This is a genomic window from Prevotella sp. C0209C1, from assembly GCF_056583855.1.
The window spans coordinates 1-57,671 of the sequence record NZ_JBWPJP010000007.1 but is presented as its reverse complement, the minus strand read 5'-3'; the positions used below and the strand labels follow the sequence as shown (position 1 = coordinate 57,671).

The following is a 57,671-nucleotide window of genomic DNA, read 5'->3' as shown; positions in this document are numbered from 1 at the left end:
TACATGGAAAGCTATTCAGTACGATTATAGTATAGATCAGTATGCCGATGAGCTGGAAAAGATAGCCCATGGCAGGCATTATTATTCCGAATGGGTGATAGCTATCTGTGCAGGTTTTGCCTGTGGTGGCTTTAGCATTCAGTTTGGTGCCGACTGGACGGGCTTCTTTTATGCTTCTATAGCTGCTATTTTAGGTAATCGTTTTCGTATGTATCTTAATAGTATAGGGTCTAATGTGTATGCTAACTTTGCTGTAGGAGCTTTTGTCTCAACCATTGTTGCATGGTTGTCGTCTTACCTCTCTATGCCTATAGTGCAAGATGCTTTACCCTCTGGTGTGGCACATATACTGTTATCTTCAACGCCTTTTAGGCCGCTCTTAGCTTGTAGCTTATGGATAGTGCCGGGTGTGCCACTTATTAATGCTGTTAATGATATGCTCGACAACTATTTAGAAAACGGCTTGATACGTGCTGCAAACACTGCGCTTATGATAACAGCTTTAGCCTTTGGTATTGTGCTTGCTATTAAGTGTGGTAGTATAGACAATTTTGTAAAAGATCTCTCTTTAGTGCCTCATCATAACTTTTACGAATATGCTGCTGCTGCTGCTATCTCAGCAATGGGGTTTGCTACTATATATAATATTCCTTATCGCTTAATGCCATGGATAGCTGTAGGTGGTATTATCTGTGTATGCTCACGAAATTTTATCAACTTAGGTCCAAGTACTAATAATGTAGGTTTAGGTATGGGGCTTGTTTTTGGGTCGCTGTGTGGCTCGGCTCTAATATCTATTATAAATATTAAGGCTGTTCATTGGTTTCATACCCCTCATCAGTGTATTACCATTCCTGCTGTGATACCTATTATCCCGGGTGTGTTAATGTATCGTGCTCTTTATGGCTTTTTTGAGATGCAGGGTGTGGTAGGAGAAGTTACAGTAGCTATGCATAATGCCATTAACGGCACTTTGGTGCTTATATGTATAGCTCTTGGAGTGGCTATACCTAACATCTTTGCACGTAAATGGATAGCTCCTAAGCGTAAGGAAAAGTTACAACGCCTCATTAAAGAGAGAAAAGAACGAGGCAAGTTTGTAGATTTACAAGAAATTTAGTTATCTCTCCTCATAGCCATTGCCTTATATATAAAAAGGTAATGGCTTTTTTTTAAGGAAAAGTTATCAATAAATGTGCTTTTTTTTTGAAACAGATAAAAAAATATTTATATTTGTTTTATATTTAGAAAATCCTTGTAAACGCTTATGAAAAAAGGACTAAAGGTTATGATAGCCATTGTGCTGACGCCTGTTATTACTTTCTTGTTATTACTATTACTACTTTATATACCGCCAGTGCAGAATTGGGCTGTAAAAAAAGTGGCTGCTCACATTTCTGAAACTACTAACATGACCGTTAGCTTAAAACACGTAAGGCTTAGCTTCCCGTTAGATTTGCAGCTGGATAGCCTTCTCTTGACTCAGCCTAACCTATCTATAAAAAACAAGATAGATACCATTGCTGATATGCAACAACTTATAGCAAAGGTACAGCTTATGCCGCTCATAGATGGCAAGGTAGAGGTAGATGAGCTTACCTTTAAAAAGCTAAAAGCTAATACTGCTAATTTCATAGGCGACCTTCGCATTCGTGGAGATATAGACAGGTTACACTTAATAAGTCATAATATAGATATTAAGGACGAGGCGTTAAAGCTCAATAGGGCAGACATACGAGGCGGCTGGTTAGATATAGCCTTGGGCGATACTATACCTAAGGACACTACTAAAAAAAAGACGCTTTGGAAAATTAAGATAGATAAAATAAATATAGACAAAACCCGTTTTGCGCTGCACCTTCCCGGCGACTCTTTGCAGCTAAAGGCACAGTTCGATAAAGTTGAGGCTCTACAAACACAGCTCCTTTTACATGACGACATATATAAAATAGGTCAGTTCGACTGGAATGGTGGAGCTTTTTCGTATGTTTTGCCTTATAAGAAGGCAAAACAAAAAGGGTTTGATGCTAACCACTTACATATAAAAGACATAAACATAGGGCTAAGCTCTTTTATATTTTCTAAGGAATGTCTAAAGTTTGCAGTGCGTGCTGCCAATATGAGGGAAGGCAGTGGGCTTAATATAAACGAGCTTTCTGGTGCTTTTGCTTATAATAATAAGGCTATAAATCTGTCAGACTTCCATATTAAGCTGCCTACTTCTATGCTAAACGGACGCTTGGCAATGGATCTAAATGCTTTCGATGCTATTAATCCGGGCAGGCTTACTACAGCTTTAGAAGGGTATGTTACTAAGGCTGATCTTAAGCCTTTCCTTTATGCTATGCCTCGAAGCGTATATAAAAGTCTGCCTGCTGCTCCTTTAAAAATGAGTGGCACCGTGGTGGGCAACTTACAACACATCTCTTTTAGCAAGTTGCGAATAGCCATGTTAGGACACTTTGATTTTTCAGGCTCGGGCAATATAGCCAACATAGTTGGTAAACAGCCCTTTTATAGCAATTTTAGTGTTAAGGGTAATGCAGCTAATCTCTACTTTATAAGAGATATAATGCCTAAAAGTATAGCAAAAACTCTTCTTCTACCGCGTAATATTGGTGTTAACGGGCATCTTACTCTTGGCAAAAATTACTATGCCGGTAATATGTTTCTCTCGCAGGGAGGCGGAACGGTAAAGGCTCTTTTTGCTTATAACATACATGCTAACAGCTATAAAGCAAACATAAAAGCACGCCAATTTCCCTTACACCATTTTCTGCCTACAATGGGGCTTAGCCGTTTCTCCGGTGCTCTGATGGCTTATGGCAGGGGAACGGACGTGATGAGTCGAAGCTCATATAGCACAGTTGCCATGAACATAGCACAGCTAAGATATGATAAATATACCTTAGATGGTTTTCGTGGTAAGATAAGTAAGCACGGCAATAAGCTCTTTGCAGCTATTAACAGTACTAACAAGATGATAGGAGGGCGGTTTACTTACAAAGGTAATGTGTCTTCAAAGCTCATAGACGGGCATATAAAAGGCCACCTTACACGCATAGACCTACACTCGTTAGGAGTTATGAAAGAGCGTTATGTCTTATCGGGGTGGACAGATGCTCATGTAAGTTCTAACATGAAGGATAAGCATTTCTTTAAAGGCACGCTTCACACTCTTAAGATTACTGACGAAAGCAAGCGAGGCAAACAATTACTCTTAACGGACAATCTTCTTGCTATGATTGATGTAGCGGGAAAGCGTATGCAAGCAAAGCTGCAAGGCCACATCGTAGATGCTAACCTAAAAGGCCTTAACATAACCAAGAAGGCTTACCATATAGGCACAAGGGCTAATATTCTTTATACCCAAAGTAGTGCTAATAGCCATAACGTAACGGGCAAGGTGAGCGATTTTGCTCTTACAGAACATCGTGATAAAAACGTTATACCGCTGCTAAAGGGCTCTTTTGACATGAGCCTATCTATGAAAGGCAAGCATATAGGGGGCAGCTTGGAGGGTAATCTTTCTCATGCAGACCTCTATGAAGTGGGCGTTGTAGATAAGCCTTTACGTGCAAGCGGAGAGCTAAACATATCCTTTGCTACGAATGGGGGTGATGAGCTTAAAGCTAAGGGCTTATTGGGCAAAGTTGTTATAGACGAAAAGAGCAAGCAATATACCACAGGCGATGTGTTAATAGACATAGCAAGCAAGCAAAACAGCTTTACGGCAAAGGTAGATGGCGGCGACTTCCATTTATATACTACTATGGATAAGGGCTTGTTACAACTGGGTAAGAACGCTGATGCCCTCTCTCGGGCTATTGCTAAGCAGATAAAGGATAAGCATATAGACCAGCAGGCACTGCTTAAGCTCTTGCCGCGTGGCATCTTACAGCTCAAGTCTGGAAGCTCAAACCTCTTTAGAGAGCTTCTGTCAAGCAAAGGTTATAGCTTTGCACATACTGATGTTAGCTTAATGTCTTCTCCCAGTAGAGGGTTAGATGGCGTTATAAAAATAGACTCTTTAGTATGCGATAGTATGCAAATGGATAAGGTTAACATAGAGCTAAAGAGCACCGATGGCAAGATAGGATATAACGCATGGGTTGCTAATAGCCCTAAAAACAACTATCCTTACACAGCTTTCTTTGATGGAGCGTTATATGAAGGTGGCATAAAGACCCACTCTGCCATTCTTGACGAGAAAGGACGTGTAGGTATAGATATAGGGTTGCAGCTTGCTATGGCAGAGAATGGTTTGCGTTTTAACATCATATCAAAACAAGCTATAGTGGGATATAAAACCTTTAATGTAAACCCTTTAAACTATATCTATATAGGACGAGATAAGCGCGTATCTGCTAACCTCGATTTTGTGGCTAAAGACGGCACTGGTCTTAAGGTACGCACCGACGACGATGATGAAGCCTCGCTGCAAAACCTCACACTCTCTGTGCATAAGTTTGAGTTAGGCTATCTCTTTAGGTTAATACCTTTCATGCCAAACCTTTCAGGAGAGTTAGACGGCGATTACCACATTATACAAACACCTACACAGGTAAGCGTGTCGAGCGATATGGGCATAAAAAACTTTGTTTATGAAAACAGTCCTATAGGCAACGTAGGCTTACAAATGGTATATATGCCAAAAGGGGATAAAAGCCATTACATAGACGCTATAATAAGTAAGGACGATGTAGAAGTGGGTACGCTTAATGGTACTTACGACAGCGCAGGCGAGGGCTGCCTTAACGCTGTTTTAAGTATGAACAAGTTCCCCTTAAGCTATGTTAATGGTTTTATACCTGAAAAGATAGTGGGTTTATATGGTGAAGGCGACGGCTCTCTTACCGTGCAAGGCAAGCTAAGCAGTCTTGACATAACAGGTAAGGTATATGCTCATGGGGCTTATCTAAGGAGCGATCCCTATGGTATAAAGATGCGCTTTGGTGAGAAACCTTTGGTTATAGAGGATAGCAAAATAGCTCTTACCGACTTTAAGGTGTATGACAACAATAACAATCCCTTAACGCTTAACGGCACATTAGACATCTCAAACACTAACAATATGATGCTTAATGTGGCTCTTCGTGCTCAAAACTTCCAGCTTATCAATGCTAAGGAGAACCCACGCTCAGAAGCCTATGGTAAAGCTATAGTAGATTTTATGGGAAGTGTGAGGGGAGAGGTAAGCAATCTTCACCTATCTGGCATACTTAACGTGCTTGGTAGCACCGATATGAACTATATTGTTAAAGATCAAAGCCTAATGAGCGATACAAAGCTGCAAGACTTGGTGAAGTTCGCTAACTTTAAAGATACTACCACTAAGGTGATACCACGCGGCGATCTCAAAGGATTCTCTATGGACTTACACATGAACATAGACGAGCAAGCACGTATAAAAACTATCCTTAACCCCGAACATACTAACTACATAGACATGATAGGAGGGGGAAACCTCAACCTTAGCTACGACCCCGTTAATGGCGTGCAGCTACGTGGACGATATACACTAAACAGTGGTAAGATGAAATATACTATGGACGTAATACCTCTGCGCACCTTTTACATAAGGCAAGGAAGCTATGTAAACTTTACAGGCGACCCTATGCTGCCTACGCTAAACATAGAGGCTACCGAAAACGTACGTGCTAATGTGTCTACGGGGACAGGAAGCGGCAGGTTAGTAGACTTTCTTTGTGGGGTGAAACTTACCAAGCAATTTCCCAAACCAAGCATAGAGTTTATCATAGAAGCACCAGAGGACCAGGAGATGACTAACTCGCTGAAGACAAAATCGGTGGAGGAACGCTCTAAGCTGGCTGTTACTATGTTAGCCTCAGGATTATATTTCGATGGAGATAATATCTCTAATGCTAACAATGCCATGAGTGGAGCTTTGGCAAGTTTCCTACAAACGCAAGTAAACTCTATCACCGGGCGAGCTTTAAACTCTATGGGGTTAGACCTTTCGGCTAACTTAGAAACGGCTGCCGATGTAAACGGGGCTTTACATACCGATTATACTTTTAAGTTTTCTAAACGGCTATGGAACAACAGACTTAAAATAATATTAGGCGGACGTGTGTCTACAGGCTCTGCCTTAGCACGCGAAAACGGAGCTTACTTTGACAATTTCTCCATAGAATATCGCCTTAACAGGAACGAAACAAAATATCTTAAGCTCTATTACGAACGTGAAGCATACGACTGGCTGGAAGGTAATCTGAGCGAATATGGTATAGGTTTTCTTTGGAGACGTAAGATCAGCAGGTTTTGGGACATATTAAGACTAAGGAAAGATACCGGCTCCTTGCCAAAGCCTGTTATAGCAGATACCATACCTGATATTATAAAATATCCTCCTTTAAAATTTTAAAACTACTCTTTTCACATATTGCTAATGAAACGTATGAATATAAAAAAGCTAAAAAAGCAGTATCCTCTCCTTATCATTACCGTGTTAATGCTCTCGGCTTGTAGCACCACGTCAGGGCTTCGCGACGACCAGCAGCTATACACAGGAATGCTGAAAACACAATATGATAACTACACCAAGAACAGCCATTTCTATAATGTACAAGAAGAGCTTGACCTTGTCCTTGCCTCTAAGCCTAACGGCTCTCTGCTTGGAAGCCCATCTATACGCTCGCCTTTCCCTATAGGGCTATGGATATGGAACGCCTTTGCTAACGACACCACACGCTTTAGCCGCTGGATAACAAAGACTTTTGGTTCTACACCGGTAACATTAAGCACCGTAACACCAGAGCTTAGGGTGAAAGTGGGAGAGAATCTGCTTAACAAAAGAGGATATTTTGATGGTAAGATAACCTATGATGCTATACAGCAAAGCAATAAGAAGAAGGTAAAGCTAAGATATAACGTTAGCATGGGACGCTTGTGGACTATAGATAGCATAAGCTATACTAACTTCCCTGCTCAGATGAGCAAGCTCATAGCGGCAAGCCGTCAGCAGTCTGAAATAAAAAAAGGCTCTCCTTTCGATGTTGCTGCTTTAGAAAAAGAGCGACAACGCATCACACTGCTCTTTAAAGACAATGGTTACTACTATTACCAAAACAACAACGCAAGCTACCTTGCCGACACCGCCGAGGTGAGCGGCAGAGCTAACATTCGTCTTCAGTTAGCCGACTCTGTGAGCAGCAAAGCCTTACGACAGTGGCATATAGGAGATGTTACCATAAATCTGCGCCACGACTATCAAGAGCCCTTAGCTAAGCATAAGCACTACGGGAGCCTTACTATAAACTATAACGGTAAGCGTCCACAGCTACACCCACGCTTGCTATGTAGCGAGGTGGAGGATATGAAAAACGAAATATACAACTATGAGAAGATGCAGCGTTACAGGCAAAAGCTAAGCTCTACGGGTATCTTTCAGACGGCTGCCTTTACCTTTTCGCCAAAAGACGCTACAGATACCTGCAAGGTGCTTAACCTAAACGTAGACGCTGTGTTTGATAAGCCCTATAGCTTTTTTGTGGAAGCATACGGAAAGGGTAAGACAAATCAGCGTTACGGGCCAGAGCTTGTAGTGGGACTTACCAAGCGCAATGCCTTTAGAGCAGGCGAACTGCTTAACGTAAATGTGCATGGCTCTTATGCGTGGTCGACGGCTCGGAGTAACAGCAATGCCACTTTTAGCTTAGACAACTATGAGTATGGCTTGGAAACAAGCATACAATATCCACGCATCTTAACCCCTACATTTATAACCTTTGCTAAGAAAAGAGGTAAGAGGGCTTTCTTTTCCACACCATCTACTACGGTAAAGGCGTCTTTTGCCGTAATTAACCGTGCCGGATACTTTCGCCGTCATGTAGCTTCTGCCGATTTTACCTATCAGTGGCAACCTACCGAGCAAAGCATGTTTACCTTCTCGCCCCTTACCTTAACCTACGAATATATGAATGCTACCACAAAGGCATATACCAGCATGACAGACGACTTGCCATATCTTAAAATATCTATGGCTGACCAGTTTATACCTAAGATGCAATTCCAATACACTTATATGAGCAGTAGCAGCTATGCCAACCCTATAAAGTGGTGGACTACGGTGAGCGAGGCGTCTAACATACTCTCCTTAGGATATATGGCAGCAGGGAAGAGGTGGCAGCAGAGCAATAAAAAGATGTTTAAAAACCCGTATGCACAATTTCTTAAAGTGGAAACTAACTTTACTAAGACCTGGCAGCTGTCTAAGCTCTCTTCGCTTGCTGCCCATCTTAATGCAGGCATAATATGGGTATATGGCAACAGTGAGGCTGCTCCTTATACGGAACAGTTTTATATAGGCGGAGCTAACAGCATACGTGCCTTTAATGTGCGTGAGATAGGACCGGGCAGATACCGCTCTAAGTCGGTAGCCTCGTCTTATGTAGAGCAGACGGGGGACGTAAAGCTGCAGGCTAACATAGAGTATCGTCCTCACCTCTTTAGAGAGCTTTATGGGGCTATCTTCCTTGACGCGGGTAACGTATGGACCTTGCATAACGAGGCAGAACGCCCTTTGGGGCAGCTCCTCTTCCCTAATATGCTTACACAGATAGGTGTAGGCACAGGCGTGGGGCTTCGTTACGACATAGGCTATTTTATGATTAGGCTCGACTGGGGTGTAGGCCTCCATGTGCCTTACCCTACGGGTAAAGCAGGCTTTTATAACATCTCTTCTTTCCGTGATGCGCAAGCCTTACACCTTGCTATAGGCTTGCCGTTCTAAAGCTCTTGCTTTATTAAGCCTGCTCTATGTTAAAGCTCTACGCATAAGCAAAGATAAAGCGCAACGCCTTACGTATATCATTACGTGGCGTTGCGCTTTCTTTTCTTACCGCTTAGCTGTTTGCCTGATGTCAGCTATTAGAGTTATTGCGATATTATTTAGGATAATCTTTACAAAATATTTCTAATTTTTCATTTTTACCTTCAAAACCATCTGCTACTAAAGTTATTCTGAACTTATCCATATCCTTTGTGCCGAATTTATGTTTTTGTTCTACACCTTTTTTCGGTTTATCTTCAACCATTGGGTACTTTGAAGGGTCAAAAGTTAAGCTAAAAGAGCCTATTGTGTCATCTCCTTTAGGTTGTTTTGTAATCTTCCACGTTACGCAATTTACGTTTTCTCCTGATAATTGTGTATAATCGCTTTTTTTTGTATTTTTATTATATGTCTTATACTCTATACTTTTTATAGTAAAAGTATTAGAAGCTATTATTGCATGATTAAAATGCTTCTTTGTTTTATCGGTATTAACTGCGTATCGATAGCAATTTATAAACAAATTATATGTATTTTGTTTTTCCCCGTCTTTTTTGCAAAAAGATTCTTTATTAGGTTGTATAGTTTTGCTAGTATTCTCGTAGTTGTTTGGATCTACTATTTCTATTTGTATATTAGCATCTTCTTCGTTTGTCTTGTTTATCAGGCTATTCACTAAATATTTTTCCACCTCACCTGCTTGATATGGTTTGCCATCTTTTCTTTTAAGAGGAATGGTTATACGTTTAATTTTTACCCTTGTATCATTTTCGGGTGTTACTTTTTGACCTTTTTCATCTCTTACGCTCACATATTCTTTTCCATCTTTCTTTAGTATCACCTCTGCTATGGCGTCTTTGCTTATCGGTTGTGGTATCATGAAGATGGTAAGGTTGTCGTACTTGTTGTCTGTTTTTAGCCCGGTAAACTGGGTTCTGTTTCTCTGTGTGGTGGTGATGTGGTTTGTTATAATATACACATCTTTTTTCTCGCTAAGGTCTTCCCATGTGAAACGCTCTGCGTCAGTGGTCTGCGATAAGTCTACCTTGCAGGTACCTTTGGTATATAGATTTGTTAGGCGAATGCCCTCAATGGTATAACCAGTAGGTACGCGGTCGCCAATGGCAAAGTTGATAGCTGTAAGGGCATGATGCATGTTTACAGTCTGTTTACCATCTATCACGTCGTTTTTGCTGTTCTCACTTGTTATGGTAAACTCAGGAGCCTCACCTATTAGCAAGTCTTGTTGTGTAGACATGTCCTTTTGTAAGGCGTAGGTAAGGGTGTATGTGTTTTCGCCTGTCCTTGTAAAGGCGTTGCCCTCGAGCTTAGGATATACGGCAGCTATCTTTACCTTAGGCATGTTGTCCTTATATGTAGCCACTTTGCCGCCTACACGCACTATACCGTCTTTCTTCTCTGCGCTGCCGTTGTTAATAAAGTTAGGGTCTGTGCTTATAGGGCTGCCGTCTTTACGTGCATAGCCATATACGCCAAAGGTAGCATTGTCTGCCATTTGTGATATTTCGTCGTACATAGTGCCTCGTGTGCTGGGACCAAAGCTTAGCTTTACTATCTTAGAGCTTTCTGCTTTGTTGCCTTTAAGCGAAGCGTTGCTGTTATCTATATCTTGTGAGCAAGATGTTGTAATAGCTGCCAGGGATATTGTAAGGGCAGCGGTAATAGCCTTATAGCTTAAAAAAAAGTGTTTCATTTGCTTTAATAATGTTTTGTTACCGTGTGTGTGTTTTTATAAAAGATATTATGTTTTTAAGGTTTAGGTTTTCCGCTTAGCCAGTCAGGGAATTCATCTATTGCTTCTGACTCTCCGTTCGCATCAGTCTCCTCATGTTTTTCCCACGGATTTACTTTGATTTTTGTTTTGTTTTCAACCCCAGAGCTACAAATTATCTGCATAGAGTCTTCCATTCTTAAAATTGTAGCGACTGGCTTTTCGTACATTTTTTTCATTACTTTTTCCTTTCTTGTTTGGCATCGCGCGCCAAAACATATTAATTATTTTGATCTCTTTTTCCTCTTCAAAGGTAATACTTTTATTTCTAAAAAAGGCATATTCTTCTCCCCCCCCCCCAAGAATTATAGTTTTTTAAGATATTTGTTATATTTTCACCTAATTATTTGTTTTTTAGGCTGTTATTTATTGGTATAAAGGTAGGCGGAAAACTTTAGGGAGGCTTCTTTTTTATGTAAAGTAGGTAAGAAAGGGCATGGCTTTAGAAGCTATAAAATGTAATTTTTTTTCTATATATAATATAGCCTTTTTTGGTAAAAAGGAGATGATTGGGAAGGAAAAATAAATTATTTTTCTAACAAAAATAGGTTAAAAATACACTAAAAATAGCTTATTTTTCTCTCCTGCCTCTTATCTTTTCCTTTCTTTTCTGTCCTTTTTGTGTAGGCAAAAGCAGGTGTTTTGCTTTTGGGTGGTAGTAAGGTAAGTTTTTTAATAGCCTATGCTTTATGGGGTTTTTAGTAAGATGCTTGGCAGGCTATTCCTAACGATTTTACTCTTTCGCATATAGCGTCTAACTCTTCGTGCGAGGCTTTTCTTAGGTGCGATGCAGGTGTTTCGCGCTCTATGGTGTATATCATCACCTCCTTAGGTGCAATAGCCTCGACGGCTTCGAGCCATGGCTTTACGAATGTTTCAGAGGTGTTAGTAATGTTTTCCCCTTGGTCGTTATATCCTTTAAGGAACATGGTTTGTATTATCAGTTTCCCTTTAAAGGCTTTCATGTTTTCTATTATTTTTTTTACGTTATAAGATGGTGCTGTGGGTCGGTCTACCTTTTTTATCCATTCGGTGTTAATGGTGTCGAGCTTTAAGATGTTGTTATCTACCATTCTTAATGCCTCGTGTACCTTTGGTCGGTGAATGAAAGTGGAATTGCTAAGGACAGATATTTTTGCCGTTGGGCAATATATGTTTCTTAGGCTGATGGTGTCTTGTATAATCTCATAAAAGTGTGGGTGCGATGTAGGCTCTCCGTTGCCGGCAAAGGTTAGCACGTCAGGGGCGTAGCTGTTAGCTTTCATTTCTTTTAGTTTCTCTTCGAGCTTTTCAGCCACTAATGCTCTTGGCGGGTGTGGTGACGAGGTGTGTCGCTGAGCATTATATCCACACTCGCAGTATATGCAGTCGAAGGTGCATATTTTGCCATCGGCAGGCAAGAGGTTTATGCCGAGCGAAATGCCTAATCGGCGGCTATGTACAGGTCCAAAGATGGGTGAGGGGTAAATAATAGTACTCATATTGCTTTGAAAAAATATTGTGTAGGCAAAGGTAATATAAATATGTTTTAAGACAAAAGGGTATGTTTATAATCTTTCCCTCAGAGTGAGCTTTTCTTATGAATAGCGTAAATAAAATATAAAATCTTTTGTCCTTATTTTATTTTCCAGTAACTTTGTAGAAAATTTGTTGTATTGTATTTTTTTTAATAATATGGTAAAAAAGCGAAAGCAAGTACGCAGGCAGCATAGCTTACAGGTTGTAACCCTTTGTATTAGTACTGCAATGGTGTTAATATTAATAGGAATGGTGGTACTTACGGTGTTTACCAGTAGCAATCTAAGCTCTTTTGTAAAGGAAAATCTTAGCGTTACAATGATTCTTCAGCCCGATATAGACGAGCAGGCAGCTGCTACTCTTTACGAGCAGGTTAAGGGCGAAAGGTTTACCAGTGTGGCTAATTATATAAGTAAGGAGCAGGCACTATCAGATGGTACGAGGGAGCTTGGTGCAAATCCTGCCGAGTTTGCAGGGCAAAACCCTTTTACCAGTGAGATAGATGTTAATCTTAAAGCCGATTATGCTAATAACGACTCTATAAGCTGGATATCAAAGCGTCTAAAGTCTTATCGTGGTGTTAGCGATGTTACTTATCGTCAAGACTTGGTAGAGAGTGTTAATAACACTTTGGGCAAGGTAGGTATAGTGTTATCGGTTATAGCAATACTTCTGACCATAGTGTCTTTTTCGCTTATAAACAACACTATTCGTCTAAGCGTTTATGCGCGTCGTTTTTCCATTCATACCATGAAGCTTGTGGGAGCCTCGTGGGGTTATATCCGTGCTCCTTTCTTAAAGCGTGCCATTATGCAGGGCTTTGTGTCTGCTTTGATAGCCATAGTGGTTTTAGGAGGCTGTGTTCTCTCTTTGTATAGCTATGAGCCAGAGATAAGCAAGGTGCTTTCATGGGATACGTTAGTTGTTACGGCGCTTATAATGTTGTGCTTTGGCATTTTTATAGCTACGCTGTGTTCAGCGTTGTCAGTTAATCGTTTCTTGCGTATGAAGGCAGGCGATTTATATAAAATATAGAAATAAGAATAAGACATTTTTTACAATATGGAAAAACAGAATTTTGCTTTCGATAAGGCTAATTTTATTTTGCTTGCCATAGGTGTGGCAATAGTGGTGATAGGCTTTATCTTAATGAGTGGAAGTGGTTCAGGTGAGCATTTTTTTAACGTTAGCATTTTCAGCTTCCGTCGCATCACGTTAGCTCCAATAGTAACCTTTATAGGTTTTGTTTCTATAATAGGTGCTATTTTGTATAAACCTAAAAAGCACAAAGAGCATTAATGACTATTTTTCAAACCATTATTATAGCTATCGTAGAGGGTATTACAGAGTTTTTGCCTGTATCATCTACGGGGCACATGATTATAACCCAAAGTCTTTTAGGTGTTAAGCAAGGCGATCCTTTTGTTCATGCTTTTACGTTCATAATACAGTTTGGTGCTATCTTGTCTGTAGTATGTTTGTATTGGAAACGTTTTTTTAGTTTTAAGCATGTATCGTGTGTCGATAAAGAAAGAGGGTCTTCATTATTGCGTTTCTTTAGGTTTTATTGGCTGCTTTTCATAGGCTGTCTTCCTGCAGGTGTGGTAGGCTTATTAGCTAAGAAGAGTGGTTTGCTCGATTGGCTATTAGATTCTGTCTCTGTGGTGGCAGTAACGTTAGTTTTAGGCGGTGTGTTTATGCTTTTTTGCGATAGGCTTTTTAATAAAGGTAGGCAAGAGAACAGGGTAAATGTAAGGCGTGCTTTTTGTATAGGTCTGTTCCAATGTTTGTCGGTTTTGCCGGGTATGAGCCGTTCTATGTCTACTATAGTGGGAGGTATGGCAAGCGGCTTGACGCGTAAGCATGCAGCAGAGTTTTCTTTTTTTGTAGCTGTTCCTTTAATGGCAGCTGCTACATTGCTCGATTTGTACGACTTGTTAAAGCATGGCACTCAGTGGGCTACTTTTCATAACCTTACCGTTTTAGCACTTGGGTGTGTAATAGCTTTTTTAGTAGCGTTACTGGCTATGAAGTGGTTTGTTAGTTTTCTTACAAAGTATGGTTTTCGTCTGTTTGGCTGGTATCGTATCATAGTGGGTGGTATTATCCTGATATTGTTAGCAATGGGTGTTAATCTTAATATGATAGAGTAAGAGTAATATTATTTGTTATCACCTTATAAGAAATATGAATTTTACAGAAGGGGTTATTATTCCGATAGATAAGCCGTATGGTATAACCAGTTTTAAGGCGTTGGCTCATATACGTTACCTTTGCAGTAAGGTAAATGATGGCAAGGTAAAAATAGGTCATGCAGGCACTTTAGATCCTTTAGCAACGGGGGTGTTGATACTTGCAACGGGTAGAAAGACAAAGCTCATAGAGTCTTTGCAGGCGCATACTAAGGAGTATGTAGCTACGTTGCAGTTAGGAGCTACCACTGATAGTTACGATATGGAGCATGAAGAGAACGAGAGTTTCCCAACAGCTCATATTACAGAGGAGCTTATAAGAGATGCTTTGCAGAGCTTTGTGGGCGAGATACAGCAGGTGCCGCCTACGTATAGTGCGGTGAAAGTGTCAGGACAGCGTGCTTACACTCTTCGTCGTGATGGTCAGCAGGTGGAGCTAAAGCCAAAAACGGTTCAGATAGATGAGATAGAATTACAATCATTCGATTCTTATAAGATGCAGATTACCATAAGGGTAGTTTGTGGTAAGGGTACTTATATTCGTGCTTTGGCACGCGACTTTGGTCGCTTTATACATAGCGGTGCTTATCTAAGGTCATTGCGCAGAGTGCGGGTAGGTGCAATTAATATAGACGACTGTATCGATTATGACAATTTTGATAAGTGGTTAAGTAGTCAAACAATAGAAAAAGAATAAACAAAAGAATATGAAGCTTTCACAATTTAAATTCAGCTTACCAGAAGATCAGGTGGCTCTCTATCCACATTCTTCAGAGCGTATATTAAAACGTGCAGATGGTAGCGAGCAGAAGTTTACTGTAGTGCGTCGTGATGAGGGGAGATTAATGGTAGTTCATCGCAAGTCGGGCAAAATAGACATGTTTAAAGGCGAGGTTACAGGCGAGCCTAAGGAAGAGGATTATATACGTTTTCGCGATGTGCTCAACTATTTTGATGATGGCGATGCTTTTATCTTTAATGACACAAAGGTGTTTCCTGCCCGCTTATATGGCACAAAGGAAAAGACAGACGCCAAGATAGAGGTGTTCTTACTTCGTGAGTTAAACGCTGATATGCGCTTGTGGGACGTCCTTGTAGAGCCTGCTCGCAAGATACGTATAGGCAATAAGTTGTTTTTTGATGAATCGGGAACAATGGTTGCTGAGGTAATAGATAACACTACATCACGTGGCCGTACGCTACGCTTCCTTTATGATTGCGATCATGATGAGTTTAAGCGTGAGCTTTTCTCGCTTGGTGAGGCACCATTACCACGTTATATTATAGACAATCGTCCAAAGAAAGAGGGGGAAGACTTTGCCCATGCCACTGAGGACGATTTAGAATATTTCCAGTCGGTGTTTGCTAAAAACGAGGGTGCAGTGTCTGCTCCTGGCACTAATATCCACTTTTCAGAGCATATGATGAAGATGATGGAGATAAAAGGTATAAAGAGTGCCTTTATAACGCTTCATTGTGCTTTGGGCAGTTTTCATGATATAGAGGTGGAGGATCTTACCAAACACAAGATGGATTCTGAAGAGATGCATATCAATGCAGAAGCCTGTGCTGTGGTAAATAGCACTAAGAAAGCTATTCATAAGGTATGTGCCGTTGGTGCAAGTGTGGTTAAGGCTTGCGAAACAGCAGTAGGCACGGACGGATTGTTAAAGGAATATGATGGCTGGACTAATAAGTTTATCTTCCCTCCTTACAAGTTTGGCTTGGCAGATTCCATGTTAGTAAACTTTTATCACCCTTATTCTGTTCTTTTAATGGAGACTGCTGCTTTTGGAGGTTATGATCTTATCATGCAGGCATACGATTTGGCTGTTAAGAACGGATATATGTTTGGCTGTTTTGGCGATTCTATGTTGATACTTGATGATTAAAACACATATAACATACCTTGCTTTAGGTACTAACCTTGGTGATAAGCAGGGGCTGATGTTTGCAGCTATAGACAAGATAAGTAAGAAGATTGGCGATGTTATCTGCCAATCTTCTTTTTATGAAACAAAGGCTTGGGGGTTTAAAAGCAAAAATACTTTTCTTAATGCTTGTGTAAAGGTAAAAACAAGTCTTTCCGTTTGGGAGGTATTGGCTGTAACACAGTCTATAGAAAGAGAGCTGGGGCGTATAAAAAAGTCGGTTAATGGGCAGTATTCTGACCGCACTATGGATATAGATATACTCCTTTATGATGATATAAATATTAACACTACAGCCCTCACCGTGCCTCATCCTAAGATGTATGAGCGCGACTTTGTCATGAAGCCTTTAAAGGAGATACAGCATAAAAGCTGAGCCGTCTGCCTGTTGTAAAGGAAATGTTTTCTTTTAAGGCATTATCTATAGCTTATTTCTTTTTGAGGTTTACAAATCTGAAAGCAGGGTGTTCATGGGTAGCCTTATGCTCTTCTACGAAAGTTTCTTTATATTGTGAGCGGTCAAACAGTGGGAAAAAGGCATCAGCATGTTCTGGTGTTGCCTCTATTTCTGTCAGGTAAAGCTCTTTAGCTAAGGGCAAAGCCTTTTCATAAACCGACACTCCTCCTAAGATAAAAACATGCTCATCTTCTTTGCATGATGAGAGTGCTTCTTCCAAAGAAGAATACACTTGGCAATTATGGAGATATTTTTTTTCTCTGCTTAACACTATGTTACGGCGGTTGGGTAGTGCTCCTTTAGGTAGCGAATCGTATGTCTTACGACCCATGATAATGGTGTTTCCCGTTGTAAGAGCTTTGAATCGTTTAAGGTCGTCCTTAATGTAATATATCAAATTGTTCTGATATCCTATGGCGTTGTTAGCTGCTATGGCAGCAATAATAGATATTTGCATATTATAAGAGTGTAATGTTTTTTATGTATAGTAACTACTATCAAATAGCCACTGTGCCCGGAATGTGTGGGTAAGGGTTGTAGTCTTCTATCTTGAAATCGTCGTAATGGAAGCTAAAGAGATCCTTAACATCAGGGTTAATGATTATCTTTGGTAGTGGTCGAGGTGTGCGTGTGAGCTGTAGCTTTACTTGTTCGAGGTGGTTTAGATATATGTGTGTATCGCCTGTGGTGTGTATAAACTCGCCTACCTCTAACCCCGTTACTTGTGCCATCATGTGTAGTAAAAGCGAATATGAGGCTATATTGAATGGTACACCTAAGAAAGTATCAGCAGAACGTTGATATAGCTGTAGAGAGAGCTTACCTTCTGCAACATAAAACTGGAAAAGACAGTGGCAGGGAGGTAAAGCCATTTCGTCTACTTCGGCAGGGTTCCATGCCGTAACAAGCATTCTGCGTGAGGAAGGTGAGTGCTTTATCATATCTAAAACGTTTTTTATTTGGTCTATGCTTCCTCCTTTATAATCTGGCCATGAGCGCCATTGATGCCCATAAACGGGGCCAAGATCGCCATTCTCGTCTGCCCATTCGTTCCATATTTTTACACCATGTTCTTGTAGATACTTTACGTTAGTGTCTCCTTTAAGAAACCATAGTAGCTCGTATATTATACTTTTTAGATGTAGCTTTTTTGTAGTTAGCAAAGGAAAGCCATCTTCCATATTAAAGTGCATTTGATGTCCAAAGATAGAAAGAGTACCTACGCCTGTGCGATCTTCTCTCTTTACTCCTTCTTTTAAGATGCGTTTGAGCAGGTCTTGATATTGTTTCATTGTATGTTTTGTTATTAATGATACGTTATAAAATAATGTTAGGTTCCTTAGGAACGTATGTACTCCTTATTCTCCACTCTTGTGGATAGAGGTTGTTAGCCCTGTTTCCAATGTTTTTGGCATATCCTAAAGGCTGGTTTTTATATGTTAGGAGTATTATTCCGTGAGGAATGTCATGGCTTAAAGTGATAGCTTCGCCTCTAAGATAGGCTATAGCAGTGTGATAGCTTACGTCTATAGTGGGGTAAAGGCTATTATCAGCATCTTTCATAAGAGCCTGACTAATATGAGGAATCTTATTTTTACCTTTCTCTTCAGGCTCATTAACGCCATAAGCTAATAGCTTTAAAGGTTTTAAAGCCTTACGAAAGTAGTCTTTTTGTAATAATGATATGTTATTAGAGGGTATAGGATTTAGTCCTGGTTTGGTCTTTTGAAGTAAGCAGATAAATAGTCCTTCTCCAAGCGTTTTGCCAGGTAAGAAGCGGTAAACAGGGAATTGCTGTGCTGTGGAATCTGCTCCGTTAAGCGGATTTCCTATTAGAGAGCCTGTAATGTTCCATTCTTTTTCTGTGTGTATAGGTAATAGTTTTGCGCCTAATTCCTTTATTATCCACGCTACATTTTCCTCGTTTTCAAGTGAATTGAATGTGCAAGTGCTGTATATAAGGAAACCTCTTTCCTTAAGATTGTCCCAAATGTCTTTAATGATAGAGCGTTGTAGCTGGCAGCATTTCTTTACATTTTCCTTGCTCCAAGAGCTTATTGCTTTGGGATCTTTGCGGAACATACCCTCTCCAGAGCATGGAACATCGGCTATGATGATATCGAAAAGGAGCTTTGTCTTTTTAAAATCTTTAGGGAAATTATTAGTTACAGCTATTTGAGAATGTCCAAATTTCAGGATATTTTCTGATAATATTTGTGCTCGTTTAGTAATAGGCTCATTGGCAATTAGCGTGCTTCCTATAGGAAAGGCTGACTGTGCGCATGTACTTTTACCACCCGGAGCAGCACATAGGTCGAGAGCTGTTACAGGATAGTGTATATATTGTCTTATGATATGGTCAATAAACATTGACGAGGCTTCTTGTACATAGTAGCTTCCAGCATGGAAAAGCGGATCGAAAGTAAACGTAGGGCGCTCCTTTAGGTAATATCCGTCTTTACACCAAGGCACGTTATTACTTACTAAATCCATATTTACAGCACATCGTTTGAAGGGGTTTATCCTAATAGTTGTAGGGCAATCTTCTTGCTTTAAGCCTTTTATTAGTGTACGATATAGCTCTTCTCCCATTAAGATGCGTGTATATTCTTCAAAGTCTTTAGGAATGTTTATCATATCGTTAGTCGTTGAGTGTTATCTTTCTGTTACTATTGTCTGAAAGCACATCGCACACAATGGTGTTAATTTGTTCCTTTAGTTCGTTAATAAACATTGCTGCATCATATTTTTTAGCTTCTATATCACGAAGTTTTTTCTCCCATATCCCTGTAAGTTCGGCAGATGTTAATAGCTTCTCTTTTATAGTATCAATGAGTGCTATACCTATGGGAGTAGCTTCGAGGTTTTTCCTTTTGCGTTTAATATAATGGCGTTTAAAGAGAGTTTCTATAATTCCTGCCCGTGAAGATGGGCGTCCTATGCCGTTTTCTTTTAGAGCTGCTCGTAGTGTATCGTCGTTTACTAACCTGCCCGCAGTTTCCATAGCACGGAGTAAAGAAGCCTCTGTGTAATGTTTTGGGGGCATAGTCTGTTTCTCTGTTAGGGTAGGTTTATGTGGTCCTTGTTCTCCTTTTGTAAATGTAGGTAGTATTTTTTCTTCTACTTTATCTTTTGTATTATCATCGTTTTCGTCTTCTTTTTTATTATTATCTTCTTTGTTGTTTAAGGCGTAGCATACCCGCCAGCCTTGTTTGAGTATTTCTTTACCTGAAGTTTTAAATTCTATAGAGTTTACTTTACCAACGATGGTAGTAGTAGAGTATTTACATTCGGGGTAGAAAGCTGCAATAAAGCGTCGTGTAATGAGATCGAAAACGTTGCGTTCTGCATCTGATAGCCCCCGTGGGATAACTCCTGTAGGTATTATAGCATGGTGATCGGTAACCTTAGTGTTGTCGAAAACTCGTTTAGTCTTAGGCAAATCTTTTCCGCTTAGTGCTTTTACAAGCTCTTTGTAAGGTGCTATGTTTGCAAATTTAGTTTGGAAGATGCCATTCATTATTTGCGGACACTTTTTGTATATATCCTCCGATAGGTATTGTGTGTCTACGCGGGGATAGGTAGTAATCTTCTTTTCGTATAAAGACTGGATAAGATTGAGAGTCATTTCGGCAGAATAGCCATACTTTCTGTTGCAATCTACTTGCAGTGAAGTTAAGTCGTATAGTTGTTTAGGCTGTTCGGTTCCTTTTTTCTTGGTAATGTTAGTTACCTCAAAAGGTTTACCTTCTATGGTAGAAAACGCCTGTTCTCCTTCTTCTTTTGATGTAAACTTGCCTTTTGTTGCAGTAAAAAGAGTATTACGATATATCGTAGCAAGCACCCAAAAAGGTTGTGGCTTAAAATTGTTTATTTCCTTTTGTCGCTGTACAATTAGTGCAAGTGTAGGTGTTTGCACTCTTCCTATGGAAAGTACTTGAGGCTTTTTGCCATAGTGATTATTGCCATATTTAATGGTATATAGCCGTGTAGCATTCATTCCTAAGAGCCAATCTCCTATGGCGCGAGCTAAACCTGCAAGGTAAAGTGATTGATATTGGTCTTGATTTCTCAGATTTTGAAACCCTTCGCGTATGGCCTCATCAGTCATAGATGATATCCATAAGCGTTTCACAGGGCATGTTACACCAGCTTTTTGCATTACCCATCTCTGTATAAGCTCTCCTTCTTGCCCAGCATCACCACAATTGATTATTTCTTCTGCGTTTTTATATAGCTTTTCTATAATGGAGAATTGCTTTTTTATTCCGTCATCTTCTATTAGTTTTATTCCAAACTTAGAGGGTATCATAGGTAAGGAACTCAGGTTCCAATGTTTCCACTTGTTATTGTAATCATTGGGTTCTTTCAGTTCGCATAGATGTCCGAATGTCCACGTTACCTGATATCCATTACCCTCAAGGTATCCGTTTTTTAGTGTTGTAGCTCCTAAAATGCGTGCTATATCGCGTGCCACGCTTGGTTTCTCTGCTATGCAAACTTTCATTTTTTGTTTTATATCTTTTTCTGTTTTATATATAATAGTGTGTGAAAAGCAGTGAAATTTTCACGTTACAAAGATACAGAAATTATTTAAAGCTATAAAAGAAATAATATCTACATAATAATATAGGTTGTTTATATTATATGTTTTTTATAGGAAAGTCTCCACTTTTTTTATATTGTACGTAAGTAAAAAGCCATGTTTACCATATAGTTGATAGGTAAACATGGCTTGTTCTTTTATAAGTTTCTGCCGTGACAATGCTTAAATTTCTTACCACTTCCACACGGACATGGGTCGTTAGGACGTGGAGTCTTTTCTGCTATATATGGAGTACGAGTAACATTTTGTGCTCCCTGACGTGTGTCTTGTGAAGCGGCAGCTAATTGGTTTTCGTCTACAAGTTCTTCTTTTTGTTCAACATACTTTGGTGCTGGAGCCTCAGTATTAGTGTTTTCTACTGGGGGTTCTCCCTGCATTTCTGGTATTTGACCACGCATTAAGACGCTTGCAGCTCTGTTATTAAGATCGTTAATCATATTGTCCCATAGCTTAACGCTTTCAAGTTTGAATATCAACAAAGGATCTTTTTGTTCGTAAGAAGCGTTTTGTACAGAGTGGCGCAGTTCGTCGAGCTGGCGTAGATTCTCTTTCCAATCATCATCAATGATATGTAGTAGTACGCTTTTCTCAAACTGTTTCACAACCGATTTGGCTTCTGTGTCGTATGCTTCTTTTAAGTCGCAAGGTATATTGTATACGCGTTTACCATCAGTAATAGGAACCATGATGCGTTGATAAATAGAGCCTTGGTTTTCATACACTTCTTTTATGATAGGCCATGCCACAGTCTGTATGCGTTCTGTCTTACGTTCGAAGGCTGCCATTGCTTGTTGGAAAGATTTCTCTGCAAGCTCATCGTGGCGTATAGTGTTGAATTCTTCCTCTGTAAAAGGGCATTCTATAGACAAAATCTTTAAAAAATCTTCTACGCAACCATCATACGTTTGGTTGTTAAGAGTGTTCACACATCTATCCCAGATGATGTTAGATATGTCCATACCTATGCGTTCTCCCATTAAGGCGTGGCGTCTTTTTTCGTATATTACAGTACGTTGTTTGTTCATCACATCATCGTATTCTAATAAACGTTTACGGATACCAAAGTTGTTTTCCTCTACTTTCTTTTGAGCGCGTTCTATGCTGTTAGAGATCATAGAGCTTTCTATGCGTTCACCCTCAGCGAATCCTAAACGGTCCATAACTTTTGCGATACGTTCTGACCCGAATAGGCGCATCAGTTTGTCTTCGAGAGATACATAGAAGACAGAAGAGCCTGGGTCTCCTTGACGTCCTGCACGACCACGAAGCTGCCTGTCTACACGTCTGCTCTCATGCCGTTCAGTACCAATGATAGCAAGTCCGCCAGCTTCTTTTACCTCTTGTGATAGCTTAATGTCAGTACCACGTCCTGCCATGTTAGTGGCTATGGTTACTGCTCCTAAACCATTAGTAGAGCGACCAGCCTCTGCTACTATCTGAGCTTCTTTTAAATGTTGTTTAGCGTTTAGCACCTGATGAGGAATCTTACGCATATTAAGCATTTTGCTTAGAAGTTCGCTTATCTCTACCGACGTAGTACCTACTAAGGTAGGTCGTCCTGCATTGCGCATTTCGATAATTTCTTCTATAACAGCAGCATATTTTTCTCTTGCAGTTTTGTAGACACGGTCTTCTAAATCATGACGTGATATAGGCTTATTAGTAGGTATTTCTACAACATCGAGCTTGTATATATCCCAAAATTCTCCCGATTCGGTTGATGCAGTACCTGTCATACCAGCGAGCTTGTGATACATACGGAAATAGTTTTGTAGCGTTATAGTAGCAAATGTTTGTGTAGCAGCTTCCACTTTAACGTGTTCTTTTGCTTCTACAGCTTGGTGTAAGCCATCGCTCCAGCGACGTCCTTCCATGATACGTCCCGTCTGTTCATCTACAATCTTTACTTCTCCGTTAAGTACGACATATTCATCATCTTTGTTAAACATGGTATAAGCCTTCAGCAATTGTTGCAGTGTGTGTACTCGCTCACTCTGAATGCCATAGTTATTCATTATGTCGTCTTTTTTGTCGATGTACTCTTGCTCGTTAATAAGCTTGTCTTCTTTTTGTTTTTCAAGATCGGAAAGCTCGGTAGTTATGTCAGGTAAAACGAAGAGTTTAGCATCATTTACTTGTGTAGCTAACCATGCAGACCCCTTATCGGTAAGGTCGCACGAGTTCATCTTTTCTTCTGTTACAAAATAAAGAGGCTCTATAGCCTTGGGCATTTCTCGATTATTATTAGCCATGTAATACTCTTCTGTTTTGAGCATACCAGCCTTGATACCTTCTTCTGATAAGAATTTTATAAGAGCTTTGTTCTTAGGTAGTGCTTTATACGAACGGTAAAGAGCTAAGAACCCTTCTTCTAACATCTGCGAAGCCTCTTTTCCGTTAGGCATTTTCTGTGCTTTGCTTATTTTGGAACGTGCTTCTGATAGAAGTTCTGTAGCTTGCTTTCGTTGTACCTCGTATAGATTTTGCACTAAAGGCTGATACTCTTCAAACATCTGGTCATCTCCCTTAGGCACAGGACCGCTTATGATGAGAGGTGTTCGTGCATCGTCTATTAATACAGAGTCTACCTCGTCAACAATAGCATAATTGTGCTGACGCTGAACAAGGTCGGTAGGTGATACAGCCATATTGTCGCGTAGATAGTCGAAACCAAACTCGTTGTTGGTACCAAAAGTTATATCTGCTTGGTAGGCTTGACGTCGTTCAGGAGAGTTAGGCTGTGTTTTATCAATACAGTCTACAGACAGCCCGTGAAACTCATATAAAGGTCCCATCCATTCAGAGTCGCGCTTTGCCAGATAGTCGTTTACAGTTACTACGTGTACACCATTACCTGTTAGCGCGTTTAGGAATACGGGAAGAGTAGAAACAAGTGTTTTTCCCTCACCAGTAGCCATTTCAGCTATCTTTCCTTGATGAAGTACCGTACCTCCGAAAAGCTGTACATCATAGTGTATCATTTCCCATTTCAGGTCATTTCCTCCAGCAGTCCAATGGTTATGATAGTGTGCTTTGTCGCCTTCTATAGAGATAAAGTCTTTTGTAGGGTCGGCAGCGAGGTTGCGATCAAAGTCGGTTGCTGTAACTATAGTTTCTTCGTTTTCAGCAAAGCGGCGTGCAGTATCTTTTACAATAGAGAATGCTACAGGCATTACCTCGTCGAGAGCAGCTTCGTAATTGTCGAGAGCTTCTTTTTCTAACTTATCTATTTGGTTAAAGATATTTTCACGTTCTTCTATTGGTGTGCCCTCTATGGTGGCACGTAGTTCTGCTATTTTCTCGCGTTGTTCTTTAGCTGCATCTTGTACAAACTGTTTTATTTCTTTTGTTTTAGCACGTAGCTCATCGTTGCTAAGTGCTTGTATCTCTGGGTAAGCAGCTTTTATCTTGTCTACAAGTGGCTGTATAAGTTTTAAGTCGCGTGAAGACTTATCTCCGAAAATGGCTTTTAATATTTTGTTAAAATTCATTACTTCTATGTTTTATTGTTATTTTATGGTATGCTCCTTTTGAAATATTTAAATATCAGAGCTTTACCTGTTGTTTTTAAAAGGTTACCTTTTGTAGTGTAAAAGGTTATCTTTTGCACAGTAAACTGTTATCCTTTATTTTTTGATATGTAATTGTAAAAAAAAATACTAACAGTTTGGACCTCTAATAAAAATAGGGTTTGTTATAGTTTTGTATGGTAAATTAGCCTTATTATTATTGATATTTAAGAGGCAACAATCTGTTATTTTTCCAATAATAGTTGTGTCTACTTGGCATATAAAGTATTTTTCTTGTATAGGCTGTGTTTTGTTATCTTTATGTTCTTCATATAGTAGCTTTATGATGTTGGTGATATTATCTTCTAAGTCTTTAAAGTCCTGATATGTATAAAGATTTTCTATAGCGGCATCGCCTAAAGTTGCTTTCAGTATAGCTTGGTAAGTTTGTGTCTCTACGCCCGTAGCGGTTAACACTACGAGGAAAGCTGTTATATATTTATTCATTTTTGTAGACGACACTATTTTACCGTTTTAAGTTTGTTTTCGTGTTCAATTAATATATGTACTCCACAATTAAGGAGCAAGAATAATGCCACAATTACAGCAGGAGTGGGGTAATATTGTATAAACCCTATAAGAAGTCCTATTATAATAAGTATAGCCCATAGCTTCCACCAGATGTTTTTCTTTAGAGTTTTGTTTCTTTTTATAGTAGTATAAAGGAAGAAAAGAGGTAGTGGGTTAAAGATAAAGATAAGCCCATTAGCATTAACACAAGGGTGTTCTGAGAAAATCATGACAGTGAGAATTATTCCTATAATGCCTGTAAAAATCATTAGAAAAGAGTCCCAAAGCGATATTGCTATTACTTTTTTTACTTCGATGAGATTAATAATAAAAGTTATAATGATAAAGATTATAACACAAATCATCGGTGATGGTATAAAGTTGTCGCTAAAGCTAAAATCTGTTGTGTTTGTTTTGTGTGGTATAACACGTAGGAGCTTATTAGTTTTGCTTATTAAAGGCTTACCATCGTATGTAGCAGAAGCAAAATCGTGCATAAGGTTATCGGGCAAGAATTGTTGCTCTTGCCTGTTGGTAGGCTTGTCAGCTTTTACTCCAAGCAGCATATCATCACCAAGTTGTGCCCATTTATCTACATTATTATAACGGTGAATAATATTTCTGAAACTAACGTTTTCTATATTCCTGTTATATTTTACTTTACCATTAAGGTTGTCTATAATAAGATCTCTTGCCTTGCTTGTACAGTTATTGTAAAAGAAGTTATATCTATAGGTTATGTTTTCAGGTAAGGTGTTTGTTATAAGAGCCTGTAAAATGGCTTCTTTGTCTTTGTCAGAAATGTTAAGAATTTGTTCTGTTATGCCTCTGCCCTCGTAAGCATATTCTTTCATAAAGATATTCATCGGAACAATTCCCATTTGATAATCGGTCTTTCCTAAAACAAAGCGAGGGATAAAATGGGGCTGATTAAAAGAAAACATGCCATAGTTTACCACAATGTCGAAATTATCATCGTAGGCATAAGCGTTATCTTCTTTAAACCGTATAGCAGTATGTCCAAACAATGCCCATATCTCTTTGCCGGGGGAGCATGTTAGCAATGATATTTGTAAAGTCTTAGGATTAAGATGTGAAGGCTCTACAATAGGCGTTTCTGCCCATGCTTGTAAAGATGCAAGTAAACTAATAATAAATATGTAAACGTAGCGACTTCTCATATTATTTGCAAAGGTAATAGAAAAAAGGGATTTGCCAAAGAAAGCTTTAAAAAAACAAATTATGCGGGTGTATTTCTATTAACACCAAAAATTTTTAATAACTTTGTACCCTGTATATATTATAACGTGTAAATAACAAGCAGTCATAAGCATAATGAAAAAGATAATAGTATCAATTGTGATAGGCCTGTCATCAATGGTGGCATTTGCCCAAAGTAGTACAAACTCCCCATATAGTAGGTTTGGATTAGGAACAATATCGCCACTATCTACAAGTTTTAATCGTGGAATGGCAGGTGTTGCTTATGGCTTTCATGAACAAAATCAGGTAAATTATCAAAATCCGGCTTCGTATGCTTCTGTCGATTCGCTTACGTTTTTGTTTGATGCAGGTTTAGGTTTACAGCTTACTAACTTTGAAGAGGGAGGTGTAAAACGAAGTGCACAGAATGCTAATTTTGAGTATGTTGTCTCGTCGTTTCGCCTTTTTAAGCATTTTGGTGTTAGCTTTGGGCTATTACCTTATACTAATATAGGTTATAATTATAGTATAACATCAAATGTGAATGATTCTCCAAGCACATCGTCTCCTGATGTTACTTATACTAATATATATAGTGGAAGTGGTGGTCTTCATCAGATATATTTAGGAGCAGGCTATTCGCCTTTATCTAATCTCTCTATAGGTTTTAATATTGCTTATCTTTGGGGAGATTTGCAGCATAGAATAGATAATACTTATAGTGAAGGAAGTATCAATACCTTGTCGAAGGTTTATAATACTACGGTTAGAAGTTATAAGGCAGATTTTGGTATACAGTACACTTTTCCTTTGAAAAATAAAGATGAGTTTACCCTTGGAGCTACATACTCTTTTGGACATAAGCTGAAAGGAAATCCAGAATGTTTATTAATATCAACTAATCCTCAGACAAGCGTTTCGGACAGTATTACTTATAGAGCAAATGGAGAACTTAAGTTGCCTCACGTCTTTGGAGCAGGTATAATGTATAATCATCATAACAAGTTAAAAATGGGAGTTGATTATCAGTTTCAGAAATGGAGTAGCTTAGAAATGCCACAGCTTGTTGGTATAGGAAAGGAAAGAAGGTATAATATGGTAAAAGATTTGTATAAGAATCGTCATAAAGTATCTCTTGGTGCAGACTATACTAATGGAGATCAATATAGTAAATATATTAATCGTATGCATTTTCGTGCAGGAGTTAGTTATGCAATGCCTTATTTTAAGATAAATGGTCATGATGGACCTAAAGAGTTTGCTGCTACTATTGGTGTAGGCCTACCTTTAACGAGTGGATATAGTCGTTATAGTATGCTTAATGTTAGTGCAGAGTGGGTTAATCAGAGTGTTATGGGAATGGTAAAGGAGAATATGTTTCGTATTAACGTATCTCTAACGTTTAATGAGCGTTGGTTTGCTAAGTTTAAGGTAGAATAAAGGATCGATGAAAAGCTCTTTCTGTTATTCTGTAGTTGTTATATTTGCCTTATTAGGGTCTTATTCTTTATTATGCTCATGTAATAAAGGACAGGAGCATATAGCCCCTGCTATACATCAACGGGACTCAGTAGCAGTAATGACTACTTATGGTGTAAATACTCTTATATCCGATTCAGGGGTTATAAAATATCGTATAGTAACAGAAGAGTGGGAGGTAAATCAAAATAAGAAGCCTTCACGATGGACTTTTAATAAAGGTATTTTGCTAACACAGTTTGATTTAAAGAAGCATGTAGTAGGATATATTCAGAGCGATACAGCAGTGTATTACGATGAGTTGCAGCGTTGGGAGCTTCGTGGGCGTGTACGTGTGCTTACTGCAAACGGACTTATTTTTAGAAGTAATCAGCTTACTTGGGACGAACGCGACCATCTTCTATGGTCGCATGCTTATTCTTATCTAAAGACACCAGATAAGGAAATGCGCGGCACGTGGTTTAAGAGCGATGAGCAAATGATAGATTATGAAATTAGAAATCCAAAAGGCTGGAGTGTTTTTTCGGAGCCTAAAGATGATGGCGAGGCAACGACACCTACTCCTGCTTTTGCTCCTATAGATACTTTACATCGAGATAACTTTAAGGGTCCGGTGTATAATAAATAAAAAAACTAAAAAAGTGACTATAAACTCTATTATAGGAATTGTCATAACAATGGTGTTATCTGCATTCTTTTCAGGAATGGAGATAGCCTTTGTGGCAAGTAATCGTATGCTTGCCGAAATGGATAAAGAAAGGAATGGGTTAGCACAGAGATGTCTTTCTCAGTTCTATAAAAACCCAAATGGCTTTGTTTCTACGATGCTTGTAGGAAATAATATTGTATTAGTTATATATGGTATCTTATTTGCAAAGATATTTGATGCCACATTATTTTCTTCTTTTGAGCCTGCTACACGCGTCTTTTGTGATACATTGTTATCAACAATGGTAATATTATTTACAGGCGAGTTTTTACCTAAGTCGTTATTTAAGAGTAATCCTAATCGTTTACTTACTTTTTTTGCGCCATTAGCTTATCTTTTTTTTATTATCCTTTGGCCCATAAGCAGGTTTGCTACTTTTATAGCAAAGATATTTTTGAGGCTGTTAGGTGTCAAAATGAATGAGGAGAGGAGTAGTGAAACCTTTTCAAAAGTGGATCTTGATTATCTTGTACAAAGTTCTATAGATAATGCAAAAAGCGAAGATGATATAGAAGAAGAGGTGAAGATATTTCAAAACGCTTTAGATTTTTCTGAAATAAAAGTACGCGACTGTATGGTTCCTCGTACAGAGATTAATGCAGTAGAGGAAAATTGTACAACAGAAGAGCTTTTGCAACGTTTCATAGAAAGTGGTAATTCTAAGATATTAGTTTATGTAGAAGATATAGATCATATAAAAGGTTATATTCATTCTTCAGAGCTTTTCCGTCATAAACAAAGTTGGCAGGAACATATTCTTGAAATGCCTTTTGTACCAGAAACAATGACTGCTCAAAATTTGATGAAGATTTTTCTACAACAGAAGAAAAGTTTAGGGGTGGTAGTTGATGAGTTTGGTGGTACAAGTGGTATAGTATCTTTAGAGGATATAGTAGAAGAGATCTTTGGAGATATAGAAGATGAGCATGATAATGCTAAGTATATAGCAAAAGATTTGGGTAATGGAGAGTATTTATTGTCGGCTCGTCTTGAGATAGATAAGGTGAATGATCTGTTTAATATTAATCTTCCAGAGAGTGATGAGTATATGACATTAAGCGGATTGCTTCTACATACGTATCAAAGTTTTCCAAAACTAAATGAGGTAATAAAGGTGGATAATTATGAATTTCGTATTATAAAAAAGACAATGACAAAGATAGAACTTGTTAAATTAAAAGTATTATCTAAAGATTAAATACATCAGAAATTATGTTAATTGTATTTTTGTTTGTATTTTTGTAGGCAATTTTTAAAAATGATAATAATTAAGAAATAAAATAAATATATAAAATGGCAGTATTAGGTAAAATTAGAAGTAAAGGAACTTTACTTATGATCGTTATCGGCTTGGCTTTGCTTGGTTTCCTTGTAGAGGAAGGAGCACGATCTTGTTCCGGTTTGAAAAACGAGCAACGTTCGCAAGTAGGAGAAATTCTTGGTGAAAAGATTAGTAATCAGGATTTTCAGAAATTAATAGATGAATATCAGTCGGCTATTAAGCTAACTATGCAGCGTGATAACTTATCAGAACAAGAGCTAAATCAGGTAAAAGATCAGGTATGGCATCAGCTTGTTAGTAATCGTGTATTAGAGGCAGATGCTAAGAAGGTAGGATTAACAGTAACAGAGCAAGAAATACAGAATGTGCTCAGTGATGGTACTAATCCTGCTTTAGCGCAAACCCCTTTTGTAAATCAGCAGACAGGGCGTTTTGATGTTAATATATTAAAACAATTTCTTGATAGTTATAATAAAGCAAAAGATACTAATTCTCCACAGTTAGAGCAGATGCAGAGCATTTACAACTATTGGTTGTTTGTAGAGAAGAATCTTCGTTCGCAGCTTCTTGGTCAGAAATATCAGAGCTTGCTTGCCTCTTGTGTGCTTTCTAATAAGGTTGAGGCTAAGTTAGCTTTTAAAGATAATAATGAAGAAGCTCAGATACAGCTTGCTACACTTCCTTATAGCAGTGTAAAAGATGCCGATATAAAAATATCTGATGATGATTTAAAGGCAAAGTATGATGAGCTAAAGGGTATGTTCCGTCAAGCAGTAGAAAGTCGTGATGTTAAGTATGTAGATGTTCAGATTAAGGCAAGTGCAGCCGATCGTAGAGCTATAATGAATAATATGAATAGTTTGCAAAAGGAATTATCTACAACTACCGATGTTTCTTCTGTTGTAAGTAAGAGTGGTAGCATAATACCTTATCTTGATGTTCCTGTAAGTAGTAAGGCTTATCAGCAATATCCTGACATAGCTTCTAAGATAGAAACTTTAGATGTAGGTACAACAGGAGTTACTGAAAACACTCAAGACAACACCTTAAATATTATCCGTGTTCTTTCTAAAGAGCAATTGCCAGACTCTGTAGAGTTCCGTCAGATACAGGTTGTAGCAAACACTCCAGAAGAATCTAAGGTAAAGGCAGACTCTATACAAAAGGCTTTGGCAGGAGGAGCTGATTTTGTTACTATTGCTAAGCGTTATGGTCAGACAGGTGCAAAGGCATGGCTCATAGGTCAGCAATATGAATCTGCTCCAAGTATAGGACAGGATAATCGTACTTTTTTACTGTCATTGTTAAAGGGAGAGGTTAATGCTATCCAAAACGTAGCTTTGACACAAGGAAACGTTATTGTAGAAGTTCTTGAAAAACGAGCAATGACAACTAAGTCGGTTGCTGCAGTTATAAAGAAAGCTATTGATTTCTCAAAAGAAACTCGAGGTATAGCATATAATAAATTCTCTGAATTTGTAGCTAAAAGTACTACTTTAGCAGATCTTCAAAAGAATGCTGGTAGATATGGTTATTTAGTTAAGGACTTGAAAGGTATAACCACTGCAGAGCATTATGTGGCAGGTATCCGTGGCACACGAGATGCTTTGAAATGGATCTTTGAGGCTAAGCAAGGGGATATTTCACCTCTTTTTGAAGTAGGGGATAATGATCACATGTTGGTACTTGTTCTGAACGGGATTCATGAGCAGGGTTATCGTCCATGGAATGATGCTGAGGTGAAAGAAATTCTAAAGCGTGAAGTAATGAAAGATAAGAAAGCTGAAGTTCTAATGGCAAAATTAAAAGGTGTAAAGTCTATAGCTGCAGCTCAAGCTAAGGGAGCTAAAGTATCTATAGTTAACCAGATTACTTTTGCATCACCAGCATTTATTCAGTCGGTAGGTGCTGTTGAGCCAGCGCTTTCTGGTGCCGTAGCAGCTACAGAGCAAGGCAAGTTCTCTAAAAAACCAGTAAAGGGTAATGCTGGGGTATATGTTTTCCAAGTATTAAAGAAAGCTATGCGAGCAGGGTCTAAGTTTAATGAGGCACAGCTTGAGCAGCAGTTATCTCAGCAGTCAATGCAAATAGTAGGCGGTTTTATGCAGGATTTAGTGCTTAAAGCTCATGTTGTAGATAATCGCTATTTATTCTTCTAATATAAATAATTTACTGATATTATATAAAAAGAGCCGTTCTTATAACAAGAGCGGCTCTTTTATTTTATAATTAAAGGTATACTTAAAAGCAAAGTTTCTATTTAACAGAATACTAAGAGAAGTACGGTGTGGAAAAGTTAGTTTTACTGTAATAAAATAAGAGTTATTCAAAGTTTAGCTTAAATTTGGTATCTATGGGTTTATTTTATAATATTTTCTATCTAAGTTTTTTTTTGTTTTTTTCTTATAGCTTTCACTATATAATATAATTTATATTGGTATCTTTGCAACAAATATCGTAGAATTAATAAAATAAGATAGCTACTATTAGTTAGTTGCAATTATTTTTAAAACAGAATAAATATATGAAAAAGTTTAGACTTGTGGATAACATTTTAGGCTGGGTGGCTTTTCTTATAGCTGCTTTTACCTATGTTTCCACTATCGAGCCAACGGCGAGCTTTTGGGATTGCCCTGAATTTATCACAACAGGTTACAAACTTGAGATAGGACATCCTCCTGGGGCACCTTTTTTTGCAATAACAGCTAATCTTTTTTCACACTTTGCCAGTGATCCTACGCAAGTGGCAAGAATGGTAAACACAATGAGTGCTTTGTTGTCAGCTACTTGTATTATGTTTCTTTTTTGGACTATTACTCACCTTACTCGTCGCCTTATAGTGCGTGAGAAAGGAAGTATTTCTTTGCCAAAACTTATTGCAATAGAAGCATCAGGGTTAGTAGGCGCTCTTATTTATACATGGAGTGATACTTTTTGGTTTTCTGCTGTAGAGGGTGAAGTATATGCTTACTCTTCGGCTTTCACAGCAGTAGTGTTTTGGCTTATACTTAAATGGGAGGATAATGCTGATAAGCCACATTCTGATAAATGGTTAGTACTTATAACTTATATGACAGGTCTATCTATTGGTGTTCATTTGTTAAACCTTCTTTGTATACCTGCTATAGTTTTAGTATTCTATTATAAGAAATATCCAAATGCTAATCTTAAAGGCTCTCTTATAGCTTTGCTAATATCTATTATATTGGTTGCTGCTGTGCTTTATGGTGTTGTGCCGGGAATTATTACCGTAGGAGGTTGGTTTGAATTGTTCTTTACAAACACCTTGGGAATGCCTTTTAATACAGGTACTATTATTTATATTATTTTATTGATAGGTTCGTTTATTTGGGCTATTTATGAAACTTATCAAAATAGTAATGAGAAGCGTCAGAATATTGCTTTTTTAGTAGCTTTAGCTTTGATAGGTATTCCTTTTGTAGGCTTTGGTTGGAAGGCTTTTTTTACAGGCATTGTAATACTTGCAATAGTCTTTGGTGTATTGCATGTAAAGTGTAAAAGAACCATAGGTGGTAAAAATGGTAGAACACCTCTTATATCTTCTCGTATAAAAAACACAGCGTTGCTATGTATGTTGATGCTTATTATAGGCTATTCTTCCTATGCATTAATAGTGATTAGATCTACAGCTAATCCGCCAATGGATCAAAATTCGCCAGAAGATATTTTTACTTTAGGAAGTTATTTGAGTAGAAATCAGTATGGTGATTATCCTTTGCTTTATGGTCAGGCTTATTCAAGTCAGCCAGCAGTAGCTGAAGATGGGCAGCATTACAAGTTCACAAAAGGTGCGCCTGTTTATGAGCGTAAGGAGAAAGCCTCACCTACGGAGAAGGATTCGTATTTTGTTGTCCGCACTAAAGATAAATTGCAATATTCACAGAATATGTTTTTTCCACGAATGTGGGATTATCAACATGCAGGACAATATGAGCAATGGATGGGAGGTATTACAGGTCATGATGTAGATGGTGTGAAGATGCCTACACAAGCAGAGAACATTCGCTTTTTTCTTTCATACCAGTGTAATTTCATGTACTGGAGGTATTTTATGTGGAACTTTGCAGGACGTCAAAACGATATACAAGGGAATGGCGAGCCTGAGCATGGTAATTGGATAACAGGTATACCATTTATAGATAATGCTTTGTATGGTAATCAAAGTTTGATGCCTGACGATTTGAAAGCGAACAAAGGTCATAATGTGTTCTATTGCTTGCCTTTACTACTCGGATTAATCGGACTTTTTTGGCAAGCATGGCGTGGAAAACGTGGGATTCAACAATTTTGGGTAGTCTTCTTCCTGTTCTTTATGACAGGTTTAGCTATCGTATTATATCTTAATCAATATCCTGGGCAGCCACGTGAGCGTGACTATGCTTATGCAGGGTCATTCTATGCTTTTTCTATTTGGTGTGGTTTGGGTGTTGCAGCTTTATATGATTGGGCTAAAAAACTTAAAGTGCCAGCAGTAGTCTCAGCAGCAGTTGTTAGTATAATATGTTTACTTGTTCCTATTCAAATGGTATCTCAAACATGGGACGACCACGACCGTTCAGGGCGTTATGCTTGTAGAGATTTCGGACAAAATTATCTTAATTCACTACAAAAGAAAGGTAATCCTATAATATTTACTAATGGCGATAATGATACTTTCCCATTATGGTATAATCAGGAGGTAGAAGGTGTGCGTACAGATGTACGTGTATGTAACTTAAATTATCTGCAGGCAGATTGGTACATTGACCAGATGCGCCGTCCAGCTTATAACTCTCCAAGTGTGCCTATTAAATGGCGGCGTTTAGATTACGTAAGTGGGACTAACGAAATGATACCAATACAGCCAGGATTAAAGGAGCAGATAAAAGAGTTTTATCATCAAAATCCAGCAGAAGCAAAGAGGGTTTTTGGCAAAGATCCTTTTGAATTGAAGAATATTTTGAGGTATTGGGTACGTTCTAAAGATGATGAAACGCATGTTATTCCTACTGATACTATTTATATGACAATAGATAAAGAAGCGGTAAAACGTAGTGGCATGATGTTGCCTTCAGGCTCTATACCAGATAAGATGATTATTTCGTTAAAAGGTAAAGATGCTCTATATAAGAACGACTTGATGATGCTTGAAATGATTGCGAATACTAATTGGACTCGTCCTCTATATGTAGCAATTACAGTAGGAGGAGAAAATTTCATGAATCTTGGCGACAACTTCATACAAGAAGGTTTAGCTTATAGAATTACTCCATTTACTACTACAGAAAATAACGCTGGTAAGACGTTAAGTATTCGTAATTATGATGCAGAGAAAACGTATGATGCTGTTATGCATAAGTTTAAATGGGGTGGGCTCTCTAATCCTCATTTCTATCTTGATGAAACTATTGCTCGTATGGCTTATACTCATCGGCGTGAGATAGGTCAGTTAGCTTTAAACCTTATAGCAGAAGGTAAAAAGGATAAAGCATTGAAGGTTTTACAAAAGGTTGATAAAGAAATACCTTTTTCGGTAGTACCATGTGTGTATATGAGTGGTGCTGAAAGCTTAGCAAAAGCTTATTCTTTACTTGGAAAGAAAGTCAAGGCTACCCAAATATATGACAAGCTTTGGAAAAACTCTAAGCAGTATGTCAATTATTATATGAGTCTTAATAGTCGTTATTTTGATATGACGCAAGAGTCATGTAAGATGCATTTCCAAATAATGATGAACATTATTCAGGATAACAAAATGCTCAATTCTTCATGGGCAGCTAAACATGCAAAAGAATTAAGTATGCTTATGCAAAACTTTGAGGCATTAGGTGGGGCTTTAAGATCTTACGGACAATAGAAAAACAGAGCAGAAATTATAGCCGAGGATAGTTTAAGATAAAGACTATCTCTCGGCTTTTCATTATTTAAATTGTTTATAAAAAAATAATATTATAAATGCTTATAGAACAACCAGCACGATGGCTTAGGCTTTTTTATCCTCATGCTTTATGGCGAATGGACAAGAAAGATCATTCTGTTTATATTACTTTCGATGATGGTCCAATACCAGAAGCAACACCATTCATTCTTGATGTGTTAGATGAGTTTGAAGCAAAAGCGATGTTTTTTGTAGTTGCTGATAATGTAGCAAAGTATCCAGAATTATTTGAAGAGATAAAAAAACGTGGACATATGGTAGGAAATCATACCTATCATCATTTAGGATCTTTTAAGCATTGGACTTTAACTTATGCTATAGATGTTACAAAGGCAGATGCTATAATAAAGTCGCCATATTTCCGTCCACCACATGGTATATTACGCCACACGTTATATTGGTGGATTAAGCAACATTATCGTGTAGTAATGTGGGATCTTGTTACACGTGATTATTCTAAATATCTTACGGCAAAAGATGTTGTAGACAATGTAAAAAGATATGCTCGTAACGGATCTATAATAACCTTTCATGACTCTTTAAAAAGTATTGATAAGCTAAAAACGGCTCTCCCGGAATCGTTGCAATGGCTTAAGGAACAAGGATATGAGTTTAAGCTGTTTCCTAAAGACCCTAAAGACACTTATAACTTTTAGCTGTAAAAAAAGTAGATGAATAGTTATAGGAATAGTTTCATACATAAGAGGATTTATAGATGTATGCTTTCTTATATATTTATCTAAATTAAGATATTCTGTTTTGTTTTTATAATAATAAAGGGTAGTTGTCTCTTTCTAAAAAACACTTATTTATATGCTTTCTTCTTATGTAATAAAACAAGAAGCCAAACTATTAGGATTCTTTGCATGTGGTATGGCAAAGGCTTTACCTGTAGAAGAAAAGGTAGCAAAAGCATATAGAAAATGGATTGATAGTGGTAACGAAGCAGGAATGTTATATATGGCAAACAATGTTGAGAAGCGGTTAGACCCTCGTTTGCTTGTACCCGGAGTAAAAACAATAATATCGGTAGCATTAAGCTATGCGCCTTCAAAAACTATTCCGGAGACCGAATATCAAATATCAGCATATGCCCTTGGACAGGATTATCACACATTGATGAAGGAGCGATTACGTGTTTTTGCAGAAAAGATCTTACCTGTGCCACTATCTGAAATAGGTGATAATGTTGTGAGATGTTTTTGTGATACAGCTCCCGTGTTAGAGCGTTATTGGGCTACTAAGGCGGGATTAGGCTGGATAGGTAAAAACCATCAACTTATCATACCACATGCAGGCTCAATGTTTTTCTTAGGAGAAGTATTTCTTCCCTTTGAAGTAGATATATACGATGAGCCTATAGAGGGTCGTTGTGGTAAATGTCATCGTTGTTTAGATGCTTGCCCTACTAAGGCTATTAGTGAAGATCCTGTATTTAAATCGGATAAATGCTTATCTTATCAGCTTATAGAAAATCGTGGGGAGCTGTCTTCTGAAGCAAAAGAGGCTATGGGTAATACTATTTACGGTTGTGATAGGTGTCTTACTTCTTGCCCATGGAATCGTTTTTCTATACCCACTACAGAGCCTAAATTGCAGCCAAAACCCGAACTTCTCATGATGACTAAGGAAGATTGGCATAATCTTACGGTGGAAGAGTATCGTAAGCTGTTTAAAGGATCTGCTGTAAAGCGTGTGAAGTTTGAAGGACTAAAGAGAAACATTGCAGCTAAAAATAATAAGTAAAAACTTTTGTTTAATATGTTTTTAGCTTCATTATTCGCCCTTAATCATTGTTAATAACATCTTAAAGCGTTGTGGGGCATAAACAGAATGGCGTGCTCCTTGTGGTATAATAAAGCATTCTCCTTTCTTAATATTATAGGTAATACCTTCTACGTTTAGTGCCATTTCACCCTCAACGACTTGTATAAAGGCATCAAAAGGTGCAGAATGTTCTGATAATCTCTGACCTATATCAAAACTAAATATGGTTATATTACCAGAGCTGTTATGCTCTAATTCTTTACTAACAATGCTTCCTTCTGCATAATTTATCATTTCACTAATAGTGAGAACCTTTGCTTTTTCTATCATCTTTATTATTTATAATTTCTTTTTTTTTAAAAGAGTTTTTCTAATATTGTTATATGTACAATATTTGTGCCAGATGACTAAAAGCAACAAATGTTACTATTTTTTTTATGTAAGATGAACGATGCAAATGGGTGATGGCTTATTCTTTTTGGGCAAATGTTTGATAAACAAGATAAAACCCATTGCCATTGATAGTAAAACTATTAGCTAAAGCTTCATTTAACGTACCTTGCCAAAACTGCTTCATTGGGTAAATATCCCATTTAAGTCCTTCCGATTTTAGAGAAGTGCAAGAGCAATTAAAAACGCTTACTTGCTGTTTAGGTAAAGAGCTGAATGTATGTTCACCATTAGAAGTATGAAAATATCCATAGTCTGTTATCATTGTTGGTATAATTCCTAATTCTTTATAATAATACATCATTAACGAAATATTACCTATGGTGTGATCTTCTCGTTTACCAGTAGCACCTATGTAACAAAATCGAGGTAGCTGTTTACCAACATGTTCTTTGTCTATATGTGCAAGAGCATATCGAGTAGCTTTTGTCAGATCGTTTTCTTCTTGTTCTTCTATTTGGTGATAAATATCAGAAAAGCGTTGTTTTAAAGTGTTGTTTATAGAGTCGCCATCTCCTATAATAGCAGTTGGTGTTATGTTAAGTTTTAAGAGGTTAGCTAAAGCACCATCACAAACAAAAAGTTTTTTAGCTTGTCTTAATATTTTTATAGGTAAAGAATGCTGTGGAAAATCGCCTGCAGCGAGTATTACAGCATCATAATATATAGGGAAATTATTTATAATATCGTTCATTATATTATTTTTCTTCTTTATTTTTATGGTATTCTGCTTTCCATTTTCTATATCCTATAATAGCTAATATAACATAAAGAGCATATAATCCAGCAGTAAAAGGTATATCTTTATAGGCATAAAGCACAGCTAATTCTATATCGGCTATTATCCAAAACAGCCATTGTTCTATATACTTTTTTGATAAAGCCCAAAGCCCTAAAATACTAACAGCATTACCAAAGCTATCGTAAAGAGGTACGTTAGAATTGGTAAAATGTACTAAAACTGTATAAAGAACAAACCATAGTGCTATAAAAATTGCAATAAGAGGTATTAGATAGCGACGTGGTAAATGAGTTATAGCCAGTTTTTTTTGTTTTTCTTTATTAGAAAATTTCCAATAAAGAAATCCATAAAGTCCAGCAATAATATAGTAGACCTGCATTCCAAAATCAGCATAAAGCTGTGCTTCATAGTATACAACGAGATATATTATGGGCATAACGATACCTGTAAGCCATAACCAGATGCTTGCTTTATATTCCTGATAAATATATATTAAACCCACCACAGTCCCTATTATCTCAAGTTTTTGATAGTCGGTAAAGAAACTGTGGAGGGTGTTTAAGATTTCTGTCATGTATGTATAACAATGAGAAATTTTATTAGAACTTCAGAGTTATGTTAGCCATAAAGTTGAATCCTGCCATAGGTACGAATCCTATTTGGGTATAACGATTATCGTTTGTATTATTATGATTTTCGCTTTTCAATATAGAGGTATAAACCCAGCCTGATGCAGCATAATGCTTATTGAATATGTTGTTAAAATAATTGCTAAGAACAATCTCTTTTAATCCAAAAGATTTACGATGGAAACGGAATGTGTAACTAACGTTTACGTTAGTCTGGCTATAACAAGGTAATGAGCGTGTAATATTCTCTGTGTTATCAAGATATTGACGGCTCACAAAGTTAGTATGCCAAGTGGCTTTAAAACCTTTATAATGAGCATCTATAAAACCATTTAATATAGCTGATGGTGAGAAAGCAAGGGTAGAATTATTATAATGTATTTTTTCAAAGCTATTTTCATAATCAACACTTGCCATTTCATCAAAATTTTTTATTTTATTTTTACTTAAAGCAGCATTACCTTCTATAGATAACCATGATAAAGGTTGTACACCAGCCTCAAGCTCTACACCCATACGATAACTTCGCTTAATATTGGTAGTTAAATTCTCACCAATGTCGCTTTGTTCACCTGTTTGTACAAACTGGTTGTGGTACCACATACCGTAGAAGTTAGCTCCAGCATGCCATATATTTGCCTGATATTGGTAGCCAAGTTCTAAATCGAGTAATTGTTCTGGCTTAGGAGCAGGATACTTACCATTATCTGTAAAGTTGTTACGCTCAGGCTCACGATGTGCCCATGCTAAAGAGGTATATGCTTTATGCCCCTTTTTATAATAGCTTAAACCTATTTTTGGGTTAAGGAAATGGTATTGTTTATCAATGTTTATATTCTGGTTAATGTATCCGCCTTTTTCTTTATTTTTATAAAACTTATCATTGACACCATCAGATGTGTAGTTTACGTAGCGGTATTGTACATCAGTGAAAACATTTAAAAAGTTGTTAAAATGGTAGCTTGCCTTAATGTAAGCACTATTGTCTTGCTTAAATGCCTTTGAGTCGTAATATTTATAGTCTGCACCATTTGGGCGAAACTTGGCATCAAGTTCCTCATTACCTATATAAGTAAGGTAACCAAAGTGGTTACAATGAAATTGTTGAAGGTTAATTCCTCCAAGAATATCCCACTTATCGTCTTTATAATTGTTAGTATATACTAAACTATATGTATATTGTTGTAAGCCCTTTCTTCGTACAAAGTCAGATTTCTTTACCTCTTTTCCGTCTGCACCTGTAAAGGTTAATCCAAAATACTTTAGTTTCTTATTCTCTTTAAACTCGTTATAATATCCATAACCATATGTATAGTGTATTGCTAAGCGATGGCTCCAGTTGTTATTTGGTTTGTATGAAAAAGAGAGGATATTATGGTTTTGATAAAAGTTATCCGTAGTTTTATCCCAATAAGAGCCATCACGCATTTTATAACGATAAGTTTTATAATTGCCATCGGCATCTTTTTCAAACTTTCCATCTTTACCCTTTATTAAGTTTTCATACAAGGTGTTATATTTACCTAAGCCATTCTTGTACATATCTTTATATGTGGTAATTCCTGTACGTTCTTTATAGCTGCCATCTATTAAACTTCCATCACCATTACCTGCTGTTACACCGTTCCAAGCCTGACCAGTTTTTTCAAAATTGCCAATGTTTTTATAGCTTATGCGCAGGTTGTCATTAGGAAGCCACGTTAATCCTCCATAATAAGAACCAGACCTTCCAGCTGTGCCGTGAACAAAACCTTTTGTTCCTGTTTCGTGATATGCCCCATCGAAGATAAATTTGTTTCCTAACAAGCCTGTAGAAAAATTAGTTCCTACAGAATAAGTGTTATAAGACCCATACGAAGTACTTAACTCTAAAGAAGGAACTAACAGTGGGGAAGCTGTAGCTAAAGAGATAGAACCTCCAAAGGCACCATCACCATTTGTAGAAGTTCCTATACCACGCTGTATCTGTACACTACCTAAAAGTGTGGCATACGAATTCATGTTAGCCCAAAAAACAGCTTGATCTTCTGGTGAATTGAGCGAAATGCCATCTAAAGTGACATTTATCCTACTTGCTCCTGCGCCTCTTATGCGCATATATACAGAACCAGTACCTAACCCATTTTCACCCCAAGCTATAATGCCAGGAGTACGAGCAAAGAGAAAAGGAAGCTCTTTACCTTGTTTACTAAAACTTTCTAACTCACTTTTCTTAATATTAGCTACAGCGTAAGGCGCATTCTTTGTTACTCTTACACCGGCAACAACTACTTCGTCGAGCTGTCTACTCTTTAAAGTATCAATCCTGCTTTGTGCCATGAGTCCGCTAACACAAGTAAGTGTGCTAACTAAAAATACCATTCTTTTCATGAATGTAATTTATATTATAATTTAACATTAAAGGGGAAAATGTCCCTACGACGGCATTACCCGTATCAGGTTTATGGGTATAATCTCAGCAAGCCTACACAGGCAAGCACCCCTTAGTTTTATATTTTAAAACCAAGTACAAAGTTAATACTCTTTTTCCGAAAAGCCAAAGAAACGTTAAATAAAATATGTAGAAGATGATTTATAGACTATATACTTAGTATAATCTTATAAATAATACCAGTGTATGTGGCATACACTACTTGTGTAGATGACGTACACCAGTAGTGTAGATGATATACACCAATAGTGTAGATGATATACACAAATAGTGTAGATGATGTACATTACTAATGTATATGGTACACATTAATAATATGTACCATATACCAAAACAGGAAAAATTATTTTTTAAAGTTACTTATTGTATAACTAACTCTTAATATACTAAAGCCATGAAAAGGCTTTTTGCAATAAAAACAATATTATATATGTCTTATATTTATTGTTATTTTAGGCGTGTCCATGTAGTATTACGTCCTAAAAGGGAAAATCCTATAAAGCCCCTTACAACTAAATTGCCATTACTTTTCCTTGTAATCTTGCAGCTATAAGTTTTACCATTTTCAGGATCATATATCTTACCATTGTTCCACACATCGTTATTTGCATATTTAAAGCCTGTAAGGATTATTTTACCTGCTAACTTCTTTGTACGTTCAGATTTTACAGGATTATTCTTATCTAAAGCATTCTTAGTTATGCTCCAAATTAGTTTGCCATAATATGTGTTACCACTCTTAGCTATAGCTATTTTAGCTTTACCGCCTTCGGTTAGATAAGTACCAATAAGTTTGTCTGCCATTGTGGTCTGACCCATTACATTGCAAGTTATTGCAAAGAAAAGGCAGAACATAAAACACATCTTTTTCATTCTTATTTGTTTTTGTTTATTTGAAAATACATACAAAAGTAATATTTTTTTCGTAATATCTATGCTTTTATATAATAATATTGCTTTTTTGTATTAAAACATATAACTTAAAGAAAATGCTTCTGAAAGGATAAAATATTTAATAGTTTTGTAAAATACTGATTAAAAGTATAAGTAAATGGCATTAAATAGGAATAGAATGGGAATATCGAAATTGTACTGTAAATGTATTATTTATTTTTTTTAACGCTACGTGGTAACATTTGTTATAAGCTGATATTTTGCTAAATTATACCTTTGTGCTACTATTTTTAAACAGTTTAGTAGTATGATAAATAAAATGAAAGACCATCTTCCTTCTATCGAAATAGAGAGAATGAAGAGCTTATTAGACATTGAAGAGAAATACGAACAGGGTAAAATAACTTTAGAAGAGGGGCGTGAAAGGCTCAGAAACGAAGTAGGTAAAATATATCCTTATCATATTGCCTATGTGGAACAGACTTTAAAAGAAAGCACTGAAGATGAATGTGTGCGCGTAGATATGCGTAAAGTATTGGAGCTTTTAGAAGGTTTTATGGAGAACAAACGTCCTGAATTAGCTGAAGATCACCCTTTGACTCATTATTATAAAGAAAATGATGAGATGAGAAAGTTGCTCTTAAAGGTAGAAGATTTAGTGCAATACCCACTTATAAAAAACCAGTGGTTAGAGTTATATGATGATATAAAGCAATATCCTATACACTATAAACGTAAGCAAAATCAGCTATATCCTTTACTTGAGAAGAAAGGGTTCGATCGTCCTACTACAACGATGTGGACTTTTGATGACATAATAAGTGATGAGATTCGTAGTTCAGTGCAATTGCTTGAAGCTACAGATGAAGATGCCTTTATAGCTAAACAGCATGATTTGATAGCTCATGCGCGAGATTTGATGGAGAAAGAAGAGACTATTTTATATCCTACAGCACTTGCTCTTATCACAAAAGATGAATTTGAGGATATGAAAATAGGAGATCAAGAGATAGGATTTGCTTTTATTAATGTTACTTCACCAAAACCAGAGCCACTTAAAAATACTGCAGTAAAAGAATCATTTGCTACCGATTTACAAAATCTGCTCTCTAAATATGGTTATGGGGTAGGTGAAAATGAAGAGCTTAATGTTACAACAGGCAAGCTGACTTTAAAGCAAATAAATCTTATCTACAAACATCTTCCCATAGATATTTCTTTTGTAGATGAAAACGAATTAGTGAAATTTTATTCTGATACTAATCATCGTATATTTCCTCGTTCTAAGAATGTTATAGGTAGAGAAGTTACTAATTGCCACCCACGAAAGAGTGTACACATAGTAAAGGAAATAGTAGATAAGTTTCGTAAAGGTGAGCAAGATTATGCAGAGTTCTGGATAAATAAGCCTGATGTGTTTATATACATACACTATACGGCAGTGAGAGATGAAAAGGGCAAATTTTGTGGAGTACTTGAAATGATGCAAGATTGTACCCATATTCGTAGTTTAACAGGTTCGCAAACTTTGCTAACATGGGCAGGAGAAGAGGAAAAAAGCTCTACTTCAGAAGAAAAGGTAACAACAAAAGATGTAGTAAAAGGTATAGAAATTACTCCAGAAACTAAGCTAAAAGATATTTTTGAAATATATCCTATGGTGAAAAAAGAGCTTGCTAAGCGTTATCCCTCTTTTAAAATGCTTAATAGCCCGTTAGGGAAAATAATGCTAAAACGTGCTACTATACAGTTGGCTGGTGAGAGGTCTGGGTTGGGAGTTGATAGAATGATAAAACTAATAAAAGATATTATCACAAGTTTATAGATATATTTTCTATGTAGGATATAAAACAAAAGGTAGCTCTTCTTACTTTTAAAGATTAGTTACCTTTTGTAAAGAAAATATATAAAATATGTGTGTCTATTCTTTATTGGCACGTTTACGCTCGTTGTGATCAAGAATAATCTTGCGCATACGAATATTCTTAGGAGTAACTTCTACATATTCATCTGCTTTAATATATTCCAGACATTCCTCTAAACTCATTACAGTTTTTGGAATAACACGAGCTTTTTCATCTGAACCAGAAGCACGGACGTTAGTAAGCTGTTTGGCTTTTGTTACGTTTATTACTAAATCGTTATCGTGTACATGCTCTCCAACTACTTCTCCGCCATAAACTTCTTCTCCAGAATCGATGAAAAATTTACCACGATCTTGCAGCTTGTCTATAGCATAGGCAAAAGAAGTACCTGCCTCAAGGGCAATCATAGAGCCATTTGTTCGACGAGTTATCTCACCCTTAAAGGGCTGATACTCTTTATAACGATGAGCCATAATAGCCTCGCCCTGACTTGCTGTAAGAACATTAGTTCTTAACCCGATAATGCCACGAGATGGTATTTCAAAAGTAATATTAACGCGATCGCCTTCTGCGTCCATACCTAATAAATCTCCTTTGCGGCGTGTTACCATATCTATCATCTTACTTGAGTAGTCTGATGGTACATTGATAGTAAGCTCTTCTATAGGTTCACATTTTTGTCCATTTATTTCTTTATAGATAACCTGTGGCTGACCAACCTGAAGCTCATAACCTTCCCTGCGCATAGTTTCAATAAGAACAGAAAGATGTAGCACTCCTCGTCCACTAACTATCCATTTATCTGTACTATTTTCAAAGCTGCGAACACGAAGAGCAAGATTTTTTTCTAACTCTTTCTCTAAGCGCTCATTAATATGGCGTGATGTACAGAATTTTCCTTCTTTACCAAAAAAAGGAGAGTCGTTGATAGTAAAAAGCATACTCATAGTAGGCTCATCAACAGCGATAGGAGGTAAAGCCTCTGGATTGTCAAAATCGGCAATGGTATCGCCTATCTCAAAGTTTTCTAACCCTATAACAGCACAAATATCACCGCTTGTTACAACATCTGTCTTAACATGCCCCATTCCCTCAAAGGTATGTAGCTCTTTTATTTTTGTTCGTTCTTTAGAGCCATCACGATGGCATATAGTGATATTTTGTCCGTTCTTTAAGCTGCCACGGTGAATACGACCAACGGCAATACGACCAGTGTATGAAGAATAATCAAGCGAAGTAATGAGCATTTGTGGCGTTCCTTCTAATAACTTAGGAGCAGGGATAGCCTCTACAATTAAGTCGAGTAAGTATTCTATATTATCTGTAGGTTGTTTCCAGCTTTTAGCCATCCAACCATTTTTAGCAGAACCATATACAACAGGAAAATTAAGTTGTTCTTCTGTTGCATTAAGATCGCACATAAGATCGAATACCATTTCGTAAACTTCCTCTGGACGACAGTTAGGCTTGTCCACTTTGTTTATTACTACAACAGGCTTTAGCCCTATTTCTAAAGCTTTTTGAAGCACAAAACGTGTTTGTGGCATAGGACCCTCAAAAGCGTCAACAAGGAGCAAACAGCCGTCCGCCATGTTTAAAACTCGTTCCACCTCACCACCAAAGTCGGAGTGCCCAGGGGTGTCGAGAATATTTATTTTAGTTCCTTTCCAATTAATACTAACATTCTTTGAAAGAATAGTTATGCCTCGTTCTCGTTCCAAATCATTAGAGTCGAGGACTTCGTCGCTGTTGTTTTGTCCATCACGGAATAACTTTCCAGCGAGCATCATTTTATCAACCAACGTGGTTTTACCATGGTCAACGTGCGCAATAACTGCGATGTTACGAATATCTTGCATGAATTTACCTTAAAAAGATTTTTCTTTAAAATCAGATGCAAAATTACAAATAAAAAGTTGGAAACGTTTGCTATATGTATAAAAAGTTGTACCTTTGCATCGCTTTTTCGGAAAATCCGATGCATTTGATATTGTACCCCGCTGTGATTAATGACGGTAACGCAATAGAAAAATGTAATTGCAACAAACAATTAATCCATTTTAAGACAATGTATTTAAACAAAGAAAAAAAGCAAGAAATCTTTGAACAGTATGGTAAAGCACAAAAAGTAACTGATACAGGTTCAGCAGAAAGCCAAATCGCTCTTTTCTCTTATCGTATTAAAAACTTAACAGAGCATGTTAAGAAAAATCGTAAAGACCATGTTACTACTCGTTCTATAACTCGTTTAGTAGGTAAGCGTCGTGCTCTTTTGAATTATTTGTATAAGATAGACGTTGAGCGTTACCGTGCTATTGTAAAAGCTTTAGGTCTTCGTAAGTAAGATATTTGCTAAGAGATAAAAGAGGTTAGGATATGTTTCTAACCTCTTTTTTTTGTTCTTATTTTATATAAAATAGTTATCAGCCTAAGTTTGTTTATGCTAAAATTATGGTATATATATTAATGTGTATAAATCATTTTAGTTATAAGAGGTAAGTGGTTCTTTTAAAGATTTATTCTACAATTACGTTTTCAAACATATTTAACGTCTATTATTTGGTGTGTGTCCCTTTTCTTAGTATCTTTGAACCCAAGAAATGCAAAGAGTGTGTTTCTTATGGTTATATTTTAGAGTAGGTTTTAAATATTTCCCTGCGGTTACAACTTTGCTATGTGAAAAGGCAAAAACATATAAAAGCTAATGATACAAAGGTTGTCTTATGTTGTATTTCAACATATATTTCCGCAAATATTAAAATTGTTTTTAAAATGAAAAGTAATTTTATTCGCTTTTTAATAGTGAGCCTAATGTTGTTTACCACTTTCACAGTGGTATATGCACAAGAGAAAAGGTCAAATGCTATAAAAACAGCAGCGGTTGGCGAAACGTTATCTGACAAGTCTTTAGATGCTACGGTAATAGATAAAACAGTTCCAGGTACAAAGGTTTCAGATAAAGAGCAAAGTAATAGCTATCATCAAGAGCTTAAAACAAAGTTTATAGAAGGTAATGCAGGTTTTATGTCTTTAGTAGCTATAGCTTTAGTTTTGGGTTTAGCTTTTTGTATTGAGCGCATTATATATCTTAGTTTATCGGAGATTGATGCTAAGAAATTTATGATAGACATTAGCAAAAAAATAGAGTCTGGCGATATTGATGGAGCTAAGGATTTGAGCAGAAACACAAAGGGTCCAGTAGCATCTATTTGCTATCAAGGCTTGTTGCGTATAAATGATTCAATAGAGAATATTGAGCGAAGTGTAACTTCTTATGGTAGTGTGCAAAGTGCTAATTTAGAAAAAGGCTGTTCGTGGATAACATTATTTATAGCCATGGGTCCTTCTTTAGGCTTTTTAGGTACTGTTATAGGTATGGTAATGGCTTTTGACCAGATTCAGCAGATAGGAGATATTAGTCCTACAATAGTTGCTTCAGGTATGAAAGTAGCGTTGATAACTACTATTTTTGGTATTATAGTAGCTTTATTGCTAATGGTTTTCTATAATTATATTTTGTCAAAGATAGAGCATCTTACATCACAGATGGAAGAATCTGTTATAACCTTGTTAGATGCTATTATGGAGTATAAAACAAAATGATAAATAGGGTATCAAAAAACAAATTAGTAGAGAGGGTATCTCAGCGAGTGCTTTATATTGTTTTAGGTATAACAGCACTTGTTTTTATGGGTTTTTATTTGTTAGGTTATGATACACCTTTTGTTGATGATGCTTCATTCAAGGCACCGTTATTGACAGATGGTGTTTTAGTATGGATGTATATATTAATAGTATTTGCATTGGTTGTAATGTTATATTCTCTTTATAACTCTATAAGGAGCGTAAAAATAGAGGGTAAGGTAGTGAATGGTATTCCTAAGCGAAAGATAACAATTTTAGTTATTGTAGGTATGCTTGTAGTGTTACTTTTAACTTTCTTATTTGGGACTACTACTTCTATGCAAATAAATGGTGAAATGTTTACAGATAAGTTTTGGTTGCAGGCAGCTGATATGTTTGTAAACACTATCTTGGTAATGCTTTTAGTATCTATAGGAGCTGTGATTTTTGGTGCTACACGTTATCGTAGATCAAGAAGAAAGGTGTAAAAATGAGATTTTTCAAGAAAGAGAAGAAAAATGTTCCAGGTCTTAATACCTCTTCAACAGCAGACATTTCATTCATGTTACTGATCTTTTTCCTTGTAACAACTTCTATGGACTCTAATAAGGGTATATATAGAAGTTTGCCACCTATGCAGAAAAAACAGCATCAAGAAAAGATTACAGCTGTAAATGCTAATCATTTGATGCAAATACAGGTAAAGAAAGATGGAGTTATCAAGGTTGATAGTAAGAGTGTTAATATAATATCTTTAAGACAGCTTGTGCTTAATTTTATTAAGTATAATGGTGCACAACATGTTATACAATTGAAGACAGAGCGTGATGCGACTTATGATGAATATTTTCAAGTGCAGAATGCTATTCTTTTTGCATATAACACTATTCGTGATAAGAAAGGATTATCACAGTTTGGGCGAGTTTATGCGTTATGCGATAAAGATGAGCAGAAGGTTATTGACGAGCAGGTTCCTATACGTATATCTGAAGTATATGTATTAAATGATGTGGCAATGGCAAAGAGGTGAGAATAATGGGCATTTATAGACATAATAATCATAATATTCCAGAGCTTAATACAGCTTCATTACCAGATTTGATATTTTCTATTTTATTTTTCTTTATGTTAGTAACTCATATGAGAAAGGCTAATATAAAGGTAAAATATCAAGAGCCTGCAGGAAGGAATTTAGTTAGGATGGAAAAAAAGTCCACAGTAGATTATATATATATAGGCAAACCTATTGATGAAAAGGGTAATATTATAAGTAAAGAAGATAAAATTCAGCTTAATGATAAGCTTTTGTCTTTATCAGAGATAAAGAGCTATTTGCAACAAGAATATCAATCAATGTCGGCTGAGCAACGAAAGAAGATGACGGTGAATATTAAGGCGGATAAAAATATAAACATGGGAGTTATTATCGATTTAAAGCAAATGTTACGTGAATGTAATGCTTTAAATGTTTTTTATTCTGCAAATACCGATAAAAAATAAGTTTTTATATGGGGCTTAATTTTTAATTTATTATAAATATCTTTATAAATTTGGATAAATAAATTTTAGTTTATAAATTTGCACAAAAATATTATAAAATGGCACATAGAAGTTTAGATCAGCTTGATAAAAAAATTCTTCGTCTTATTAGTGAAGATGCTCGTATTCCTTTTTTGGAAGTAGCTCGTGAGTGTAGTGTTAGTGGAGCTGCTATTCATCAGCGTATTCAGAAGTTAACAAATTTAGGAGTAATTCGTGGTTCTCAATTTTTAATTGAGCCAGAGAAGGTAGGTTATGAAACTTGCGCTTTTATAGGATTGAATTTAAAGAACCCTGAGAATTTTGAAGATGTTGTAAAGAAATTGGAAGAAATACCAGAAGTGGTAGAATGTCATTATACTACAGGAGAATATGATTTGTTTTTAAAGATTTATGCTTATAATAATAGTCATCTTATGGCTATTATTCATGATAAGTTACAGCCTTTAGGGTTATCGCGTAGTGAAAGTACTATTTCTTATCATGCAGTTATTGAACGTTCTCTTCCTATTCCTGACATTGCTTTTTCAAGCAAGTCTGGTACTGAAGATGATGAAGATGAAGAAGATAATGAATAAAAAATATTTATTAAAGATAAAATAAGCTCACTATTAGAAGTGAGCTTATTTTTGTTTTTCTTGTTTATAATAAAATAAGTAAGCTATATATTATATATAAAGAGTAATTATTTTTAGAAATCAACTTCAATTATAAGGGTTATTAATATCTTAAAGTTATTTTCTTTTTCTTTCCTATACTTTCATTTTCCATACGATCCAGTGCTGTTATTATAATAACTTTCTTTGGGTTGCCTTTTAGAGTAGGTAGCTTGTAGGTTGTATTATAAGTGATAGCTAATATGTGCGAAGGATCTTCAAGATTAATAGTTTCATTTTTATCGAAACAGTATATAACATATTTATTAGCTTTATCTTTCCATCCTTTACCTTTAGGGGCTTTCCATGATATATAATATTCATTGTCTATGTGTGTTATTTTTATTTTTTTAGGTTTGCGAGGCGCTTTATTGTCTATGAAAGGCATTAAAGGTTGTAAAGCTGGTGTACTCCAATAGTCGTAACGTAGTTTTAATCCATAGTTTCCAGGATTGTCAACAGCCATTTTAGCATACCATAATACTGTTCCTTTGACGTTTTTTGCTTGATCCTTCAATAGCCATTTTGCAGGTTGTTGGTGTGATAGTGGATTTTTAGGATCAGCATATTTTACAGTACGTTCTATATCTTCTCCTATATATAGAGGTCTGTTTCCAGCATAGTTATTCCACCATTTGACAAGCTCTTTGTAATCGGCTGTAGGATGGCCTATTTGCCAGTAAATTTGTGGAACGCAATAATCTACCCATCCTTCATTTATCCATTTGATAACATCTGCGTAAAGGTCATCGTAATTTTGTAATCCGCGCGTCTTGCTACCATTTGAAGCAGTGCGCGCATTGCGATAAATGCCAAAAGGAGATACACCAAACTTCACCCAAGGTTTAGATGTATGAATAGTATTGGATAACTGTTTGATAAAAAGATTTACGTTATTTCTGCGCCAATCTCCAATATTTGTAAATCCTTTTCCAAATTGTTGATATTCTCGCCAATCAGGAATTTTTTGTCCTTTAACAGGATAAGGATAGAAGTAGTCATCAATATGCAGTCCATCGATGTCATAACGAGTTACAATATCATTTACTATTTTACATATATAATCTCTATTAGAAGGAATACCAGGATTAAGAATATATTGCCCATCATAGGCAAAAACATGTTCAGGGCTTTTTGTTGCAATATGATTATAGGCAAGTTTGTTGGTACCTTTAGTTTTTGCGCGATAGGGATTTATCCATGCATGAAGCTCCATTCCGCGGCGATGGCATTCTTCTATCATCCATTGTAAAGGATCCCAATAGGGAGAAGGTGGAACACCTTGTTTCCCTGTTAGGTATCTACTCCATGGCTCAAAAGGGCTATTGTAGAGAGCATCACACTCTGGTCGAACCTGAAAGATAATAGCATTTACTCCATCTTTTTGTAATTCATTAAGTTGATAAATTAAAGTTTTTTGTATTTTTTCAGTAGGTAATCCTTGAAATTGACCATTTACGCACTGTATCCATGCTCCTCGAAATTCACGTTTATGTGGAATTGCTATAGCTGTTATTGTACTAAAAGTTAGAAGTAAAATAAAAGAAAAGTGTTTTATTGTATTTTTTAAAATAGTTGGAATAGAATTATTTTTTATAGATATCATGTGAGTTAGTTTTATTATACATTAATTGTTTGTTTTTTCTCGTGTGGAAAGATTTTGTATAAGTCTTATTTTAGTATAAATTGTTTGTATTTATAATTAAAGTATAAGTTTTATATATTGAAAATATCGCCTTCATTAGAGAGATAACTTTCTGTAAAAATTTCGCGTGCTTCTTTTAATATTGTTGCTTCAGAGTCGTATCTTGCAGAGTAATGCCCTAAAATGAGTTTTCCAACATTAGCCTTGCTAGCTACTGTAGCAGCTTGTTTTGCTGTACTGTGTAAATATATTTTAGCTTTGTCTGCGTGCTCTTCAGTATAAGTACTTTCATGGTAAAGAGTACTAACATTTTTAACAATTTTATATAGATGCGGAATAAACTTAGTATCAGAGCAATAAGCATAGCTACGAGCGGTATCAGGTGCATAGGTAAGTTTTTTGTTGGGAATAATTTTTCCATCAGGCGTAACCCAATCGGCTCCAGCCTTTATATTGTTAATTTGACTTATTGGTATATTATAAAAGTCTATCATCTCTCGTATAATATGTGGCTTTGTAGGTTTTTCTCTAAAAAGAAAACCACAACATTCTATGCGATGTTGTAAAGGAATTGTTTCTATAGTAAGGCTTCTGTCTTCAAATATAACTTTCTGTATATTAGTATTAAGAGAATGGAAGATTATCTTAAATTCTATATTTTGACAAAAAAAAGATATAGTTTGTTGTAGTATGGCTTCATAATTAGCAGGTGCATATATATGCAACGGTGCAGTTCTTCCAGTTAGTCCAAAAGTAGAAATTATGCCAGGTATACCAAAACAGTGGTCGCCATGTAGATGAGATATGAATATTGCTTGTATGCGTGAGAATGGAATATGGTGTTTACGTAATTGTGTTTGTGTGCCTTCGCCACAATCAATCATGAAGAGTTTATTGCGTAGCTCTATTACTTGTGATGATGAAGCGTGCTTAATGGTAGGTAGAGCACTACCACATCCTAAGATGTGTATTTTAAAATTTTCCATTATTATTTACTACGCTTATAAACAAATATCCCATTTGCGTTTTCTAAAGAAAGTGTATAAGGTTCTAATTGGGATATTTCAAACGTATCTTTTGATAGAATAAGTTTACCATTAAATATTTTCCAAGAAGTCCAAGGTGTGGTTTCTGATTGTATGTTTGATATTACAGTACCTCCCTCTTTTATTTCAAAGTTTTTATCAAGGCTTGTCCAATAACCTAAAAGAGATGTTATATTTATTGCGCTACGTATAAAGCGGTCGCCATATTCTGTATAGCTTATTATAGCAAAGCGGTCGCCATTTAGCTTTCCACCCTTTACAACTTCAGTTGTATCATTTGGGTTTATGAGGTATTCTACAGTATCTCCTTTATCAGTAAGCAGTGTTAGTGAGTTCATACCACCATCAATCATTGTTCCGTATATAGTACTATCTTTAGCGGCATTATTTTCTAAAGTTTCTGTTGATCGTGTTAGCGTCTTCTGTTGTTTTTTATTATTGCATCCTATAAATATAGATATAGCAATAATACTTAGTAAGAGAGTAGTTAATTTCTTCATAATTATATTATTTTACAGATAGGATTATTATATTTTTCTTATATTCTTTGCTTCATTCCATAGTTTATTCATATCTGAGAGAGTTAAGTCTTTTATATTTTTGCCTTGCTTTTTACATTGTTCTTCTATGTAATTAAAACGTTGAATAAACTTTTTATTAGTAAGTTCTAAAGCGTTGTCTGGATTTATATTATAAAGACGAGCAGCGTTTATAAGCGAGAAGATAAAATCACCAAATTCTTTAGTAGCTTTTTCGTTGTTATTTTTATCAAGTTCTATTTTTAGTTCTTCTAATTCCTCTTGTACTTTTATCCAAACATCTTCACGTTTTTCCCAGTCAAATCCTACATTGCGCGCTTTATCTTGTATGCGATATGCTTTTATAATACTTGGCAGTGATGATGGAACTCCAGATAAAACAGAACTATTTCCATCGCGTTCTTGTTGTTTGCGTTGTTCCCATGTGCTTTCTACTTCTACCTCGGTGGTAGGTTGTAGATTGTTTTTTATGAGAGATTTCTTATTTTTGTTTTTTTCATCTTTATATATAACTTGCCCATTTTGGGATATAGTCATGTTAGGATTATTTATTGTCCATCCTGTCCAGTCTATAAAATCATGGCGAAACATAAGTTTATCCGATTGTGCATTGCAAATATCTGCTATATCAAAGTCGTTATCTTCCTGACCTAATATAGCATAAAAAATAACATGTTCAATGATGTCCCCTAACTCCTTACAAATGTTTTTTTTATCATTATTTATCAAGGCGTCGGCGAGCTCAAAGGCTTCTTCTATGGTGTTGGGACGCAAACTTTCATAAGTTTGTTTTCTATCCCAAGGGCATTCTTTGCGTAAACGTTCTTGTATATCTAACAAGCGAGCAAAAGCCAATAATTTTTCTTTTTTAGTATGCAATTTATCTTATGTTAAAAAGTTAGTGATGATAAACGTTAAAAGATTTCGCTTTCATCATATATATAGTGCAAAGATATATCTTTTAGATGATTTTTTTGTAATTTTGTCTCGTTTTTAAATGATAATAAAGATTAATAATATAGTATAATGGAATTAGCAAGCAAGTATGATCCACTGGTAGTGGAGTCGAAATGGTACCAATATTGGTTGGATAATAAGCTTTTCTGCTCTAAGCCTGATGGCAGAGAGCCTTATACAATAGTAATCCCTCCACCAAATGTAACAGGTGTCTTACATATGGGGCATATGCTTAATAATACGATTCAAGATATTCTTGTGCGTCGTGCTCGTATGGAAGGGAAAAATGCTTGTTGGGTTCCAGGTACTGATCATGCAAGCATAGCTACAGAGGTAAAGGTTGTTAATCGTCTTGCACAGCAAGGAATACAAAAAGCAGATATCACACGTGATGAGTTTTTGAGGTATGCTTGGGATTGGACTAATGAGCATGGAGGTATTATTTTAAAACAGCTTCGCAAATTGGGCTGTTCATGTGATTGGGATCGTACAGCTTTTACAATGGACGATGTGCGTAGTAAGGGCGTTATAAAGGTGTTTTGCGATCTTTATAAGAAAGGTCTTATATATCGTGGTGTGCGTATGGTTAATTGGGATCCCAAGGCTAAGACAGCTCTTTCAGATGAAGAGGTTATATATAAAGAGGAGCATTCTAAATTATATCATTTAAAGTATTATATTTCTACAGATGATCAGTTAAAGGTAATTCGTAAGAAAGATGGAAATGTAATACATAAAGATGATAAAGGTTATTATGCAGTAGTAGCAACAACACGTCCAGAAACAATAATGGGCGATTCTGCAATGTGTATTAATCCTATAGATGAAAAGAACACTTGGTTAAAAGGATTACATGTTATAGTACCTTTAGTGGGACGTATTATTCCTGTGATAGAGGACGAATATGTAGACATTGAGTTTGGTACAGGGTGTTTGAAAGTTACTCCTGCTCACGATGTAAACGATCATGCTCTTGGGTTAAAGTATGGATTGGAAACAATAGATATTTTCAATGACGATGGAACAATATCCGAATCGGCAGGCTTGTATGTAGGTAAGGATCGTATGGAGGTGCGTAAGCAGATAGCAAAAGATTTGGAATCTGCAGGTTTAATGGAATGTGTAGAAGACTATGATAATAAAGTGGGGTATTCTGAGCGTACAAATGTGCCTATTGAACCTAAACTATCTACACAATGGTTTTTAAAAATGCAGCATTTTGCAGATATAGCACTTGCTCCTGTAATGGATGATGATATAGAATTTTATCCTAAAAAATATAAAAAGACTTATCGTCATTGGTTAGAGAATATTAAGGATTGGTGTATTAGCAGACAGTTATGGTGGGGACATCGTATTCCTGCTTATTATTTTAAATCTGCTGATGGTAAACCTGTCATGGTAGTAGCAGAGAATGATTCTGAAGCTTTATCTGAAGCAAAGAAACTGAATAATGCTATAAGTGCATCTGATTTAGAGCAGGAGAGCGATTGTTTGGATACATGGTTTTCTTCTTGGTTATGGCCTATATCTGTTTTTGATGGTATTAACAATCCAAACAATGATGAGATTAATTATTATTATCCTACCAGTGATCTGGTAACAGGACCAGATATTATCTTTTTTTGGGTAGCTCGAATGATAATGGCTGGTTACGAATATCGTGGTAAGTTCCCATTTAAGCATGTTTATTTTACAGGTATTGTGCGTGATAAGAAGGGTAGGAAGATGAGTAAGAGTTTAGGAAATTCGCCTGATCCTTTGGAGCTTATTGATAAATTTGGTGCAGATGGTGTACGTATGGGAATGATGTTATCAGCCCCAGCAGGTAATGATATACTATTTGATGAGGCTCTTTGCGAGCAAGGACGTAATTTTAATAATAAGATTTGGAACGCTTTCCGTCTTGTTAAAGGATGGCAGGTAGATAATTTGGCACAACCAGAATCATGTAAGATAGCAGTACGTTGGTTTAATGCCAAGCTGAAAGCAGTAAATGCAGATATGCAACAACAATTTAAGAGTTATCGTATCTCTGATGCGTTGATGACTATTTATAAATTGTTTTGGGACGAGTTCTCTAGTTGGTATTTAGAAATGATTAAGCCAGAGTATGGTTGTCCTATAGATAAGTCTACTTACGAAGCTACTTTGAGCTTTTTTGATACTCTTTTAAAGATGCTTCATCCTTTTATGCCATTTATTACGGAAGAGTTATGGCATCATCTTTATGAGCGCAAAGCTGGTGAGAGTATTATGAGTGTAGAGCTTAATATTGATACTCCAAAGCAAGAGGATGCAAAAATAGAAGAGGATATAGAAAAGGTGAAGCAAATTATTAGTGGTGTGAGAATGGTTCGTAATCAAAAGAATATTGCTTCAAAGGTAGGATTAGATTTGGAAACAATAAATCAAAATCCTTTCGAACATTATAACACTATTATTTCTAAGATGGCAAATGTAAAGAATATTAGAGTTTCTACAGAGAAGAGTGCAGATGCTTCGGTCTTTATGGTAGGTACAGATTCTTTTGCTGTACCATTGGGCGATTTGATAGATGTTGAAGTAGAGATAGAAAAGCAAGAAAAAGAACTTAAGCATTTGGAAAGTTTCCTTGTAGGTATTCGTAAGAAGTTATCAAATGAGAACTTTGTTGCTAATGCTCCAGCCTCAGTTATTGAGCGTGAGCGTAAAAAGGAAAGTGATTCAGAAGAAAAAATTAGTATGCTTAAAGTTAGTCTTGAAGAGTTGAGAGCACGTAAGTAAGGTGTACAACATTATGTTTATATATAAAAGAGAAGTTCCTGTAAAGGGAGCTTCTCTTTTTTATTGTACGCTCGGCATGAGCATTTTCTAACGGGTGGAAGTCCCGAGTAAGCCCTAATAGCGGGAATTACATAGCCAAGA

General features: G+C 36.6%; 44 protein-coding genes and 1 riboswitch (1 of these 45 running past the window's edge). Of the genes, 24 read left to right on the top strand and 20 right to left on the bottom strand.

All coding sequences use genetic code 11. The annotated features are described in order from the left end of the window. The 3 genes from AC1DCD_RS03170 to tamL all read left to right on the top strand — a co-directional run. Positions 1-1,120, top strand: the 3' portion of a protein-coding gene (locus AC1DCD_RS03170; RefSeq protein ID WP_464640352.1) for a threonine/serine exporter family protein. The gene continues 290 nt to the left of window position 1, outside the view; 1,120 of the gene's 1,410 nt are visible here — the last part of the coding sequence; its start codon lies beyond the left edge, outside the window; its stop codon occupies positions 1,118-1,120. Between the two features lie 147 nt (positions 1,121-1,267). Beyond that, positions 1,268-6,388 (top strand): translocation/assembly module TamB domain-containing protein, encoded by a 5,121-nt coding sequence (locus tag AC1DCD_RS03165; RefSeq protein WP_464640354.1) that lies wholly within the window; start codon positions 1,268-1,270, stop codon positions 6,386-6,388. A 24-nt stretch (positions 6,389-6,412) separates the two neighbouring features. Next, complete coding sequence (gene tamL / locus AC1DCD_RS03160) at positions 6,413-8,755, top strand: translocation and assembly module lipoprotein TamL (RefSeq protein ID WP_464640356.1); 2,343 nt, start codon at positions 6,413-6,415, stop codon at positions 8,753-8,755. Between the two features lie 154 nt (positions 8,756-8,909). Here the strand turns inward: tamL and AC1DCD_RS03155 are convergent, their stop codons facing one another. The 3 genes from AC1DCD_RS03155 to AC1DCD_RS03145 all read right to left on the bottom strand — a co-directional run bounded on the left by AC1DCD_RS03155 (position 8,910) and on the right by AC1DCD_RS03145 (position 12,067). After that, complete coding sequence (locus tag AC1DCD_RS03155) at positions 8,910-10,508, bottom strand: hypothetical protein (RefSeq protein ID WP_464640358.1); 1,599 nt, start codon at positions 10,506-10,508, stop codon at positions 8,910-8,912. 56 nt (positions 10,509-10,564) lie between these two features. Continuing rightward, positions 10,565-10,711: a hypothetical protein gene (locus AC1DCD_RS03150; protein ID WP_464640360.1), complete on the bottom strand. Its 147-nt coding sequence runs from the start codon at positions 10,709-10,711 to the stop codon at positions 10,565-10,567. Positions 10,712-11,284: 573 nt separating this feature from the next. Further along, positions 11,285-12,067 carry a radical SAM protein gene (locus AC1DCD_RS03145; protein ID WP_036854416.1) on the bottom strand — a complete coding sequence of 261 codons (783 nt, stop codon included), beginning with the start codon at positions 12,065-12,067 and terminating at the stop codon, positions 11,285-11,287. 193 nt (positions 12,068-12,260) lie between these two features. Between AC1DCD_RS03145 and AC1DCD_RS03140 the strand changes: the two genes are divergently transcribed. Genes AC1DCD_RS03140 through folK form a run of 6 tightly spaced genes read left to right on the top strand, consistent with a single transcriptional unit; the run spans position 12,261 to position 16,603 of the window. Beyond that, complete coding sequence (locus tag AC1DCD_RS03140; RefSeq protein WP_036854417.1) at positions 12,261-13,139, top strand: cell division protein FtsX; 879 nt, start codon at positions 12,261-12,263, stop codon at positions 13,137-13,139. Between the two features lie 27 nt (positions 13,140-13,166). Continuing rightward, on the top strand, positions 13,167-13,403 hold the full coding sequence (locus AC1DCD_RS03135) for a DUF3098 domain-containing protein (RefSeq protein ID WP_008449341.1): 237 nt from the start codon (positions 13,167-13,169) through the stop codon (positions 13,401-13,403). Next, on the top strand, positions 13,403-14,257 hold the full coding sequence (locus tag AC1DCD_RS03130; protein WP_036854420.1) for an undecaprenyl-diphosphate phosphatase: 855 nt from the start codon (positions 13,403-13,405) through the stop codon (positions 14,255-14,257). The genes AC1DCD_RS03135 and AC1DCD_RS03130 overlap by 1 nt, the downstream gene beginning before the upstream one ends. A 34-nt stretch (positions 14,258-14,291) precedes the next feature. Beyond that, positions 14,292-14,993, top strand: coding sequence for a tRNA pseudouridine(55) synthase TruB (gene truB, locus AC1DCD_RS03125; protein WP_008449368.1), 702 nt, complete (start codon positions 14,292-14,294; stop codon positions 14,991-14,993). Between the two features lie 10 nt (positions 14,994-15,003). Beyond that, positions 15,004-16,188, top strand: a complete 1,185-nt coding sequence (locus AC1DCD_RS03120; protein WP_019035601.1) for an S-adenosylmethionine:tRNA ribosyltransferase-isomerase — start codon at positions 15,004-15,006, stop codon at positions 16,186-16,188. Further along, complete coding sequence (gene folK / locus AC1DCD_RS03115; RefSeq protein ID WP_008449363.1) at positions 16,181-16,603, top strand: 2-amino-4-hydroxy-6-hydroxymethyldihydropteridine diphosphokinase; 423 nt, start codon at positions 16,181-16,183, stop codon at positions 16,601-16,603. Before AC1DCD_RS03120 ends, folK begins: the two co-directional genes overlap by 8 nt. A gap of 52 nt (positions 16,604-16,655) precedes the next feature. Here the strand turns inward: folK and AC1DCD_RS03110 are convergent, their stop codons facing one another. From AC1DCD_RS03110 to AC1DCD_RS03080, 7 genes are all read right to left on the bottom strand, one after another. Then, on the bottom strand, positions 16,656-17,141 hold the full coding sequence (locus AC1DCD_RS03110; protein ID WP_464640364.1) for a dihydrofolate reductase: 486 nt from the start codon (positions 17,139-17,141) through the stop codon (positions 16,656-16,658). 40 nt (positions 17,142-17,181) lie between these two features. Beyond that, positions 17,182-17,976, bottom strand: coding sequence for a thymidylate synthase (locus tag AC1DCD_RS03105; RefSeq protein WP_464640366.1), 795 nt, complete (start codon positions 17,974-17,976; stop codon positions 17,182-17,184). 25 nt (positions 17,977-18,001) lie between these two features. Continuing rightward, positions 18,002-19,321, bottom strand: a complete 1,320-nt coding sequence (locus tag AC1DCD_RS03100) for a methyltransferase RsmF C-terminal domain-like protein (protein ID WP_464640368.1) — start codon at positions 19,319-19,321, stop codon at positions 18,002-18,004. A 4-nt stretch (positions 19,322-19,325) separates the two neighbouring features. Beyond that, positions 19,326-21,191, bottom strand: coding sequence for a DNA topoisomerase 3 (locus AC1DCD_RS03095; RefSeq protein ID WP_464640370.1), 1,866 nt, complete (start codon positions 21,189-21,191; stop codon positions 19,326-19,328). Between the two features lie 236 nt (positions 21,192-21,427). After that, positions 21,428-24,781: a preprotein translocase subunit SecA gene (secA, locus tag AC1DCD_RS03090; RefSeq protein WP_464640372.1), complete on the bottom strand. Its 3,354-nt coding sequence runs from the start codon at positions 24,779-24,781 to the stop codon at positions 21,428-21,430. Between the two features lie 168 nt (positions 24,782-24,949). Further along, complete coding sequence (locus AC1DCD_RS03085) at positions 24,950-25,306, bottom strand: hypothetical protein (protein WP_019035607.1); 357 nt, start codon at positions 25,304-25,306, stop codon at positions 24,950-24,952. A gap of 14 nt (positions 25,307-25,320) precedes the next feature. Then, on the bottom strand, positions 25,321-26,550 hold the full coding sequence (locus tag AC1DCD_RS03080) for a lipoprotein N-acyltransferase Lnb domain-containing protein (protein ID WP_464640374.1): 1,230 nt from the start codon (positions 26,548-26,550) through the stop codon (positions 25,321-25,323). 154 nt (positions 26,551-26,704) lie between these two features. Between AC1DCD_RS03080 and bamG the strand changes: the two genes are divergently transcribed. From bamG to queG, 7 genes are all read left to right on the top strand, one after another. Further along, the gene (bamG, locus tag AC1DCD_RS03075) at positions 26,705-28,012 is read left to right on the top strand and encodes a BamG family beta-barrel-assembly machinery protein (protein WP_464640376.1); all 1,308 of its coding nucleotides are present in this window, start codon (positions 26,705-26,707) and stop codon (positions 28,010-28,012) included. A 7-nt stretch (positions 28,013-28,019) separates the two neighbouring features. Continuing rightward, positions 28,020-28,679, top strand: a complete 660-nt coding sequence (lptC, locus tag AC1DCD_RS03070) for an LPS export ABC transporter periplasmic protein LptC (protein WP_464640378.1) — start codon at positions 28,020-28,022, stop codon at positions 28,677-28,679. Between the two features lie 13 nt (positions 28,680-28,692). Continuing rightward, positions 28,693-29,958 carry a hemolysin family protein gene (locus AC1DCD_RS03065; protein WP_008449320.1) on the top strand — a complete coding sequence of 422 codons (1,266 nt, stop codon included), beginning with the start codon at positions 28,693-28,695 and terminating at the stop codon, positions 29,956-29,958. Positions 29,959-30,053: 95 nt separating this feature from the next. Beyond that, positions 30,054-32,201, top strand: a complete 2,148-nt coding sequence (locus tag AC1DCD_RS03060; protein ID WP_464640380.1) for a peptidylprolyl isomerase — start codon at positions 30,054-30,056, stop codon at positions 32,199-32,201. A 365-nt stretch (positions 32,202-32,566) separates the two neighbouring features. After that, the gene (locus tag AC1DCD_RS03055; protein WP_464640382.1) at positions 32,567-35,899 is read left to right on the top strand and encodes a protein O-mannosyl-transferase family; all 3,333 of its coding nucleotides are present in this window, start codon (positions 32,567-32,569) and stop codon (positions 35,897-35,899) included. Positions 35,900-35,997: 98 nt separating this feature from the next. After that, positions 35,998-36,636 (top strand): polysaccharide deacetylase family protein, encoded by a 639-nt coding sequence (locus tag AC1DCD_RS03050; protein ID WP_008449306.1) that lies wholly within the window; start codon positions 35,998-36,000, stop codon positions 36,634-36,636. A gap of 157 nt (positions 36,637-36,793) precedes the next feature. Next, positions 36,794-37,726, top strand: a complete 933-nt coding sequence (queG, locus tag AC1DCD_RS03045; protein WP_464640384.1) for a tRNA epoxyqueuosine(34) reductase QueG — start codon at positions 36,794-36,796, stop codon at positions 37,724-37,726. Between the two features lie 30 nt (positions 37,727-37,756). Here the strand turns inward: queG and AC1DCD_RS03040 are convergent, their stop codons facing one another. From AC1DCD_RS03040 to AC1DCD_RS03020, 5 genes are all read right to left on the bottom strand, one after another. Further along, positions 37,757-38,077 (bottom strand): cupin domain-containing protein, encoded by a 321-nt coding sequence (locus AC1DCD_RS03040; protein ID WP_036854456.1) that lies wholly within the window; start codon positions 38,075-38,077, stop codon positions 37,757-37,759. Between the two features lie 139 nt (positions 38,078-38,216). After that, on the bottom strand, positions 38,217-38,891 hold the full coding sequence (locus tag AC1DCD_RS03035) for a thiamine diphosphokinase (protein WP_008449228.1): 675 nt from the start codon (positions 38,889-38,891) through the stop codon (positions 38,217-38,219). Positions 38,892-38,895: 4 nt separating this feature from the next. Then, positions 38,896-39,513, bottom strand: a complete 618-nt coding sequence (gene pnuC / locus AC1DCD_RS03030) for a nicotinamide riboside transporter PnuC (RefSeq protein WP_464640387.1) — start codon at positions 39,511-39,513, stop codon at positions 38,896-38,898. A gap of 25 nt (positions 39,514-39,538) precedes the next feature. Further along, positions 39,539-41,938 (bottom strand): TonB-dependent receptor, encoded by a 2,400-nt coding sequence (locus AC1DCD_RS03025; RefSeq protein ID WP_464640389.1) that lies wholly within the window; start codon positions 41,936-41,938, stop codon positions 39,539-39,541. 25 nt (positions 41,939-41,963) lie between these two features. Further along, positions 41,964-42,062: riboswitch (TPP riboswitch) on the bottom strand. A gap of 384 nt (positions 42,063-42,446) precedes the next feature. After that, on the bottom strand, positions 42,447-42,872 hold the full coding sequence (locus AC1DCD_RS03020) for a DUF2147 domain-containing protein (protein ID WP_036854472.1): 426 nt from the start codon (positions 42,870-42,872) through the stop codon (positions 42,447-42,449). Positions 42,873-43,200: 328 nt separating this feature from the next. Here AC1DCD_RS03020 and AC1DCD_RS03015 point away from each other — a divergent pair, with 328 nt between their 5' ends. Next, positions 43,201-44,718 (top strand): DUF438 domain-containing protein, encoded by a 1,518-nt coding sequence (locus AC1DCD_RS03015; RefSeq protein WP_464640391.1) that lies wholly within the window; start codon positions 43,201-43,203, stop codon positions 44,716-44,718. Positions 44,719-44,814: 96 nt separating this feature from the next. Here AC1DCD_RS03015 and typA read toward each other — a convergent pair whose 3' ends face one another. After that, complete coding sequence (gene typA, locus AC1DCD_RS03010; protein WP_353586191.1) at positions 44,815-46,617, bottom strand: translational GTPase TypA; 1,803 nt, start codon at positions 46,615-46,617, stop codon at positions 44,815-44,817. A 209-nt stretch (positions 46,618-46,826) separates the two neighbouring features. Here typA and rpsO point away from each other — a divergent pair, with 209 nt between their 5' ends. The 6 genes from rpsO to AC1DCD_RS02980 all read left to right on the top strand — a co-directional run bounded on the left by rpsO (position 46,827) and on the right by AC1DCD_RS02980 (position 50,499). Then, on the top strand, positions 46,827-47,102 hold the full coding sequence (rpsO, locus tag AC1DCD_RS03005; RefSeq protein ID WP_036854503.1) for a 30S ribosomal protein S15: 276 nt from the start codon (positions 46,827-46,829) through the stop codon (positions 47,100-47,102). 428 nt (positions 47,103-47,530) lie between these two features. Beyond that, a complete protein-coding gene (locus tag AC1DCD_RS03000) occupies positions 47,531-48,361 on the top strand; it encodes a MotA/TolQ/ExbB proton channel family protein (protein WP_019035618.1) in 831 nt (276 codons plus the stop codon). Continuing rightward, positions 48,358-48,870, top strand: coding sequence for a hypothetical protein (locus AC1DCD_RS02995; protein ID WP_353586189.1), 513 nt, complete (start codon positions 48,358-48,360; stop codon positions 48,868-48,870). Before AC1DCD_RS03000 ends, AC1DCD_RS02995 begins: the two co-directional genes overlap by 4 nt. 2 nt (positions 48,871-48,872) lie before the next feature. Continuing rightward, entirely contained in the window at positions 48,873-49,412 is a 540-nt protein-coding gene (locus AC1DCD_RS02990; RefSeq protein ID WP_353586188.1) for an ExbD/TolR family protein, read from the top strand. Positions 49,413-49,417: 5 nt separating this feature from the next. Then, on the top strand, positions 49,418-49,882 hold the full coding sequence (locus AC1DCD_RS02985; RefSeq protein WP_464640395.1) for an ExbD/TolR family protein: 465 nt from the start codon (positions 49,418-49,420) through the stop codon (positions 49,880-49,882). A gap of 98 nt (positions 49,883-49,980) precedes the next feature. Beyond that, complete coding sequence (locus AC1DCD_RS02980) at positions 49,981-50,499, top strand: Lrp/AsnC family transcriptional regulator (protein ID WP_464640397.1); 519 nt, start codon at positions 49,981-49,983, stop codon at positions 50,497-50,499. 142 nt (positions 50,500-50,641) lie between these two features. On the opposite strand, the gene AC1DCD_RS02975 is transcribed toward AC1DCD_RS02980, so the two are convergent. The 4 genes from AC1DCD_RS02975 to mazG all read right to left on the bottom strand — a co-directional run bounded on the left by AC1DCD_RS02975 (position 50,642) and on the right by mazG (position 54,686). Continuing rightward, on the bottom strand, positions 50,642-52,183 hold the full coding sequence (locus AC1DCD_RS02975) for a glycoside hydrolase family 10-like protein (protein ID WP_464640399.1): 1,542 nt from the start codon (positions 52,181-52,183) through the stop codon (positions 50,642-50,644). 110 nt (positions 52,184-52,293) lie between these two features. Continuing rightward, on the bottom strand, positions 52,294-53,208 hold the full coding sequence (locus AC1DCD_RS02970; protein WP_036854483.1) for a ribonuclease Z: 915 nt from the start codon (positions 53,206-53,208) through the stop codon (positions 52,294-52,296). A 2-nt stretch (positions 53,209-53,210) separates the two neighbouring features. Next, on the bottom strand, positions 53,211-53,768 hold the full coding sequence (locus tag AC1DCD_RS02965) for a lipocalin family protein (protein WP_353586185.1): 558 nt from the start codon (positions 53,766-53,768) through the stop codon (positions 53,211-53,213). A 27-nt stretch (positions 53,769-53,795) separates the two neighbouring features. Further along, entirely contained in the window at positions 53,796-54,686 is an 891-nt protein-coding gene (gene mazG, locus AC1DCD_RS02960) for a nucleoside triphosphate pyrophosphohydrolase (protein ID WP_464653003.1), read from the bottom strand. A gap of 147 nt (positions 54,687-54,833) precedes the next feature. On the opposite strand from mazG, the gene AC1DCD_RS02955 reads away from it, so the two are divergent. Further along, complete coding sequence (locus AC1DCD_RS02955; protein WP_464640402.1) at positions 54,834-57,530, top strand: valine--tRNA ligase; 2,697 nt, start codon at positions 54,834-54,836, stop codon at positions 57,528-57,530. Positions 57,531-57,671: the final 141 nt, after the last annotated feature.

Coding starts and splice junctions, on each gene's coding strand:
- AC1DCD_RS03050 (WP_008449306.1), top strand. CDS start 35,998: ATGCTTATAGAACAACCAGCACGATGGCTTAGGCTTTTTTATCCTCAT.
- queG (WP_464640384.1), top strand. CDS start 36,794: ATGCTTTCTTCTTATGTAATAAAACAAGAAGCCAAACTATTAGGATTC.
- secA (WP_464640372.1), bottom strand. CDS start 24,781: ATGAATTTTAACAAAATATTAAAAGCCATTTTCGGAGATAAGTCTTCA.
- AC1DCD_RS03055 (WP_464640382.1), top strand. CDS start 32,567: ATGAAAAAGTTTAGACTTGTGGATAACATTTTAGGCTGGGTGGCTTTT.
- tamL (WP_464640356.1), top strand. CDS start 6,413: ATGAAACGTATGAATATAAAAAAGCTAAAAAAGCAGTATCCTCTCCTT.
- AC1DCD_RS02970 (WP_036854483.1), bottom strand. CDS start 53,208: ATGGAAAATTTTAAAATACACATCTTAGGATGTGGTAGTGCTCTACCT.
- AC1DCD_RS02985 (WP_464640395.1), top strand. CDS start 49,418: ATGGGCATTTATAGACATAATAATCATAATATTCCAGAGCTTAATACA.
- AC1DCD_RS02975 (WP_464640399.1), bottom strand. CDS start 52,183: ATGATATCTATAAAAAATAATTCTATTCCAACTATTTTAAAAAATACA.
- AC1DCD_RS03130 (WP_036854420.1), top strand. CDS start 13,403: ATGACTATTTTTCAAACCATTATTATAGCTATCGTAGAGGGTATTACA.
- AC1DCD_RS03155 (WP_464640358.1), bottom strand. CDS start 10,508: ATGAAACACTTTTTTTTAAGCTATAAGGCTATTACCGCTGCCCTTACA.
- AC1DCD_RS03080 (WP_464640374.1), bottom strand. CDS start 26,550: ATGAGAAGTCGCTACGTTTACATATTTATTATTAGTTTACTTGCATCT.
- folK (WP_008449363.1), top strand. CDS start 16,181: ATGATTAAAACACATATAACATACCTTGCTTTAGGTACTAACCTTGGT.
- AC1DCD_RS03025 (WP_464640389.1), bottom strand. CDS start 41,938: ATGAAAAGAATGGTATTTTTAGTTAGCACACTTACTTGTGTTAGCGGA.
- AC1DCD_RS02980 (WP_464640397.1), top strand. CDS start 49,981: ATGGCACATAGAAGTTTAGATCAGCTTGATAAAAAAATTCTTCGTCTT.
- AC1DCD_RS03095 (WP_464640370.1), bottom strand. CDS start 21,191: ATGAAAGTTTGCATAGCAGAGAAACCAAGCGTGGCACGCGATATAGCA.
- AC1DCD_RS02965 (WP_353586185.1), bottom strand. CDS start 53,768: ATGAAGAAATTAACTACTCTCTTACTAAGTATTATTGCTATATCTATA.
- AC1DCD_RS03120 (WP_019035601.1), top strand. CDS start 15,004: ATGAAGCTTTCACAATTTAAATTCAGCTTACCAGAAGATCAGGTGGCT.
- typA (WP_353586191.1), bottom strand. CDS start 46,617: ATGCAAGATATTCGTAACATCGCAGTTATTGCGCACGTTGACCATGGT.
- rpsO (WP_036854503.1), top strand. CDS start 46,827: ATGTATTTAAACAAAGAAAAAAAGCAAGAAATCTTTGAACAGTATGGT.
- AC1DCD_RS03145 (WP_036854416.1), bottom strand. CDS start 12,067: ATGAGTACTATTATTTACCCCTCACCCATCTTTGGACCTGTACATAGC.
- AC1DCD_RS02990 (WP_353586188.1), top strand. CDS start 48,873: ATGAGATTTTTCAAGAAAGAGAAGAAAAATGTTCCAGGTCTTAATACC.
- AC1DCD_RS03110 (WP_464640364.1), bottom strand. CDS start 17,141: ATGCAAATATCTATTATTGCTGCCATAGCAGCTAACAACGCCATAGGA.
- truB (WP_008449368.1), top strand. CDS start 14,292: ATGAATTTTACAGAAGGGGTTATTATTCCGATAGATAAGCCGTATGGT.
- AC1DCD_RS02955 (WP_464640402.1), top strand. CDS start 54,834: ATGGAATTAGCAAGCAAGTATGATCCACTGGTAGTGGAGTCGAAATGG.
- AC1DCD_RS03020 (WP_036854472.1), bottom strand. CDS start 42,872: ATGAAAAAGATGTGTTTTATGTTCTGCCTTTTCTTTGCAATAACTTGC.
- pnuC (WP_464640387.1), bottom strand. CDS start 39,513: ATGACAGAAATCTTAAACACCCTCCACAGTTTCTTTACCGACTATCAA.
- AC1DCD_RS03000 (WP_019035618.1), top strand. CDS start 47,531: ATGAAAAGTAATTTTATTCGCTTTTTAATAGTGAGCCTAATGTTGTTT.
- lptC (WP_464640378.1), top strand. CDS start 28,020: ATGAAAAGCTCTTTCTGTTATTCTGTAGTTGTTATATTTGCCTTATTA.
- AC1DCD_RS03150 (WP_464640360.1), bottom strand. CDS start 10,711: ATGCAGATAATTTGTAGCTCTGGGGTTGAAAACAAAACAAAAATCAAA.
- AC1DCD_RS03140 (WP_036854417.1), top strand. CDS start 12,261: ATGGTAAAAAAGCGAAAGCAAGTACGCAGGCAGCATAGCTTACAGGTT.
- bamG (WP_464640376.1), top strand. CDS start 26,705: ATGAAAAAGATAATAGTATCAATTGTGATAGGCCTGTCATCAATGGTG.
- AC1DCD_RS03165 (WP_464640354.1), top strand. CDS start 1,268: ATGAAAAAAGGACTAAAGGTTATGATAGCCATTGTGCTGACGCCTGTT.
- AC1DCD_RS03060 (WP_464640380.1), top strand. CDS start 30,054: ATGGCAGTATTAGGTAAAATTAGAAGTAAAGGAACTTTACTTATGATC.
- AC1DCD_RS03040 (WP_036854456.1), bottom strand. CDS start 38,077: ATGATAGAAAAAGCAAAGGTTCTCACTATTAGTGAAATGATAAATTAT.
- AC1DCD_RS03035 (WP_008449228.1), bottom strand. CDS start 38,891: ATGAACGATATTATAAATAATTTCCCTATATATTATGATGCTGTAATA.
- AC1DCD_RS03135 (WP_008449341.1), top strand. CDS start 13,167: ATGGAAAAACAGAATTTTGCTTTCGATAAGGCTAATTTTATTTTGCTT.
- AC1DCD_RS03105 (WP_464640366.1), bottom strand. CDS start 17,976: ATGAAACAATATCAAGACCTGCTCAAACGCATCTTAAAAGAAGGAGTA.
- AC1DCD_RS02995 (WP_353586189.1), top strand. CDS start 48,358: ATGATAAATAGGGTATCAAAAAACAAATTAGTAGAGAGGGTATCTCAG.
- AC1DCD_RS03085 (WP_019035607.1), bottom strand. CDS start 25,306: ATGAATAAATATATAACAGCTTTCCTCGTAGTGTTAACCGCTACGGGC.
- AC1DCD_RS03015 (WP_464640391.1), top strand. CDS start 43,201: ATGATAAATAAAATGAAAGACCATCTTCCTTCTATCGAAATAGAGAGA.
- AC1DCD_RS03100 (WP_464640368.1), bottom strand. CDS start 19,321: ATGATAAACATTCCTAAAGACTTTGAAGAATATACACGCATCTTAATG.